Consider the following 56453-nt stretch of genomic DNA (forward strand, 5'->3'; position numbering starts at 1 on the left):
AGCGCGGCATCACGATCAAGGCACAAACCGCCGCCCTGTACTACAAGGCCAAAGACGGGCAGATCTACAACCTGAATCTGATCGACACCCCCGGCCACGTGGACTTTTCCTACGAGGTCAGCCGCTCGCTGTCGGCCTGCGAAGGCGCTCTGCTGGTGGTCGATGCCAGCCAGGGTGTGGAGGCCCAGACGGTGGCCAATTGCTACACCGCGCTGGAGCTGGGTGTGGAAGTGGTGCCGGTGCTGAACAAGATGGATTTGCCCAACGCCGATCCGGACAACGCCAAGCTGGAAATCGAAGACGTGATTGGCATCGATGCTACCGACGCGATTCCCTGCTCGGCCAAAACCGGCCTGGGCATTGACGAAATTTTGGAAGCCATCGTGGCCAAGGTGCCCTCGCCCAAGGGCGACCCGGCGGCTCCGTTGCGCGCCATGATCATCGACAGCTGGTTTGACCCCTACGTGGGCGTGGTGATGCTGGTGCGCGTGGTCGATGGCCGCCTGGCCAAGGGTGAGCGCATCCGCATGATGGCCTCGGCCGCTTGCTACAACGCCGACAACCTGGGGGTGTTCACCCCGGCCACCGAAGTGCGCCAATCGCTGGAAGCGGGCGAGGTGGGTTTCATCATCGCCGGCATCAAGGAACTTCAGGCCGCCAAGGTGGGCGATACGGTCACGCTAGACAAAAAGCTGCCCAACAATGCGGGCCCGGCCGAAGCGGCCTTGCCTGGTTTCAAGGAAATCCAGCCCCAGGTGTTTGCCGGGCTGTACCCCACCGAAGCCAGCGAATACGAGTCGCTGCGCGATGCACTCGAAAAGCTCAAGCTCAACGATGCCTCGCTGCACTACGAGCCCGAGGTGTCGCAGGCGCTGGGTTTTGGTTTCCGCTGCGGCTTTTTGGGCCTGCTGCACATGGAAATTGTGCAGGAGCGCCTGGAGCGCGAGTTCGACCAGGACCTGATCACCACCGCCCCCAGCGTGGTCTACCAGGTGGCGCGCTCGGACGGCACCATCACCATGGTGGAAAACCCCTCCAAGATGCCCGACTCCAGCCGCATGGAGGAAATCCGCGAGCCCATCGTCACCGTGCACCTGTACATGCCGCAAGACTATGTGGGCGTGGTGATGACGCTGGCCAACCAGAAGCGTGGCATCCAGATGAACATGGCCTACAAGGGCCGCCAGGTGGTACTGACCTACGAGATGCCGCTGGCCGAGATCGTGCTGGACTTCTTTGACAAGCTCAAATCGGTCAGCCGGGGCTACGCCTCGATGGACTACGAGTTCAAGGAGTACCGCGCGGCCGACGTGGTCAAGGTCGATATTTTGCTCAACAGCGAAAAGGTCGATGCCTTGTCGATCATCGTGCACCGCAGCCAGTCGCAGTACCGGGGCCGGGCCGTGGTGGCCAAGATGCGCGAGATCATTTCGCGCCAGCAGTTCGACGTGGCCATCCAGGCGGCCATTGGCTCCGGCATTATTGCGCGTGAGACAATCAAAGCGCTGCGCAAGAACGTCATTGCCAAGTGCTATGGCGGCGACATTTCGCGCAAGCGCAAGCTGCTGGACAAGCAAAAACAAGGTAAAAAACGCATGAAGCAAATCGGCTCGGTAGAAGTGCCGCAAGAGGCTTTTCTGGCAATTCTGCAGGTGGAAGATTGATGCAAGTTCTGACGGCGATGATTCTGGCGGCCTTTGTCGCCTACGGTGGTTCCTGGTACATGGGTATGCTGGAAGGCAACTTTGCCTTGCTGTTGTTCACCGCCACTTTTGTGACCGGTTTGTACTGGCTGGCCGAGCGGTTTTACTTTTTGCCGCGCCGCCAGCAGGCGGTGGTGACGCTGGAGCAATCGGCGGCCCAACGGCTGGCAGAACTGAACAAAATGGGCATCACCCAGGTAGATACCGTCTCGCCCGACACCAAGGTGCGCCTGTTGCAACAGCCCTGGTGGCTGGACTGGACGGCGGGCCTGTTCCCGGTGATTCTGGCGGTGTTTTTGCTGCGCTCGTTTCTGTTTGAGCCGTTCAAAATTCCCTCGGGCTCGATGATTCCCACGCTCTTGGTGGGCGACCTGATTCTGGTGAACAAATTCCACTACGGCGTGCGCTTGCCGGTGCTCAACACCAAGATCACCGAGGGCACACCGCCCCAGCGTGGTGACGTGATGGTGTTCCGTTACCCGCCCAAGCCCAGCCTGGACTACATCAAGCGGGTGGTGGGCGTGCCGGGCGACGAAGTGGCCTACATCAACAAGCGTTTGACCATCAACGGCAAACCGCTGGATACCAAGGCCATCCCCGACTTCTTTGACGAAGACCAGATGCGCTACTTCAAGCAGTTCGAAGAGACCCTGGGCGACAAGCCGCACCGCTTGCTCAATGACGAAAACCGCCCCGCCTTTGTGCAGGGTGCCGACGACTTCGCGTTTCGGCAAAACTGCCAGTACAGCGTCGAAGGCGTGGTTTGCAAAGTCCCCGAAGGCCAGTACTTCATGATGGGCGACAACCGCGACAACTCGCTGGATTCGCGCTACTGGGGCTTTGTGCCCGACAAAAACATCGTCGGCAAGGCCTTCTTTGTGTGGATGAATTTTGGCAACATCAAGCGCATCGGTGCGTTCCACTAGTTTGAAAGGACAAGCGATGAAACATGCATTGAGATCTAAACAGCGCGGCCTGTCGTTCTTCGGCGTCGTCTTTCTGGGCGTGCTGATCTTCTCGGTGTTCGTGATCGGTGCCAAGGTGGTGCCCACGGTGATCGAGCACCAGGCGATTCTGAAAGCGTTGGAGAAATCCAAGTCGGGTAACACCGTGCCCGAAGTGCGGTCCATCTTTGACAAAGCCGCCACCATCGACGACATCTCGTCCGTGTCTGGCAAGGATTTGAATGTGACCAAAAACGGCGACAAGGTCGTGGTGTCCGTCGCCTACAACAAAGAAATTGAGCTGGTAGGCCCGGCCTATTTGCTCATCAAGTACACCGGAACCAGCAAATAGCGTGAACGATGGCCTTCTAGCGCTGCAGCAACGGCTGCAGCATGTTTTTTCCGATAGCAAATTGCTGGTGCGTGCCACCACCCACCGCAGCTTCTCAAGCGACCACAACGAACGGCTTGAATTCCTGGGCGATTCGGTCCTGAACCTGTCGGTGGCGGGCCTGCTCTACACCCGCCTCAAAGACCTGCCTGAGGGAGATTTGTCCCGCGTGCGGGCCAATATGGTCAAGCAAGACACCTTGCACCAACTGGCTGTGGTGCTGGATTTGCCCAGCGTGCTGCGCCTGGGCGAGGGCGAGGCCCGCTCGGGCGGCCAAAAGCGCCCGTCCATCCTGGCCGATGCCCTGGAAGCCGTGATTGGCGCGGTCTACCTGGATGCCGGTTACGTGGCCGCTGAAGCACTGGTGCACCGCCTGTTCAAAGAGGTGGAAATCAACCCCCAGATGCAGGCTATCGGCAAAGACCCGAAGACCGAGTTGCAGGAGTGGCTGCAGGGTCGCAAAATGAAAGTACCCGCTTACCGCGTGGTCAGCACCTTGGGGGCTGCCCATCGGCAAACCTTCGATGTGGAATGTGAAATTGTTGAGCTCGGCCTGGCCGAGCGCGGCATTGGTGGCTCGCGCCGCGCTGGTGAACAGGCGGCGGCGGCGGCCATGCTGGTCCAACTTCAATCCAAAGCCGTCACCGTGAAAGCACCAAAATGACCGCAACCCAAGATACCACCCCCGAATCCAATGACCTGCCCGAAGATGCCATGTCTTCACTGGAAGGCATGCTGGCCGGGCTGAAACGCGTGGCCCCTGGCGGCGACGCCACGGGCCAGCGCTGCGGCCTGGTGGCCATCGTCGGCAAGCCCAACGTGGGCAAATCCACCTTGCTCAACGCCGTGGTGGGGCAAAAGATCAGCATCACCTCGCGCAAGGCGCAAACCACGCGCCACCGCATCACCGGCATCCGCACCCGCGAGAACACCCAGTTTGTGTTTGTCGACACCCCGGGTTTCCAGACCCACCACAACAACGCGCTGAACCGTTCGCTGAATAAAACCGTGCTGGGCGCGGTGGGCGATGTGGACCTGATTTTGTTTGTGGTGGAAGCCGGTAGCTTCACCCTGGCCGATGCCAAGGTGCTGTCGCTGCTCAAGCAAGACATTCCCGTGCTGCTGATCGCCAACAAGCTGGACAACGTGCACCGCCGGGCCGAAATCGCCCCCTGGCTGCAAACCATGCAAGAGCGCCACGCCTTTGCCGAATTTGTGCCCATGTCGGCCAAGAACGCCAAGGACATCGAGCGCCTGTTCGCCATCTGCGCCAAATACCTGCCCGAGCAGGGCTGGTGGTACGCCGAGGACGAGCTCACCGACCGCAGCGAAAAGTTCCAGGCGGCAGAGACCGTGCGCGAAAAGTTGTTCCGCCTGACCGGCGACGAGCTGCCCTACACCTCCACCGTCATCATCGACAAGTTCGAAGAAGAGCCGCCCGCCCGCAAAGGCCAGAAGCGCCTGCTGAAAATCGCCGCCACCATCGTGGTCGAGCGCGATGGCCACAAAGCCATGGTGATCGGCGACAAGGGCGAGCGCATCAAGCGTATCGGCATGGAAACCCGCGTCGAGCTCGAAAAGCTCATGGATGCCAAGGTGTTTATCGAAGTCTGGGTCAAGGTCCGCTCTGGCTGGGCGGATGACGAGGCCCGCGTGCGCTCTTTCGGCTACGGCGACTGACCCAGCACACCCCAGGCTGCCGATAGGCCTTGGCGTGCATTTCTGTCTACCATGGCCACCAAACGCACCCTGGATGAACCCGCCTATGTGCTGCACCGCTACGACTGGAGCGAGTCCAGCCTGATCCTGGAGGTGTTCACCCGCCACCAGGGCCGTATGGCCATCGTGGCCAAGGGCGTGAAAAAGCCCACCTCCAACTTCCGCCCCATCCTGCTGCCCCTGCAGCCCCTGCGGCTGTCGTTTGGCGGCGATGCCGAGATCCGTACCCTCAAGGCCGCCGAGTGGGTGGGCGGCCATGTGATGCCCACTGGCGATGCGCTGCTGTCGGGCTACTACCTCAACGAACTGCTGATGCGCCTGCTGGCCCGCGACGATCCGCACGCCGTGCTGTTCGATGCCTACGCCATTGCGGTGCAGGTGCTGGCTTCCGAGCACGGCGAGGCGCTGCAGCCCGCGCTACGGGCCTTCGAGCTGCTGCTGCTGCGCGAAATCGGCCTGCTGCCCTCGCTGGACGCGCAAACCATGACCCTGGAGCCGCTGGTCCCCGCAGGCCGCTACAGCCTGGTGGCCGAAGGCGGCCTGCGCCAAAGCCAGGCCGACGACCGTGCCAGCCTCAGCGGCGCGCAGTGGCTGGTGCTGCAGCAGTCGTTGCAAATCGGCGCACCATTCACCGCTACCTTGCGCGCCTGCGCCGAGGTGTTGAATGGCCTGAAGCCCCAATTGCGGGCGGTGCTGCACTACCATTGCGGCATGGCAACGCTGCATACCCGGCAATTGATGATGGACCTCCAAGCCCTATGAGCAATTCTTCTACACGCACTGCGCTTTCCGTCAACGTCAACAAGGTCGCCCTGGTGCGCAACACCCGCCACCTGGGCATCCCCAGCGTCGCCCGCGCGGCCACGCTGTGCCTGCAGGCGGGGGCGCAGGGCATCACCGTGCATCCCCGCCCCGACGCGCGGCATATCCGCCCGGAAGACGTGACCGAGCTGTCGGCGCTGCTCAAGGCCTGGCCCGACCGCGAATTCAACATCGAAGGCAACCCGTTCCAAAACCTGATGGACTTCGTACGCCAGTGCCGTCCGCAGCAGTGCACCTTTGTACCCGACGGCGAAGACCAGTTCACCAGCGATCACGGCTGGAACCTGGCCCAGGACGGCGAGCGCCTGCGCCCGTTGATAGCCGAGGCCCAAAGTTTGGGCGTGCGCGTCAGCCTGTTCATAGACCCCGTGCCCGCCGCCATGGCGCAGGCCAAAGCCGTGGGTGCCGACCGCGTCGAGCTCTACACCGAAACCTTTGCCAGCGCCTTTGGTCAGCCGAATTTTCAAGAGGTTTTTGAGCGGTTCGTGCTCACGGGACGGGCGGCAGCAGCTATCAATCTAGGAGTCAATGCTGGCCACGACCTGAACCGCGACAACCTCACCACCTTCCTGCGTGGCTGCCCCATGGTGCAAGAAGTGTCCATCGGCCACGCCTTGGTGGCCGACGCGCTGGAGCTGGGCTACGCTGCTACCGTGCAAGACTACCTGCGCTGCATTGACGCAGCCTTTGCCTGACAAGGAGTACCTGCGATGGGCTTACCGCTTAAAAACCTCAGCTTGCCGGATTTTGTGGCCTGGGAAAACGCCCAGCCTACGCGCAACGAGTTCTACCGGGGCGAAGTCTTCGCCATGGTCGGGCCGCGCCGGGTGCATGGTGAGGTGGTTGGGAATGTGTTTGCGGCCCTCAAGCGCCATCTCCATGGCTCACCGTGCCGCGTGTACAGCGAGAGCATGAAGCTCCAGGTGGCCGACGACGCGCTGTTCTACCCAGATGTATTCGTCACCTGCGATGCGCAAGACCTGCGCACGGACCGCATCTTCCGCGCGCCCACACTGGTGCTGGAGGTCTTGTCGTCCACCACCGCCGGGTTTGACCGGGGCCTGAAGTTCGCCACCTACCGGCGCATCCCGTCCCTGCAAGAGTATTTGCTGATCGACCCGGTCGAGCGCAGCGTGGAGCTGTTCCGGCGCAATGCCCAGGGTCTGTTTGAACTGCACGACATGACGGCAGCGCCCAGCCTGGTGCTGGCCAGTGTGGGGTTGGAAATGTCCATCGCCGATGTGTTTGAAGGTGTAGAGCCCGGCGACACCACGGACGACACCCCGCAACCATGATCTACGGCATCGGCACCGACATCTGCGACGTGCGCCGCATCCGCGCCAGCCTGGAGCGGCACGGCGACCGGTTTGCGGAAAAAGTGCTCAGCAATGCCGAGCTGGCGGTGTGGCGCAGGCGCAGCGAGCGCAACGTCGAGCGCGGTGTGCGTTATCTGGCCACCCGCTTCAGCGCCAAGGAGTCCTTCAGCAAGGCCATCGGCATGGGGATGCGCATGCCCATGACCTGGCGGCTGTGCGAAATCGGTAACCTGCCCAGCGGCCAGCCGGTGGTCGTGCTGCACGGCGTGCTGAAAACCTGGTTCGAGGAGCGCCATCTGAGCGCCCATGTGACGGTAACCGACGAGACCGACTACGCCGCCAGTTTTGTGGTGGTGGAGCAGCCGCCTGCCTGAAACCTATTTAAAACCCATTTGCTATAGTGTTGATAGCTGCTACCGCCCATTGAATAAGCGCTGGAGCCTTGTTTTTTATAAAGTATTGCCATGTCCCAACACGCACCTCTCATCATCGACATTGCGGGCACCAGCCTGACCAAAACCGACCGCCAGCGCCTGCAGCATCCGCTGGTCGGCGGCCTGATTTTGTTTGCCCGCAACTGGCAAGACCGGGCGCAGCTCACCGCCCTGTGCCGCGCCATCAAGAAGGCCCGCCCCGACGTGCTGATTTGCGTGGACCACGAGGGGGGCCGGGTGCAGCGCTTCAAGACCGACGGCTTCACCCACCTGCCGCCCATGCATGTGCTGGGCGAGCTGTGGATGCGGGATGCGCTACAGGCCACCAACATCGCCACCGCCTGCGGCTACGTGCTGGCCTCTGAACTGCGCGCCTGCGGGGTGGACTTTAGCTTCACGCCGGTGCTGGACCTGGACTTTGGCGAAAGTAGCGTCATCGGCAACCGCGCCTTCCACCGCGACCCGCGCGTGGTCAGCATGCTGGCCAAGAGCCTCATGCACGGCCTGCTGCAGGCGGGCATGGGCAACTGCGGCAAGCATTTCCCCGGCCACGGCTTCGTCACCGCCGACTCGCACACCGCCATCCCGGTGGACAAGCGCGGCCTGAAAGCCATCCTGGCCGACGATGCTGCGCCCTACGGCTGGCTCAACACGTCCCTTGCCAGCGTGATGCCCGCCCACGTGATCTACCCCAAGGTGGACAAGCGCCCAGCCGGGTTTTCTGCCAAGTGGCTGCAAGAGATTCTGCGGGGCAAGCTGGACTTCCAGGGGGCGATTTTCAGCGACGACCTGAGCATGGCCGGGGCCCGCAAGATCGACGGACAGGATGTCACCTACACCGAGGCCACCATGGCGGCCCTGCAAGCCGGTTGCGACTTGGTGCTGCTGTGCAACCAGAGCCTGGGCCTTAGTCAGGAAGTGGATGCCTTGCTGAACGGCCTGGCCGAGGCCCAGCTCAAAGGCCAGTGGCACCCCGATGAAGCCAGCGAAGCCCGCCGCCAGGCCCTGTTGCCCGTAGGCCCCGCGCCCGAATGGGATGCTTTGATGACCCAGCCCGCCTACATGCAGGCGCTGTGGCTGGTGCCTTAACCGGTACTACTGTTTTTATAGCTGCCAGCGCTTATTCAATAAGCGCTGGCAGCCTAAAAAGCATAAAAATTACTCTTTACGCAGGGCCGGGAACAAAATCACATCCCGGATGCTGGCGCTGTCGGTCAGCAGCATCATCAGGCGGTCAATGCCGATGCCGCAGCCGCCGGTGGGGGGCATGCCGTATTCCAGCGCGCGCACGAAATCAAAGTCGAAGTGCATGGCTTCGTCGTCGCCGCTGTCCTTGGCGTTCACCTGGGCCTGGAAGCGGGCGGCCTGGTCTTCGGCATCGTTCAGCTCGCTGAAGCCGTTGCCGAACTCGCGGCCGGTGATGTAGAGCTCGAAGCGCTCGGTCACCTCGGGGCGGTCGTCGTTGGCGCGGGCCAGGGGCGAGATCTCGGTGGGGTGCTCCATGATGAAGGTCGGGTTCCAGAGCTTGTCTTCCACGGTTTCCTCAAAGTACAGCACCTGCAGGCTGGCCAGGGTGCGGCCTGCGAGCTTGTTCTTGGCCTCAGTCAGGCCCAGCTTTTTCACCGCGTTGGTCAGCCAATTGGCGTCGAACACGTTGTCACCGGCTTCGGTGTACTTCTGGATGGCTTGCACGATGGTCAGGCGCTCGAAGGGCTGGCCCAGATCCACCGGCTTGCCCGCGTAGGTCAGCTGCAGCGAGCCGCAAGCGCGCTGGGCGGCATCGCGGATCAGCTTTTCGGTGTAGTCCATCAGGTCCTGGTAGTTCCAGTAGGCCGCGTAGAACTCCATCATGGTGAACTCGGGGTTGTGGCGCACCGAGATGCCTTCGTTGCGGTAGCTGCGGTTGATTTCGAACACGCGCTCGAAGCCGCCGACGATCAGGCGCTTGAGGTAGAGCTCGGGCGCGATGCGCAGAAACATCTCCTGGTCCAGCGCGTTGTGGTGCGTCTTGAACGGCTTGGCGTTGGCACCGCCGGGGATAGGGTGCAGCATGGGCGTTTCGACCTCCAGGAAGTCGTGGGCCACCATGAACTCGCGTAGGGCGCTGACGGCCTTGCTGCGGGCCATGAAACGCTGGCGGGCTTCCACGTCGGTCATCAGATCGACGTAGCGCTGGCGGTACTTGGTTTCCTGGTCGGCCATGCCGTGGAACTTGTCGGGCATGGGGCGCAGACTCTTGGTGAGCAGGCGGATGCTGGTGGCGTGCAGCGAGAGTTCACCGGTACGGGTTTTGAAGACGGTGCCCTCGGCCGCCACGATGTCGCCCAGGTCCCAGTGTTTGAAGCTGGCGTACAGCTCCGCGCCCACGTCTTCGCCCTTGATGTAGATCTGGATGCGGCCGCCGGTGTCGCCAAACGACGCGTCTTGCAAGGTGCAAAAGCTGGCCTTGCCCATCACGCGCTTGAGCATCATGCGGCCTGCGACCTTGGCCGTCGCACCCAGGGCGGCGAGTTCTTCGGTGGACTGGCCGTTGAAGCGTTCAAACAGGCTGGCGGCGTGGTCGCTGGGTTTGAAGTCGTTGGGGAATGCGACACCCTTGCCCTCGGCTTGCTGCTGGCGGATGGCTTTGAGCTTCTCGCGGCGCTCCAGAATCAGCTGGTTTTCGTCTTGGACGGGTGCGAGGGGGAGGGTGTTTTCAGACATGGGCAATACGTTAGGGATAGAGGGCGAATTTCGCCAAGCCCATGATTTTAAAACGCTATCAGTGGGTAATGCCGTCGCGGCGCAGTACCTTGAAAAAGGTCAGCACCAGAATCCGCAGATCCAGCCCCAGCGAGCGGTGTTGCAGGTAGTAGGCATCGAGCGCCACCTTGGCCGGAATCGGCAATTCATCCCGCCCGTGGATCTGCGCCCAGCCCGTCAGCCCCGGCACCAGGGTGTGCACGCCCTGGGCGGTGCGCAGGGCCACCAGGTCGTGCTGGTTAAACAACGCAGGACGCGGCCCCACAAAGCCCATGTCGCCCTTCAAAATGCTCCACAGCTGGGGCAGCTCGTCCAGGCTGCTTTTGCGCAAAAAGCTGCCGATGGGGGTCAGGTATTTATCGGGATCTGCTAGCAAATGCGTAGCTACTGCGGGCGTACCAATCAGCATGGAGCGGAACTTTGGCATGGAGAAAATGCGGTTGTTTTTACCCACCCGGTCGGACCAGTACAGCACCGGGCCGGGCGAGGTCAGGCGCACCGCCAGCGCCACCAGCAGCAAGGGCAGGGCCAGCACCAGCAGGGCCAGCAGGGCCAGCACCAGGTCGATCAGCCGCTTCACGGCCGGTAGTCCACCAGCGCCCGGCGCAGGCCTTCATCGACGGTGACCGGCGGGGTCCAGTCCAGCAGCGTGCGCGCCTTGCGGCTGTCCACCTGTAAATTGCCGCACAGGCGCTGCGCCGTGGCCTGGCGGCCCAGTATCGAGGCTCCGGCCAGCAGCATCCAGCCAGGTACGGGCAGCAACACGACCGAGCGGTCCATGGCCAGGGCGATACGCTGGACCAGTTGCGTGGTGGACAGGTCTTCGCCGTCACTCACCATGAAGGTCTGGTGGGCGGCTGCCGGGCGGGTCAGGCAGGTGGTGATGAGGTCCACCAGGTTGTCCACAGCGAGCAGGCTGCGCTGGTTGTCGATGTAGCCCAGCGGGAGCGGAATGCCACTGGCCACGGCACGCGCCAAGGCGGCAAAGTTCGCCCCGACGCCGTGGCCATAGACCAGCGGGGGGCGCAGAATGGTGAGCGCCAGGCCGCTGTCGCGGGCCACGCTGTGCAAAGCCTGCTCGGTCTCTAGCTTGCTGATGCTGTAGCCGTCCTGGGGCGCGCACGGGCTGGTTTCGCAAAAGGGTTGGTCGGCCAGCGTCGATTCACCGTTGACCTTGATGGAGCTGAGGAAAATCAGACGTTGAACCCCTGCCTGCGCAGCCATCTGCGCCAGGCGCTTGCTGCCCACCACATTGACCTGCCGGAATGCCTGCAAGGGATCACTGGCCTGCTCGTGCATCACATGCACCCGCGCCGCCAGATGGACCACCGCGTCCATGCCCTCCAACGCCGCCTGCCAATCGGTATCGGCGTCCAGATCGCCGACCTGCACGTGCGCCACCCCGGCGGGCAGGCGCGCCACCGATGACGGGCGCACCGCTGCCCGCACCTTGAATTGCCGCAGCGTCTGCAAATGCGCAAGCAGGGCCCGCCCCACGAAGCCGGTGGCTCCTGTAACCAGTACTTTCACGGGCGAACGTACTCCCATAATTTGAACGGATATTTAGACAAAATCTTGAACCAGTTGGTGGCAATGCCGTTGTCTCGGCACGCACGCATGACTTCACGGTTGAGAAGTACCGTGCTGCGCCAGCCTTTGGTACTGATGCCGCCTGTCTGCATGTGCACCAGCACTTCGGGCAGATGCTGATAGCGTAGCGTTTTGTTTTGAAAAACCCGCGCCACCCACTCAAAATCGCCTGCGATTCGAAAGTTTATTTTGAAGGGGCCGGTTTTTTCGAAGACGCTGCGCCGCACAAACAGGGCCGGGTGCGCAGGCATCCAGCCCCAGCTGATACGGCTGGGCCTGAAACGGTCTGAGCGGTAACGCCGGACGAGCTGGTCAGGATTCGCCATCCGAAAAAAGGCCACATCCCCATACACCATGTCCAGCGGCGCATCTGCAAACATCTGGTGCACCTTGGCCAGCACGCCGGGGTAGGCGTAGTGGTCATCGGCATTAAGAAAACCTACGATGTCGCCCGTGGCAGCGGCAATTCCCTTGTTCATCGCGTCGTAGATGCCATGGTCGGGTTCAGACACCAGCTTTTGCACATGCTGGCCGTGGCGATGTACCTCTGCCAGCGTGCCGTCCCGCGAGCCGCCGTCGATCACGATGTGTTCGATGTCGGCATGCAGTTGGGCGGCTACGGACTGCAAGGTGCGCGCGATGGTCGTAGCGCTGTTGTAGGCGACTGTGATGACGCTGATTTTCATGGTGTCGCCCCAGCGCTTAGCGGGCCAGGGTGGCACGGTAAATGTCTACGGTTTGTTCCGCGCACCGATGCCATGAGTACTGCATGCGGCGTACTTTGCCGCGCTGGACCAGGTCTGCGATGACCGCGCTGCTGCCCAGCACGTTTTCCAGTGTGGTCTGCACCGAGTCCACACTGCCGGGGTCAAAGTAGGCCGCTGCATCGCCCACCACTTCCGGTATGGAGCTGGTGTTGCTGCAGGCCACCGGGCAATCCATGGACATGGCCTCCAGCGGCGGAATACCAAAACCCTCGTACAACGACGGATAGACGAACAAGGCCGCATGGCGGTAACACGATGCCAGCACGGCATCCGAACCCCCCATTTGCCGGACGCGCCCGGAGGCCGGGCTGCTGGCAATCAGCGCCTGCTCAGCGGGGGTAAAAGCCCCGCCGCCAAAGCACAGCAAGGCAAAATTTTGGTGCAGCCACGCCGAGTTGCTGTAGGCCTGCAACAGCCCCGTAAAGTTTTTATAGCCCGCACGGTGCCCGACAAAAAGGATGTAGGGGAGGTCAGAACCCAGCGCCCGCGCTCGAAAAGAGTTTGCGGGCTCATCGGTCAGTAAATTGCCGAGGGCATCAAAGCCGAGATGGGTGATGAATACCTTCTCTGGCTGCACCGTGTCGTAGTGTTCGAGAAGGTCTTTGCGGGTATTGTCAGAGATGCAGATGATGGCATCTGCCGCCTTGACGGCACGCTGCTTCCAGCGCGCAATCGGGTCGCGGCTTGCGTACTGCTGGGGGAATTTCTCATGGATCATGTCGTAGACCGTGAGGATGTTTTTGGCAGGCCCTGGAAGGTGGCAGAAAGGGTAGTAGTAAGTCCTGTGCAGAATGTCGGAGGGGCTGCACCGTTGGCCCAGTGCCGTTCCGATCAAGCTGGCAATACGCATGCCCGGGCTGGGCTTGCGGGCATGCGGCGCACGTTTACCGCGCACCAAGGCTTTGGGCAAAGCATCCAGGTATTCATTGCAATGGTAGGGGGCCCATATCTGCGGCTGGATTCCGGCCATGGCAACCATCTCCTTCGCCAAGCTCGCAAAGTAGCGTGAAATGCCGCCCACGGCTTGCGAGCAGAAGATTTGGGAGTCGAAATTTACGCGCATGGAGATACGGTCCAAGATTTCTATGGGGTGCAAGCGCTAGGGTTACAAACGGCGATTGGCGACGCTACTTCGCGTGCAGGACCGATACCATGGTTTGAAATGCCGCCCCGTAGGCTGCCGAGGTATATCCTTGCGCCAGCCCCAAAGAGACCTTTTGGCCATACTCCAGTTTCGCGTTGTCCCAATTCGAAACTTGGTGCAGGGCTTGGGCCAGAGAGACTCCAGACATGGTGTGAAAAATCAGCCCGTTGATACCTGAGCGCACCAAGTCTGCTGAAGCTCCAACCTCCGGTGATGTAATTAGCAAACAGCCACTGGCAGCGGCTTCGCACACCACCGTTCCCCAGTGATCCTCGCGGCTGGGCAGAACCAAGCAACGGGCTTCCTGCATGCGCTGCGCCGTGTTTCTGGCCTGAGAGAACCCTTCAAATTCGATACCATCGCCTTGGCATTGCTCTTTCATGGGGCCGCTGCCGAGTATGCGCAAGGTCCATTGACCCCCAGACTTCCGGTAAATACGGAACGCCTCTAGCAAGATATCAACGCCTTTGCGGGGAATTAGTTGCCCGACGAACAGGAACTCTCTGGGCCGCTCTAAAACGGATGGACCCGGTGCATAAATGTTTTCGTAGGCACCGTAGTACCCCGTAAAAATCCGATCGGCAGGCATTCCCAAAAAGCGCATAAGGCGAGAGGCAGAATGTCCCGGTACCAGTGCTGCATCGAAATGGCGGCGTAGCCACAGGCGAAACCATAAGGCACCTAGCTTTTGGCGCAGATTTGCTTTGTAGCTGTTGTCCACTGCTACCACGACCTTGGCCCCACGTTGGCGCATCCAGCGGTCAAACCGCAGCCAACCCTTGTGTGACCATCCGGTGTGGATGATGAAGTTGCAGTCTGCAAATTCTTCTCGTCGCTCCCATATCTCGTCCGGGTTTTCAAGCCACTGGATACGGTGACCAAGCAGTTTCTCCAATCCTTCAAACGGCACCGCAGGCCGGGTCCCCAGCAGCGTGAGACGGTCGCCAAAGATGTCAGCCACCTGTTTGGTCATGAGGCCGCACGGCGGAAAGCCCTCCCAAAAGATCAATGGTCTGATATCGCTGCACTTGTTGGGGGCGGAGAGCGAGTTCACTGTGTGTAACCCAAGGTCTTTCGGAAATAAGCGATGGTCTCCTTCAGGCCGTCTTCGAGATTCACCGTGGGCTCCCAGTTCAAATGCTGCTTGGCTGCCGATATGTCCGGTTGCCGTTGGCGGGGATCATCTTGCGGCAGTGGAAGGAATACCAGTTTGGAGCTGCCACCCACCAAGTGGATGATTTTTTCAGCCAGTTCCAGCATCGTGTATTCACCGGGATTGCCCAGGTTGATCGGACCGGTAAAGCCTGCGGGCGTATCCATCATGCGGATGAAACCTTCCACCATATCGTCTACATAGCAAAAGCTGCGGGTTTGGGTGCCATTGCCGTACATCGTGATGTCGTCGCCCCGCAAGGCCTGAACGATGAAATTGCTGACTACGCGCCCATCGTTAGGGTGCATACGTGGACCGTAGGTATTGAAAATACGGACCACCTTGATGTCCAAATTGTGCTGGCGGTGGTAATCGAAAAACAGGGTCTCTGCACACCGCTTGCCCTCGTCGTAGCAGGATCGCGGTCCTATCGGGTTGACGCGGCCCCAGTAGGATTCAGGCTGCGGATGCACTTCTGGATCGCCATACACCTCACTTGTGGAGGCCTGAAAAATGCGTGCCTTAACCCGCTTTGCCAGCCCTAACATGTTGATCGCCCCATGAACGGATGTTTTGGTCGTTTGCACCGGGTCGAATTGGTAGTGCACGGGGCTCGCCGGACAGGCCAGATTAAATATCTGGTCAACTTCCACATACAGGGGGAAGGTGACGTCATGGCGCATGAGTTCAAAGTTGGGTCTATTTAGAAGGTGTGTGATATTTTGTTTTGCGCCGGTAAAGAAATTATCTACGCATAAAACATCAGCGCCTGTATTGACCAGGCGTTCGCATAAATGGCTGCCAATAAAACCGGAGCCACCTGTGATAAGAATTCTATTCATTATTTAATATATCTATATTGATTGTTAAAATTCACACGCGGATTTTTTAAATGGTAATGGCCAAAATGCAAAAATTTGCAATTTTAAGATACGGGGCGCAAAAAATGCGTTGGATGCAATTGTGGCGAAAAATTGCGCCAATACGGTAATTAAAGCGGATCCTTGAATTCCAATTTTTGGAATTAATAGGTAATTTCCGGTGATGCTAATAATTAACCCTAAAGAAGTTCTGTAGAGTGTTAACTTCCCAAGCCCTTCGTTTATCAGCCATAGTCCTTGAGCGACTCCTAAAAAAATAAAAATATTAGAAAACACGTGAATGACTAAAACATTGGCTGCGGGTTGATATGCTTTGCCATATAATATATCTATTATTGGCGTAGATAGGAGTGCTGTAGAGATTGCTATTAAAATTGATGTTACGGTAGAAATTCGAAATAACATAAATATTGTATTGATATATGCATTTTCATCGCTTATTTTTTTTTGAGCTATGTGAGGGGCAATCGCGATGGCTAATATGATGGGGATGACATTCCATATCTGGGATACGGAAACTGCGGCAGAATAATATCCTAGTTCTGTTTCATTGAGGTATTCGCGAATCATCATCTGATCGATCCGCATATACATTAATGCGGCTAATCCACTTAACATAAATGGCCATGATTGGCTAAGAAGTTCTCTGCCAAGTCCAAAATTGAATTTCCACGGTTGATCGGTAGGATGTTGTCTATATGTGGTTGTAAGCGCCGTTGCCAAAAAAACAGCATCTAGTAGAGTGGCTAGAGCAAATGCCCATATTGGTGCTTCGAATATAATAAATGCGATACGGGCGAGGTTGGCAACGGCATACGAGGCTAGTTTGGCAACAACCGTACGGTTATTTTTACTTTGACATTGAAACCACAAATCTACGGTATCCGTACTTTGAAATATAAGGCTCATGCCGATAAGGGTTACCATTTGGAGCGCGGTGTTATCACCCGGGCGCACTGTCCATATAGCACCTATTGCAACACACCAGCACAAAACCCCCGCCACTAAACGCAGCCAAAATGCTGTTCCCAGAATGGTTGGGGCTTGATCGGGATTGCGTGCAAGGTCTCTAACGACGATGCCGTCTAAACCCAAATTGGCAATTCCTTGAAATAACGAAACAAAGGTAATGGCATAGGCTAGTTCGCCGAAGGTATTTGGGCCAAGGCTGCGTGCTAACCACGCTCCAATCGTCAGCGTAAGCGTCAATCGAATTATTTTGTCAAAAAGAAGCCAGGATGAGTTGGCCGCAAAAAGGGATAATTTCGAATTATCTACTAGATATTTTTTCAATGATTCAGGTAGCTTGATTATCCGCCCTAAGCTGAAATTCAATCTGGACATTTGGAGGCGGTCGCCGCATTAGATTTTTTTAAAACGGCGAAGAGATTGGAGGAAAATGTAACGGTAGCGCCTCCCATGAAGAGGTGTCGAATAATGGCACCTATTGCCCACCGAAGCGGTTTTCCAATCCAAATGCTTATGCGGCGAGATGCGCTGGCTCCTTGCATAGGCTGGCTAGGGCTGCTAAGTGAAACTACTTCAAATCCGGCTAACTGCGAAACCTGTCTCAGCATCATCTGGCCGATAGCGGTTCGATGGGTGATGTCACCATTCTGGATAGGCAAAGAAAAGGGGTTGTCGCCATTGGGGAATCTCAGCATGATCAATGTTTTTGGCGTACAAATTTTTTGTAAGGATTTCAAGAATCCGACAAGTGCGTCGCGGTTTATATGTTCTAGAACATCGAATGCCGTAATCAGGTCGTATGGACTACTTTGGGGGTGGTTTGCGAAGTGATTAATGCTATTTTGAGCTATGTAGCCGTGGTTGCGTGCTCGTTCTACCAGACGCTCGTTGATTTCTACGCCATCACACTGCCATCCATGTTTGCGACACCATCCTAAAAATGAACCATTGCCAAATCCGATGTCTAGTACATGCAGATTTTTGACGGATATTAATCCATGGCGACTTAATTCGGCGCTGTAGTAGGATTCTTTTTCGGAAGAGACAGAGGCAAATGATGCCACATCCCAACCCTGGGTGATTTCATAATTTTCGTAACTCATGGTTTATTAGGTCGGTACATAGGTCAAATAATCCGAGTTTAAATGGGCTGGATTCGGCACCGGTCCAGATTGGATTGTTCGTCCCCATTTACTGGGTGAGTATCTGTAGCGATGGTGTGATGTCAAGCGGTCTGGTGGTCGGCTGCCGCTGGGGCGTAGCCGTGGACCAGCATCGCCAGCACATCTTGCATCGTGTCCAGGTCACCCCGTGCGGCTGCAGTTTCCAGGCGGCGTAACTTCTGGTTTAAAAGCCCCCAGACGACAAAGTCCTCTGTCGCTTTCATGATGCGAGGGTGCGCTGTAGGCTTGGGGTTGTCGCCGATCAGCAGCTCTTCATATAGTTTCTCACCCGGGCGCAAACCGGTGATGCAAATTTCAATATCTCCATCGGTGCGCAGGGCATCGCGCAGCGTCAAACCAGACAGGGCCAGCATGCGGTGCGCCAAATCCAGGATTTTCACGGGCTCGCCCATTTCCAGCACAAACACATCCCCCCCATACGCCATCGCCCCGGCCTGCAGTACCAACTGCGCGGCCTCGGGGATGGTCATGAAGTAGCGGGTCACCTCGGGGTGGGTCACGGTCAGTGGCCCGCCATGGGCCAGTTGCTTGCGAAACAAGGGCACGACGCTGCCGCTGGAGCCCAGCACATTGCCAAACCGCACCATGGCGAAAATGGTGCTGTTGGGGCTGCTGGTCTCGTCACCCCACTGCACCACCGGGCTGGCGGCCAGGGCTTGCAGGATCAGCTCGGCGATGCGTTTGGTGGCGCCCATCACATTGGTGGGGCGCACGGCCTTGTCGGTAGACACCAGCACAAAATGCGCTACCGAGGTGGTGACGGCGGCACGTGCCATGTTCAGCGTGCCAAACACGTTGTTCAAGATGCCCTCACTCGGATTACTTTCAACCAGCGGCACATGTTTGTACGCGGCGGCGTGGTAGACCGTGGCGGGCCGGTACTCGGTGCAAATGGCCAACATGCGCGCATAGTGGCCCACACTGCCCAGCAGTGGCACCAGCTCCACGGACAGACCCCGCTGGGTGCACAGGGTGTGCAGCTCGGCATGGATGGTGTAGAGCCCGAACTCGTTGTGGTCCACCAGCACCAAACGGATAGGGCTCTCCACCACGATCTGGCGGCACAGCTCGCTGCCGATGCTGCCACCGGCACCGGTCACCAGCACGGTTTTGGCGGTGAGGTTGCGGGCCAGCAACTCGGGGTGGGGCGGTATGGGCTCACGGCCCAGCAGGTCTTCGATGTCGAGTTCGCGGATGTCTTGTACGGTGACGCGGCCACTGGCCAGGTCCGACAGGCCGGGCAAGGTGCGCACGTGCACCGGCAGGGTTTGCAGGGTCTGCAGAATTTCGTTGCGGCGCTCCCGGCTCACGCTGGGGACGGCCAGCAGGATGTCGGTGACGTTCTCCCGGTGGACGATGCCGGGGATATCCTGCGGCCCGTACACCGGCACGCCGTTGATGCTGCGCCCTGCCTTGGCTGTATCGTCGTCCACAAACCCCAGGATCGTATAGGTGCGCGTGCTACCCAGCGCGGCGGCCGTTTGCACGCCCGCGTTGCCCGCGCCATAAATCAGCAAGCGTGCGTCGGTGCGGCGGGAATTGCCGTCCAGCCCGGCCAGCCAAAAGCGGGCGACCGACCGGCTGCCCCCCACCAGTAGCAAAAAAATCAGCGGTTGCAAAATGCCAATGCTGCGCGGGATGACGCCCCACTGCATCCATTGCAAACATTGCAGCACGGCCAATAGCCAGAGGGTGTAGATCCCGACGGCTTGCGCGGTGGCCGTCAGGGCGGCCATGCCGGTGTAACGAAATATCGCCCGGTACAGGCCAAAGCGCACAAAAATTGGCATCGCCAGCACCGGGCAGAGTGCGTATGCCGCCCATTGCGCACCGGCAGGCCAGTGTGGTTTGTCCAGCCGCAGGGTGAACGCCAGCCACATGGCAAACAGGCCCAGGACGACATCCAGCGTGACCACCACCAGCCGCTTGGTGGAGCGAGACCATTGCAGAATGGCGTGGTGGTTCGAAAGCAATGCCCGCATCATTCGGGACGCTGGGGGGCCGGGTGCGCTTTGGCCAACACATCCGCCACCAGTTCCAAACGCACGAGCGGGCTGTCCAGGGCCAGCAGATTGTGTTTGAGCGTTACCGACAGCGGCAGCATTTCACACCAGCGGTTGGCCACCCAGCCGCAGTCGTCCAGCTGCAAGGGCGACACAATCGGGAAGCGGTCTTCTGCGACATGCTGCTCGCGCAGCGTCTGGATGAGTTGCTCCAGGGTATGGGATGCGTGGGCCAGATCGCTGGGGATGGGCGTGGCCACATCGCCGTCCAGCAGCTCTACATCCGCCACCCATTGGCCGTGGGCCAGTTGGCGGCTGGACTGGATGCGAAAGCGCTCGCCGCCCACGCAGTCAATCTCCATCAACCCAGGTTGCGGTGCATCAAAGTGGGTGATGCGGGCCAGCGTGCCCACCGGGTGGAATAGTTCATTGGCAGCCCCAGGGCGGCGCACTTCAGAGCCCTGCATCAGCGAGACGATGCCGAAGGGCGAGCCCGCCTTGCGGCATTGCTCCACCATGTGCAGGTAGCGCACTTCAAAGATGCGCAAGGGCAGCAGACCGCCGGGGAACAGCACGGTTTCCAGGGGGAACAGGGGCAGGTTGGCGTGGACGCGGGGTGTAGGCAAGGGAGGCTCTGGGCATTTGGCGACAGGCGCTATCATCCCACGACCCGAATAGGCGTTTGCATGTTGTACCAAATCATCTCGTTTTTGTTGGAAGTCGCCACCGGTCTGGTCGGCAGTGCCTGCCTGTTGCGCCTGTATATGCAGTACCAGCGCATTTCATTTCGCAACCCCGTCGGGAATCTGGTGTTTGCACTCAGCGACTGGCTGGTGCTGCCGCTGCGGCGGCTGGTGCCTGCGGTGGGCCGCTGGGACCTGGCCAGTGTGATCGCCCCGTTTTTGCTCAAACTGCTGCAGTTTTTTTTGCTGTGGCTGTGGGCGGGCGGCGTGGCGGGTGTGCTGGCGGTGCCGGTGCTGGCGCTGTTTGGCGTGGCATCGATGGTGATTACCGGCCTGATCGGCATGCTGCTGATTTACAGCGTGTTGTCGTGGATGCAGGCCCGCTCACCGTTGTCCGACGTGCTGGATCGCCTATGCGCCCCCTTGCTGGCACCGGTGCGGCGCATCGTGCCGCCGGTGGGTGGGTTTGATCTGTCGGCGCTGGTGCTGTTGGTGCTGCTGCAGGTGGTGTCGATTGTGATCAGCTACGCGCTACCCACGGTACTGGCGCAGGTGTAAGCACACTACGTTGCTATATATTTTAACTATTGTTTTAATAGCTTCCCGTGCTTATTCAATAAGCACGGGAAGCCGATTTTTATCTCTAAAATCGGCCTGATTTCTTAAACTACCGCATCCACCGGCTGCTTGAGCAGCATGGCCAGGGTGTGGGCGATGGTGTGGCGCAGTTCCTTGCGGTTGCAGATCAGGTCGATCGCACCCTTTTGCTGCAAAAATTCGGCCCGCTGGAAGCCCTCTGGCAGGGTCACGCGCACGGTGGACTCGATCACGCGCGGGCCCGCAAAGCCGATCAGCGCCTTGGGCTCGGCAATCACCACGTCGCCCACAAACGCAAAGCCTGCGCTCACACCGCCCATGGTCGGGTCGGTCAGCACGCTTACATAAGGCAGGCCCTTCTTGGCCAGACGGGTGAGGGACGCATTGGTCTTGGCCATCTGCATCAGGCTCAGCAGGCCTTCCTGCATGCGCGCGCCGCCGGTGGCGGTAAAGCAGATGAACGGCACTTTTTGCTCGATGGCGGCGTGCACGGCGCGCACAAAGCGCTCGCCCACCACGCTGCCCATGCTGCCGCCCATGAACTCGAACTCAAAGCAGGCCACCACCACGTTGATGCCGTGCACCGAGCCGCCCATCACCACCAGCGCATCGGTCTCGCCGGTGTTTTCCATGGCTTCCTTGATGCGCTCGGGGTACTTGCGGCTGTCCTTGAACTTCAGCGGATCGACCGGCACCACCTCTTGGCCCAGCTCGTAGCGGCCTTCGGCATCCAGAAACACGTTCAGGCGCGCACGGGCACTGATGCGGTGGTGGTGGCCGCAGGTGGGGCAGACGTTCTGGTTCTGCTCCAGATCGGTCTTGTACAGCACGGTTTCGCAGCTTGGGCATTTGATCCACAGCCCCTCGGGCACGCTGCGCCGGTCGGCCGGGTCGGAGCGCTGGATTTTGGTGGGGAGCAGTTTTTCAAGCCAAGACATGGTGGGTTCCTCTGTACTGTGGGCGCGCCCTGGCCATCCAGGGGCGCGCCGGGGATTATGCGTCTAGCGCTGTGCGGATTCCGCGCAAAAAGTCGGCGGCAGTCGCCACCACCTGGTCGTGCGGCTGGTTTTCGATCAGCTGGATGATCTTGCTGCCGATCACCACCGCGTCGGCCACCTGGCCAATCGCGCGGGCGGTTTCAGCGTCGCGGATGCCAAAGCCCACACCCACGGGGATGTGCACGTGCTGGCGGATGCGCGGCAGCATGGCCTCGACCGCGCCGGTGTCCAGCGTGCCCGCACCCGTCACGCCCTTGAGCGACACGTAATACACATAGCCGCTGGCCACATTGGCCACCTGCTGCATGCGTTTTTCGGTGGAGGTGGGGGCCAGCAGGAAGATCAGGTCCATGTTGTGGGCCTTGAGCTTGGCGGCAAAGTCCACGCATTCTTCGGGCGGGTAGTCCACCACCAGCACGCCGTCGACACCGGCTTTCGACGCGTTCTGGATGAAGGCATCGGCACCGTGGGTCTGGTCGTAGCGTTCCACCGGGTTGGCGTAGCCCATCAACACCACGGGCGTGTGTGCGTCTTGCAGGCGGAACTGGCGCACCATCTCCAGCACGTCGGCCATACCGATGCCAAAAGCCAGGGCCTTGTCGCCCGCCTTCTGGATCACCGGGCCGTCGGCCATGGGGTCGCTGAACGGAATGCCCAGCTCGATCACATCGGCCCCGGCAGCCACCATGCCGTGCATCAGCGCGGGCGTGATGTCGGCGAAGGGGAAGCCTGCGGTGACGTACGGGATCAGCGCCTTGCGGCCCGCTTTTTTGAGTTGCGCAAAGGTCGCGTCGATACGGCTCATACAGCCTCCTTGGCGGCGATGGCCGTGTTAGCGCCCTTGACGGTCAGGCCGCGCATGCTGGGCCGGTCGTAGAAGTCGCTGCCCGACAAATCGGCCACGGTGCCAATGTCCTTGTCGCCCCGGCCCGACAGGTTCACCAGAATCGACTGGTCGGGCCGCATGGTTTTGGCCATCTTCATGGCGTAGGCAAAGGCGTGGCTGGACTCCAGCGCGGGGATGATGCCCTCGGTGCGGCACAGGTAGTGGAAGGCTTCCAGCGCTTCGGTGTCGGTGATGCCCACGTATTCGGCGCGGCCAATGTCTTTCAGGAACGCATGCTCGGGGCCGACGCCGGGGTAGTCCAGCCCGGCGCTGATGCTGTGGGTTTCGGTGACCTGGCCGTTCGCGTCCTGCAGCAGGTAGGTGCGGTTGCCGTGCAGCACGCCCGGGCTGCCTTTTTGCAGCGATGCCGAGTGCTTGCCCGATTCCAGGCCTTCACCCGCTGCCTCCACGCCGATCAGCCGGGTGGCCGCCACGTCGATGTAGGGGTAGAAAATGCCCATGGCATTGCTGCCGCCGCCCACGCAGGCCACTACGGCATCGGGTTGGGGGCTGGTACAGCCGGCAGCCGCCAGCATTTCGGGCATCTGCACCAGGCATTCGTTGCCGATCACGCTCTGGAAGTCGCGCACCATCATCGGGTAGGGGTGGGGGCCTGCCACCGTGCCGATGATGTAGAAGGTGTTGTCCACATTGGCGACCCAGTCGCGCATGGCTTCGTTCAGCGCGTCTTTGAGGGTTTTGCTACCCGACTCCACCGGCACCACGGTGGCACCCAGCAGCTTCATGCGGTAGACGTTGGGGCTTTGGCGCTTCACATCTTCGCTGCCCATGTAGACCACGCATTCCAGGCCGTAGCGGGCGCAGATGGTGGCCGTGGCCACGCCGTGCTGGCCCGCGCCGGTTTCCGCAATGATGCGCGGCTTGCCCATGCGCTTGGCCAGCATGGCCTGGCCGATGGTGTTGTTGATCTTGTGCGCGCCGGTGTGGTTCAGGTCTTCGCGCTTGAGGAAGATCTGCGCGCCACCCATTTCACGGCTGGTGCGGGCCGCGTGGTAGATGGGCGAGGGGCGGCCCACAAAGTGGGCCAGTTCCGATTCAAACTCGGCCAGAAAGGCCGGATCGTGCTGGTACTGGGCGTAAGCGTCTTTCAGCTCTTCGATGGCGTGGGTCAGCGTTTCGGAGACAAAACTGCCCCCGTACATGCCGAAGTGGCCTGAGACATCAGGCTGTTGGTAAGTTGTCATGGTGTAACTTTGCAAGTTGGTCGTCTGCCGCGCGCACAGCGGCGACAAACTGGTGGATTTTTGCGGTGTCCTTGATGCCTTTGGCAATCTCGACACCGGAGCTCACATCAACGGACAGCGACAGAGCGCGTGGCCGAACCTGCAAAATGCCATCGGTCACGTTTGCAGGCGTGAGTCCACCACTTAAGACGAGGTGAGAGCTGACGCTTGGAGGAAGGCGTGACCAATTGAATGTTTTTCCGCCGCCACCATATCCATCGACGTGTGCGTCGAGCAGGATGGCTTGGGCTGTTGCGTAATCGGATGCGAATTTTAGCAAGTCAAACGGCTGGCTGTCATCCAGGGGAATCCGGGCCGCCCGCAAAAAAGGCCGCGTGCCGTTGGCGCTGGCCGCCCAGCAGTCCGCAGGCGACTCTTCACCATGAAATTGGGCTGTTGCGCTTGGTACATAAGCACAAGCAGCTATTACATTAATAGCAGTCTCGTTGACGAACAACAACACCGGCGTGACGAAGGGCGGCAGGCGCTTGGCCAACTCGGCCGCGCGCTGGGGCGTAACGTACCGGGGGCTGGGTGGGTACAGCACAAAGCCGACGGCATCGGCTCCGGCGGCAACGGCTGCGTCCACGTCCTGCTCGCGGGTCAGGCCGCAGATCTTGATACGGGTACGGGTGATGGGGTGTGTCATGGCAGCCAATCATAGGCCGCTGTGCGCTCGGGCAGGCCCCAATGCGCGGGATACACCGGCCCCATGAAGTACAAACCGTCGGGCGAGAAGGTGGGCGCGGCGGCTTTGCGGTCGCGTGCGGCCAGCACTTCCAGAATCCATTCGGGCGGCTGGAAGCCCTGGCCCACCACCACCAGGCAGCCCATCAGGTTGCGGATCATATGGTGCAAAAAGGCGTTGGCTTCAAACTCAAAGCGCCAGTACACGCCACGCTTCGAAATGTCGATGCGGGTCAGGTTTTTGACCGGCGACAAGGCCTGGCAGCGCGCCGCCCGAAACGATGAAAAGTCGTGCTCGCCCCGCAAATACGTGGCGGCCTGCTGCATGGCGGCCAGGTCCAGCGGGCGGTAGACCCAGCCCACGCGCCCGCCTTCCACGCTGGGGCGCACGGGCGACTCCAGCAGCGCATACACATAGCGGCGGGCCACGGCGCTGGCGCGGCAGTGGAAGCTGTCGGGCATTTCCTGGGCCCACTGCACGGCGATGTCGCGGGGCAAAAAGGCATTTACGCCGCGCACCCACGAGGCGGTGGGGCGCTGCAAGGGCGTGTCGAAGTGCACCACCTGCATCAGGCCGTGTACCCCGGCATCGGTGCGGCCCGCGCACAGAGTGGACACCTTGCGCTGGCTGAAGGCGGCCAGCGCGGCTTCCAGCTTGTCTTGTACGGTGTTGCCCGACAACTGGCTCTGCCATCCCTCGTAGCCTTGGCCGTTGTAGCTGACGCCCAGGGCTATCCGCACAGCGCAGTTCCCCGGTGCAGAGGCATCAGGACAGGCTATCCAGGAATTTTTGCGCTTTGGCGCGTAGCGCGCCGGTGGCTTCTTCCAGCACTTCTTCGGCCAGGGCGCGGGCACCGTCTTCGTCGCCGATGGAGCTGAACTCTTCGGCCAGCGACAGCTTGGTGGCCAGGGGGTCGCCTTCGTCGATGGCATCGGCCTCGGCTTCTGCGATTTCTGCGGTTTCTTCGACCTTTGCTGCTTCGGGTGGTAGCGCAGGGGCCGGCTCGTCCAGATCGAGCGACAGGGCGCTCAGGTCAAAGGCGAGGGCTTCCGGCGCATCTGCTGCTGCAGGTGTTGCAGCCGCACCCGAGAGGGGGGTGGCGGCGGTGCTCAGGTCCAGATCAAAGTCCAGGCCGTCGAACGGCGTTTCGTCCGCCACATTCGGTAGGTCCAGCGCGGCAGGCAGGGTGAGCGATGCCGCCAGAGGGTCGGACACCATGGGGGCCGCAGAGGCATTGGCGGGCAGGTCGCTGTCCAGGAAATCCAGGTCCAGATCCAGGTCCAGACCTTCTAGGCCTGCGGGTGCGTCCAGCGCGGCTTGCGGCGCAAAGCCGGACACGGGTGCGTCCGCAGACGGGTCGGCGCGCACGCTGTTCATCCAGGCCGGGCTGTCGGCGGCGGTGGCTGCCGCATGGGTTTCGGCCGATTGGTACAGGCTGTTGCCGGGTTCCAGACTGTGGCCCATGGCGGCGATGCGTTCCCATTCCGGGCCTTGGCCGTCGGTGAGCGCATGGGCAATGGTGGCCAAACCTGCAAAGTTGGCAACATCGCGGCGCTTGGCGTAGATCTCCAGCAGCTTGCTGTGGATGGCCAGGCGCTCGGGCGCGGCGCGCAGGGCTTCCTTGAGGATTTCTTCGGCCTGCAGGTCGCGGCCATAGGCCAGGTAGACATCGGCCTCGGCCACCGGATCGACATCGCTGGCGGCATCGAGCTGGCTGGGCGAGTACGACATGCTGGACGCGGGTGCTTCGTCGGCATGGGTGTCCACGCGTTGGCCACCGCTGGCACCAAAGAACGAGTCGGCCTGCAGGCGACTTTCCAGGAAGGAGCTGTCGGCGCTAGCCATGTGCTTGCGTCGCCGGGCGCTGTACACGCCGTAGCCGCCCAGCAGGGCGATCAGACCGGCGGCGGCCAGCACCAGCGGGTTGTCGCGCAGTGTGTCTATCCAGCTGCCCGACTCTTCCACGGCGGGTGCGGGTGCGCTGGCGGCGGAGGCGGGGGCAGAGGCGGGCGCGGCAACGGGTGTAGCGGGTGCGGAGACGGGGGCGGTGACCTCTGACGCTACCGCCATGGGTGCCGATACCGCGGGCGTGGGCTCGGCCGGGGCCGATGCCACCAGCGGCGCGGGAACGGCCACGGGGATCGCGGGCAACTCCACCACTGGCGCGCTGGCGGCACTGGCCACTGGTGCAGGCGGCACGGCCGTGGAGGCACCCAGTTTGTTCAGTTCGGTGATGTTCTTGGCGAGTTCGGCGACGCGGGCATTCGCCTCCTGGTCGGCTTTGTCGCGGGCAATCTTGTCTTCGGCGGTTTTGCTCTTCAACGCGCCTTTGGACAGGGTCAGTTTGTCGGGTGCGGCGGTGGAGGGCTTTTTCTCGTCCACCTGGGCTTGTATTTTGCCGCTGGCCTTGCGGTCGGCCTCGGCCACCTGCACCGATGGTGCACCACCAGCCAGCTTGCTGCGGAAGGCATTGAAGTCGCGGCTTTGCGCGGTAATGATCTGGGTGGCTTCCACCGGCGGGGTGGTGCCGGCCTGGCTGGCATCGGGCAGGTTGAGCACGGCACCGGCCTTGATCCGGTTCACGTTGCCGTTGATGAAGGCATTCGGGTTGGCGCGCAGCATGGCGACCAGCATCTGGTCCAGCGACACGGCGGTGGGTTTGCTGGCGCTGGCGATCTTGCTGGCGGTGTCGCCCGCTTTCACGGTGACCTGTTTGGCATCGCTGCTGGCCGGTTTGGCGGCGGTGCTGGGCGCGCTGGGCGTACTGGGTTTAGGCGGCACTGCCCGCGCAACCGGTGCGGCAGCCGGTGGGGCCACGGGCGCCGCGACCAGGGCCGGGGGAGCTGCTGCGGGTGCCACTGCCGCCGGGGCGGTAATCTGTGGCGGGGTGGCCGCAGTGGCCGGGGCCGCGCGGGTGGTGGGCGGGTCCAGCAGGATGGTGTAGTCGCGGACGATCCGGCCCGAGGCCCAGCTGACCTGCAAAATCAAATCGACAAATGGATCGGTGACGGTGCGGGTGCTGCTCAGGCGCAGGACGGATTTACCGTCGGCGCGGCGCTGCAGCACGATGCGCAGGTCGGCCAGTGCCGGGTTGTATTCCAGCCCGGCGGCGCGAAAGGCTTCGGCCGGGGCGACTTCGGGTTTGAGGCTGCTGGCCTCGTCGGCGGTGATGTCGGGCAGCTCAATGTCGGCACGCAGTGGCTCACCCAGGCCGGACAGCACCGTCATGCGGCCCAAAGACAGCGCCAGGGCCGGGCTGCTGGCCAATCCCACCAGTGCTGCCACCACCGCCGCCGCCACGGCAGATGTCTTCCAGCGGGGTGCGGAAAGAGGGCTTCGGGCGCTATCAACCGGGCAATTTTTGTTCATCATTCGGGCATGCACTACGACACTGAAACAGGAAAAATCACCATAACATCAATGTCTTAGGCTGACAAGCTGACGCAAGGCGCTGACGGTGGCAACACCGGCTCTCACCGATGTTGCATTAAGTTACATACTACCAAATACACGTTAACTGCCCGGTACGCGGCTGCTCACCGCGTTATGCGGCCAGCAGGATGCGCAGCATGCGGCGCAAGGGTTCGGCCGCGCCCCACAGCAACTGGTCGCCAATGGTGAACGCACCCAGGTATTCTGGTCCCATAGCAAGCTTGCGAATGCGGCCCACCGGGATGCCCATGGTGCCGGTCACCGTCACGGGGGTCAGGTCTTTGACCGTGGCCTCGCGGGTGTTGGGCACCACGCGGACCCAGTCGTTGTCCTGGGCGATCATGGCTTCGATGTCGGCCAGGGGCACGTTCTTTTTCAGCTTGAAGGTCAGCGCCTGGCTGTGGCAGCGCATGGCACCCACACGCACGCAGAATCCGTCCACCGGGGTGATGGCCGTGCCGAAGCTGGGGCCCTGGCCGAGGATCTTGTTGGTTTCGGCACCGGCTTTCCATTCTTCCTTGCTGGAGCCGTCACCCAGGTCTTTGTCGATCCAGGGGATCAGCGAGCCGCCCAGCGGCGCGCCAAAGTTGGCGATTTCGGCCGCGCTGAGGTTTTGCTGCTTGGCCAGCACCTTGCGGTCGATTTCCAGGATGGCGGATTTGGGGTCGTCCAGCAGGGGGCGGACTTCGGCGTTCAGCGTGCCGAACTGGGTGAGCAGCTCGCGCATGTGCTGGGCACCGCCACCCGATGCAGCCTGGTAGGTCATGCTGGTCATCCATTCGACCAGGCCGGCCTTGTACAGCGCGCCCACGCCCATCAGCATGCAGCTGACGGTGCAGTTGCCGCCGATCCAGTTCTTGCCGCCTTGGCTCAGCGCTTTTTGGATGACTGGCAGATTGACCGGGTCGAGCACGATGACGGCATCGTCGTTCATGCGCAGGGTGCTGGCGGCATCGATCCAGTGGCCGTTCCAGCCTGCAGCGCGCAGCTTGGGGAAAATTTCGCTGGTGTAGTCGCCGCCCTGGGCGGTCAGGATGATGTCGCAGCGCTTGAGCGCGTCGATGTTGTACGCGTCTTGCAGCGTGGTTTCGTTTTTGGCTTGCGCGGGGGCGGGGCCACCGGCGTTGGAGGTGGAGAAGAACATCGGCTCGATCAGGGCAAAGTCGCCCTCGGCCTGCATGCGGTCCATCAACACCGAGCCGACCATGCCGCGCCAGCCTACCAAACCTACTAAGTTACCTACTTTCATACCATCGCCCTTTTAAAAAATGAGTTTTTAGCCCCGGCTCGTCGAGCCGGGGGAGGGCGTGACGAACCGGGCTGGATCAGCCTTTGGTTGTCTTGGTAATTGCGGCAACGACAGCGTCGCCCATTTCCCGCGTACCCACCTTGGTTGTGCCTGCGGAATAGATGTCCACGGTGCGCAAACCTTGGGCAAGCACGGATTGCACCGCAGACTCGATACGGTCGGCAGCGTCGGCTTGTTGGAGTGAGAAACGTAACATCATGGCAGCGGACAATATTGTAGCCAATGGATTGGCGATGCCTTTGCCCGCGATGTCGGGTGCGCTGCCGTGGCTGGGCTCGTACAGGCCCTGGTTCTGCGCATTCAGGCTGGCCGAGGGCAGCATGCCGATGGAGCCGGTGAGCATGGCCGCCGCGTCGCTGAGGATGTCGCCAAACATATTGCCGGTGACCAGCACGTCGAACTTCTTGGGGGCCTTGACCAACTGCATGGCCGCGTTGTCCACGTACATGTGGTCCAGCGCCACGTCGGGGTATTCCTTGCCGACCTCGGTGACCACGTCTTTCCAGAACTGGAAGGTTTCCAGCACATTGGCCTTGTCCACGCTGGTAACGCGTTTGTCCCGCTTGCGGGCGGCCTGGAAGGCGACGTGGGCGATGCGCTCGATCTCCGGGCGGCTGTAGCGCATGGTGTCGAAGGCTTCTTCGGAGCCGGGGAAATGCCCGTCCACCGCCGTGCGGCGACCGCGCGGCTGGCCGAAATAGATGTCGCCGGTGAGCTCGCGGATGATCAGGATGTCCAGCCCGGCCACCAGTTCGGGCTTGAGGCTGGACGCGTCCACCAGCTGCTCGTAGCAGATGGCGGGGCGGAAGTTGGCGAACAGGCCCAGGTTTTTGCGCAGGCCCAGAATGGCTTGCTCGGGGCGCAGCGGGCGGTCCAGGGTGTCGTATTTCCAGTCGCCCACGGCACCGAAGAGCACGGCATCGGCATCCTTGGCCAGCTTCAGGGTGGCATCGGGCAGGGGGTGGCCAAACGCGTCATAGGCGGCACCGCCGACCAGGGCGGTTTCCATCTCGAACGGCAGGTCCAGCACGTCCAGTACCTTGATGGCCTCGGCCATGATTTCCGGGCCGATACCGTCACCGGGTAATACTGCAATTTTCAGAGAAGTCATTTTTTGAATTTATAGAAAATGGGCCGCCAGCGCTTATTCCATAAGCACAAGCAGCTATAAAAAAGATAGTTAAGCGCCTGCCAGCGTGGTGTGTGCCAGCCAGGGCTTGGTGGCCAGGCGTTCGGCCTCGAAGGCCTTGATCTTGTCGGCATGCAACAGCGTCAGGCCGATGTCGTCAAAGCCGTTGAGCAGGCAGTATTTGCGGAAGGCCTGCACCTCGAAAGGCAGCTCTTCGCCCTGCGGCATCACCACCACCTGGCGCTCCAGGTCCACCGTGAGCTGGTAGCCGGGGAAGGCCAGGCAGGCATCGAACAGCGCGGCCACCTGGGCTTCGGGCAACACAATCGGCAGCAGCCCGTTCTTGAAGCTGTTGTTGAAGAAGATGTCGGCGTAGCTGGGCGCAATGATGGCGCGAAAGCCGTACTGGTCGAGCGCCCAGGGCGCGTGTTCGCGCGAGGAGCCGCAGCCAAAGTTCTTGCGCGCCAGCAGCACCGAGGCACCTGCATAGCGCGGCTGGTTCAGCACGAAGTCGGGGTTGGGTTTGCGCGTGGCCGGGTCCTGGCCGGGAAAGCCCGCGTCCAGATAGCGCCATTCGTCGAACAGGTTCGGGCCAAAGCCGGTCTTGCGGATGGACTTGAGGAACTGCTTGGGAATGATCGCGTCGGTATCGACGTTTTCGCGGTCCATGGGGGCCACGAGGCCGGTGTGGATGGTGAATTTTTGCATGTTATTTCGCCGCGTTGCCGATGGCCTGGCCAGCGCGCTGTACGTCTTGCCCGATGCCGTGCACGGTGTTGCAGCCTGCCAAAACCAGGGCGGTGGCGACCAAGAGGAGGAGTTTTTTCATGGGGTTCTTTCCAATCAGGAGAACTGGCGGATGTCGACAAAGTGGCCGTGCACCGCCGCCGCAGCGGCCATGGCCGGGCTGACCAGGTGGGTGCGGCCCCCTGCGCCCTGGCGGCCTTCGAAGTTGCGGTTGCTGGTGGAGGCGCAGCGCTCGCCGGGCTCCAGCTTGTCGGCGTTCATGGCCAGGCACATGGAGCAGCCGGGTTCGCGCCATTCAAAGCCTGCGGCAATGAAGATCTTGTCCAGGCCTTCGCGCTCGGCCTGCTCTTTGACCAGGCCGGAGCCGGGAACCACCAGCGCCAGCTTGATGTTTTTGGCGACTTTCTGGCCCAGGTTTTTCACCACAGCGGCGGCTTCGCGCATGTCTTCGATGCGGCTGTTGGTGCAGGAGCCGATGAACACCTTGTCCACGAAAATGTCGTTCAGCGCCTTGCCGGGCTGCAGATTCATGTAGGTCAGCGCGCGCTCGATGGCCAGGCGCTTGTTGCTGTCTTTTTCTTTCTCGGGATCGGGCACACGGCCATCGATGCCCAGCACCATCTCGGGCGAGGTGCCCCAGGTGACCTGCGGAATGATCTGGCTGGCATCGAGTTCGACCACCGCGTCAAAGTGCGCGCCGGGGTCGCTGTGCAGGGTGCGCCAGTAGGCGGCGGCCGCATCGAATTCGGCTCCTTTGGGTGCTAACAGGCGGCCCTTGATGTAGTGCACGGTTTTTTCGTCCACCGCCACCAGGCCGGCGCGGGCACCGGCTTCGATGGCCATGTTGCAGACCGTCATGCGGCCTTCCATGCTCAAGGCGCGGATGGCCGAGCCACCGAACTCGATGGTGTAGCCGGTGCCGCCTGCGGTGCCGATCTTGCCGATGATGGCCAGCACGATGTCTTTGCCGCCGCAGCCTTTGGGCAGGGTGCCTTCCACGCGCACCAGCATGTTCTTGGCCTTTTTGGCCAGCAGGGTTTGCGTGGCCATGACGTGCTCGACCTCGCTGGTGCCGATGCCGTGCGCCAGTGCGCCGAATGCGCCGTGGGTCGAGGTGTGCGAGTCGCCGCAAACCACGGTCATGCCGGGCAGGGTGGCACCGTTTTCAGGGCCGATGACGTGCACGATGCCCTGGCGCTTGGACATAAACGGAAAGTATGCCGCCGAGCCGGATTCCTTGATGTTGGCATCCAGCGTGGTGATTTGCTCTTTGCTCACCAGGTCGGTGATGCCATCCAAGCCCAGCTCCCAGCCGGTGGTGGGGGTGTTGTGGTCGGCGGTGGCGACGATGGAGCTGATGCGCCACACCTTGCGGCCCGCCTGGCGCAGGCCTTCAAAGGCCTGCGGGCTGGTGACTTCGTGGACCAGGTGGCGGTCGATGTAGAGGATGGCGGTGCCGTCTTCTTCGGAGTGGACGACGTGTTCGTCCCAGATTTTGTCGTACAGGGTGCGTGCCATGGGGGGTCTTTCGTGGGGGCTTTATTTTAGGTTGCAGCGAGGTGGTCGAGTAGCAGGCGCGCGGTGACGGGCAGGGTGGCAAAATCGCGCGCAACCAGCCCGATCTGGCGGGTGGCCCACGCGTCTTGCAGCGGCACGGCGCAGAGCTGGGGGTTGTGCATCAGGTCAAACGCGCGCTGTGGCATCACGCCGATGCCCAGGCCATTGGCGATCATGCGGCACATGGCATCCAGCCCGGCCACGTGGATGCGCAGCTTGATGCTGCGGCCCTGGGCGGCGGCGGCTTGGTGCATGGCCTGGTAGATAGAGCTGTTGGCCTGCAGGCCGACATGGTCGAAATCCAGGGTCTCATCAAAATTGATAGCTGCTCGCGCCGATAGAACGTGCGCTACCGGCACAATAAGCACTAAATTGTCTTGCCGGTACGGCAGGGTTTGCAGGCTGCCCACGCCCCCGGCGGTGTTGCAGATGCCCAGATCTGCCGCGCCCTCTTGCACCGCGCGGATGACTTCGGAGCTAAGGTGTTCCTCCAGGTCGATCTTGACCTGCGGGTGGGTGCGGCAGAACGCGCCCAGGTCTTCGGGCAAAAACTGCACCACGGCGGAAATGCTGGCGTGGATGCGCACATGGCCGCGCACGCCAAAGGCGTATTCGCTGAGCTCGCCCTGCATCTTTTCCAGGCTGTAGAGCATGCTGCGGGCGTGGTGCAGCAGGCTTTCGCCCGCCGGGGTCAGGTCCACGCCCCGGGTGTGGCGTACCAGCAGCTTTGTTCCCAAGGTGGCTTCCAGGTCGCTCAAGCGCTTGCTGACGGCGCTGGCGGCTATGAACTCGCGCTCCGCCGCGCGGCCGATGCTGCCCAGCTCGCACACGGCTACGAAGAGCTGGAGCGAGGTGAGGTCCATGCGGCGGGCGAAGTTGCGTTCGGTGGGTTGCATTACGGTGTTGGGACATCGCGGTGGGCGATGGAAGGGCTATTTTCTCCCCTTTAAAGCATGCTGGTCGTCTGGATTTGCGATGGTGGGCATCGTGCCCGCACTCTACAGAATTTATACGTTTTAGGCACCTTGTGCTTATGGAATAAGCGTGAGCAGCTACTGAATAAATAGCGGATGCACGCAGGCGTAAAAAAACCCGCCGTCGGCGGGTTTTTTCAGGGGCTGACTAGATCAACGGGTCGCGATAGGCAACACGTCGCGCTTCACCGAGCCGGTGAACAGCTGGCGGGGGCGGCCGATCTTGTACTCGGGGTCGCCGATCATTTCATTCAGCTGGGCGATCCAGCCCGAGGTGCGGGCCAGGGCGAACACGGCGGTGAACAGCGGGGTGGGGATGCCGATGGCGCGCTGCACGATGCCGGAGTAGAAGTCCACGTTGGGATACAGCTTGCGCGAGACGAAGTAGTCGTCTTCCAGGGCAATCTTTTCCAGGGCCATGGCCAGCTTGAACAGCGGGTCGTTTTCCAGGCCCAGCTCGGCCAGCACTTCCTTGCAGGTCTCTTGCATGAGCTTGGCGCGGGGGTCGTAGTTTTTGTACACGCGGTGGCCAAAACCCATCAGCTTGACGCCGGAGTTCTTGTCCTTGACCTTTTCCATGAACTCGCCGACCTTGGACACGCCGCCCATTTTCTGGATGTCGGTGAGCATGTTCAGGCAGGCTTCGTTGGCACCGCCGTGGGCAGGGCCCCACAGGCAGGCCACACCGGCGGCGATGGCCGCAAACGGGTTGGTGCCCGACGAGCCGCACAGGCGCACGGTGGAGGTGGAGGCGTTTTGCTCGTGGTCGGCGTGCAGGATGAAGATGCGGTCCAGGGCGCGTTCCAGCACCGGGCTGACCACATACTCTTCGCAGGGCGTGGCGAACATCATGTGCAAGAAGTTGCCTGCGTAGCTCAGGTTGTTCTTGGGGTACATGTACGGCTGGCCGACGGTGTACTTGTAGGCCATGGCGACCAGCGTGGGCATCTTGGCGATCAGGCGGATGGCTGCGATTTCGCGGTGCTGCGGGTTGGTGATGTCGGTGCTGTCGTGGTAGAAGGCCGACAGCGCACCGACCAGCCCGGTCATGATGGCCATGGGGTGGGCATCACGGCGGAAACCGCGCAGGAAGAACTGCATCTGCTCATTGACCATGGTGTGGTTGGTCACGAGCTTGGTGAAGTCGGCTTTTTGCGTGGGGTTGGGCAGCTCACCGTACAGCAGCAGGTGGCAGGTTTCCATGAAGTCGCAGCCGGTGGCCAGTTGCTCGATGGGGTAGCCACGGTAGAGCAGTTCGCCCTTGTCGCCGTCGATGTAGGTAATGGCGGACTGGCACGACGCAGTGGACAAAAAGCCCGGGTCGTAGGTAAACATGCCGGTCTGGGCGTAGAGCTTGCGGATGTCCACGACATCCGGTCCTACGTTGCCCTGGTACACCGGGAGTTCGACACTCGGACTGCCGTTACTAAACGACAGAGTGGCTTTGTTTTCTGCTAACTTCATTTCATTGCCCTTTCAGCGGTTTCTCAACATACTCAAAACTTCGTGCACGTCACTGCGGTCCAGCGCGGGTTCGACCTCAGCAAGCGGCTTTCGTGCCAAGTGCAGGTCCAGCAAATCGTTGTCACTTAAATCCATTAGATCCAGCATTGCTTGCCCCTGGCTGACGGTCAGCGTGTCGGCAAACTTTTGGAAGAAGCGGTCGATGTACAAGTCGTTTTCCAGCAAACCGCGGCGGCAGCGCCAGCGCAGTTTGCTCAGAGCCCGCTCACCGAGCAAGTCCGAACCGGCAGCGGGTGCCACCGGTTCGGTGGAGGGAGAAAGTGGCTGCACCAACAGCCCTTAGATGGCGCGACGCACCATCAGCTCTTTGATCTTGCCGATGGCCTTGGTGGGGTTCAGGCCCTTGGGGCACACGTCCACGCAGTTCATGATGGTGTGGCAGCGGAACAGGCGGTACGGGTCTTCCAGGTTGTCCAGGCGGGCAGCGGTGCTGTCGTCGCGGCTGTCGGCGATGAAGCGGTAAGCCTGCAGCAGACCGGCGGGGCCGACAAACTTGTCGGGGTTCCACCAGAAGCTGGGGCAGCTGGTGGAACAGCTGGCGCACAGAATGCATTCGTACAGGCCGTTCAATTCGTCGCGCTCTTCCGGGCTTTGCAGGCGTTCACGCTCGGGCGGCAGGCTCTCGTTCACCAGGTAGGGCTTGATCGAGTTGTACTGCTTGAAGAAGTCGGTCATGTCCACGATCAGGTCGCGGATCACCGGCAGGCCGGGCAGGGGCTTGAGCACGATGGTGCCGGGCAGCGTGAGCATATTGGTCAGGCAGGCCAGGCCGTTCTTGCCGTTGATGTTCATCGCGTCCGAGCCGCACACGCCTTCGCGGCAGGAGCGGCGGAACGACAGGGTGGGGTCTTGTTGCTTGAGCTTGATCAGCGCGTCCAGCAGCATGCGTTCATGGCCGTCGAGTTCGATCTCGATGGTCTGCATGTAGGGCTTGGCATCGGTGTCCGGGTCGTAGCGGTAGATCTGGAAGGTGCGTTTGGTCATGGGTTTTCCTAGTCGTGCTTAGAACGTACGCACTTTGGGTGGAATGCTGTCTACCGTCAGGGGCTTGAGGTTGACGGGCTTGTAGCTCAGGCGGTTGTCGGCGCTGTACCAAAGGGTGTGCTTCATCCACTCCTTGTCGTTGCGGCCCAGAGGGAACTGGTCGTGGTCGGCAGGGTGCTCGTAGTCGTACACCGTGTGGGCACCGCGGCATTCGCGGCGGGCCGCAGCCGAGACCATGGTGGCCTGGGCCACTTCGATCAGGTTGTCCACTTCCAGGGCTTCAATCCGGGCGGTGTTGAAGATCTTGGACTTGTCTTTCAGGGTGATGCTGGCCACGCGCTTGCGGATATCGGCGATCTTCTGCACGCCTTCGTCCATGCTGACCTGGGTGCGGAACACACCTGCATGCAGCTGCATGGCGGTGCGGATTTCGGCGGCCACTTCCTGGCAGTAGCTGCCCTCAGACGAGGCTTGCAACTGGTTCAGGCGCTCCAGCGTGCGGTCGGCTGCGTCGGCAGGCAGGGGCTTGTGCTCTTTGTTCTTCTGGTTGAACTCGACGATGTGGCGGCCTGCGGCCTTGCCAAACACCAGCAAATCCAGCAGCGAGTTGGTACCCAGGCGGTTCGCGCCGTGCACGCTGACGCAGGCGCATTCGCCCACCGCGTACAGGCCGTTGATCACCGAGTTGTTGACCTCGCCCTTTTGCTCGATCACCTGGCCGTGGATATTGGTGGGCACGCCGCCCATTTGGTAATGGATGGTGGGCACCACGGGGATGGGCTCTTTGGTGATGTCGACGTTGGCGAAGTTCACGCCAATTTCGTACACCGAAGGCAGGCGCTTGTGGATGGTGTCGGCACCCAGGTGGTCCAGTTTCAGCAGGATGTAGTCCTTGTTGGGGCCGCAGCCACGGCCTTCCTTGATTTCCTGGTCCATGCAACGCGATACGAAGTCGCGCGGGGCCAGATCTTTCATGGTGGGCGCGTAGCGCTCCATGAAGCGCTCGCCATTGCTGTTGAGCAAAATCGCGCCTTCGCCACGGCAGCCTTCGGTCAGCAATACGCCCGCACCGGCCACGCCAGTGGGGTGGAACTGCCAGAACTCCATGTCTTGCAGGGCGATACCGGCACGCGCCGCCATGCCCAGGCCGTCACCGGTGTTGATGAAGGCGTTGGTGGACGCATCAAAAATACGGCCTGCGCCACCGGTGGCCAGCAGCACGGTTTTGGCCTGCAGGATGTGCAGATCGCCGGTTTCCATTTCCAGTGCGGTCACGCCGACCACATCGCCCGCCTCGTCGCGGATCAGGTCCAGCGCCATCCATTCGACGAAGAAGTTGGTCTTGGCCTTGACGTTTTGCTGGTACAGGGTGTGCAGCATGGCGTGGCCGGTACGGTCGGCTGCAGCGCAGGCGCGTTGCACCGGCTTTTCGCCGTAGTTGGCGGTGTGGCCGCCGAAGGGGCGCTGGTAGATGGTGCCGTCGGGGTTGCGGTCAAACGGCATGCCGAAGTGTTCGAGCTCGTAGACCACCTTGGGGGCTTCGCGGCACATGAACTCGATGGCATCCTGGTCGCCGAGCCAGTCGGAACCCTTGATGGTGTCGTAGAAGTGGTAGTGCCAGTTGTCTTCGCTCATATTGCCCAGTGAAGCGCTCACGCCACCCTGTGCGGCCACGGTGTGGCTGCGGGTAGGGAACACTTTGGACAGGGAGGCCACGTTCAGGCCGGCTTTGGACAATTCGAGTGCGGCGCGCATGCCCGAGCCACCGGCTCCGACGATCACGACATCAAATTTACGCTTGGAAATGTGGGCTTTGGAGTAGGTCATTTTTATGTTGCTTTTATCGAGTCTTCTTTAAAGGCGCCAGAGCACCTGGATCGCCCAGCCAGCACAGCCGACCAGCCAGATAATCGTGAAAATTTGCAGCAGCAGACGCAGCCAGACCATGGATGTCACGTAGTCCATCCAGATATCGCGCATGCCCACCCACACGTGGTAGAGCAGGGCGATGATGACCGAGAAGGTCACGATCTTCATCCACTGCGCAGCGAAGATGCCCGCCCACAGGTCGTAGCCGATGGGGCCTTTGGTCAGCAGCAACTGGGCCAGCACCACCACCGTGAACAAGGCCATGATGCCTGCCGTGACGCGCTGCGCCAGCCAGTCGCGCAAGCCGTAATGTGCGCCCGTGACGACGCGCTTGGATCCGTAATTAACCGACATGTTGAGTTGCTCCGGGGGGATTTAGTACAGGCCGAACAGCTTGGCTGCCAGCACGATGGTCAGGCCGATGCTGAGTGCCAGGGTGAATTTGGCCGACGATGCGCCGAATTCCTTGGTCACCGCGTCGTGGCTGGTGTCCATCCACAAGTGGCGCAGGCCTGCAATAAAGTGGTGCAAATAAGCCCAAATCAGTGCCAAAGCCACCAGCTTGAAGAAGAAGCCGGGCACAAAACCTGCGCCCATGTTGAACACGGCTTTGAACTTGGCAAACGAGATTTCGCTGGACACCGAAGCATCAAACATCCAGATGATGAAAGGCATCAACAAAAACATGATGAAGCCACTGATACGGTGCAGGATGGACACCCAGGCCGCCGGTGCCATGCGGTAGGTGGGCAGATCTTTTAACGCATTGATGTTGCGGAATTCGGGCCGCTTGGGGCGGGCGCTAGAGGCAATCTCTGTCATAGGTGGGCTTTCGTGGTTGGTAACTGCGTTGTAATTTTTAAGAATGCTGCCTGCAAAATTCTATTGCAATGCAGCAAAGACGAATAAGTCACATCAAAATTGGCCCCGGCACTGGTTCAACTAAGTTCGTTGTGGTAGTGGTGCGTCAGGGTGCTGTACAGGCCGCGGCGCAGCTCCATGGGCACGTCGTTGTAGGTGTAGGCCACGCGTTCCACGCTCAGCAGCGGGGCGGTGGCGGCCACCTTGAGCAGGCGGGCCTGCTCGGCATCGGGGTGCACAGCGCGGATTTTTTCGTCGGCCCGCACCATGTGCACATTGAATTCGGTTTCAAACAGCGCGTACATCGCGCCCTGGTAGGCCGCCAGGCGCTCGGCGGTCAGGCCCTTGAAGGGGCCGCCGGGCAGCCACAGGTCTTCCAGAATGGTGGGTACAAAGTCCCCGTTGACCGGGAACGACAGCACCCGGCGCACCTGCAGCACCGCGTCGCCGGGCCGCAAGGCCAGGGCGCGGGCCACATCGGCACTGGCGCGCTGGCGCTTGCAGTCGATGATGTCGCGCTGAGCCGGGCCTTCTTCGGTGGCGCTGCCCACGTCGGGCGTGAGCTTCAGGAAACGGTAAGGCACGTGCTGGGCGGCGTGGGTGGCCACAAAAGTGCCTTTGCCCTGGCGGCGCACCAGCATGTTGTCGGCGGCCAACGCGTCAATCGCCTTGCGCACCGTGCCCTGGCTCACCCGAAACCGCACGGCCAGGTCCATCTCGCTGGGAATGGCTTCGCTGGGTTTCCATTCGCCCGCCTGCAGGCTTTGCAAAATCAGGCCCTTGATCTGCTGGTACAGCGGGCTGAAGGCCGGTGTCGTCGATGCAGCAGCCCCACCGGGCTCGGTGCCGGTGTGCAAGGAATCAACAGGGGAGGGGGCGATATGGGCCATGGACAAATCGTAAAAACAACATAAACGCTACAACTTGAAACCGATCGAATCATATCTTATATAAGACATAAGACAAATTGGCACGTACGGGTTTTCGAGAGTAAACTCTGCGCTGATTTATGGTGTCCAGGCGCTGGCTTGGCACACGTCAACCTCCTTTTTCACAACTTCCTGGAGTTTTCTCATGAGCAAGAAGCCTGTTCGCGTTGCCGTTACCGGTGCCGCTGGTCAAATTGGTTACGCCATCCTGTTCCGTATCGCCTCGGGCGAAATGCTGGGCAAAGACCAGCCGGTGATTCTGCAACTGCTCGAAGTCCCCATGGAAAAACCCCAGCAAGCCCTGCAGGGCGTGATGATGGAACTGCAAGACTGTGCCTTCCCGCTGCTGGTCGGCATGGAAGCCCACGGCGATCCGATGACCGCATTCAAGGATGTGGACTACGCACTGTTGATCGGTTCGCGCCCCCGTGGCCCCGGCATGGAACGCGCCGAACTGCTGGCCGTGAATGCCGAGATTTTCACCGCCCAGGGCAAGGCCCTGAACGCGGTGGCCAGCCGCAACGTCAAGGTGCTGGTGGTCGGCAACCCCGCCAACACCAATGCCTACATCGCCATGAAGAGCGCGCCGGACCTGCTACGCAAGAACTTCACCGCCATGCTGCGCCTGGACCACAACCGCGCCTTGAGCCAAGTGGCTGCCAAGACCGGCAAGGCCGTGGCCGATATTGAGAAGCTGACTGTCTGGGGTAACCATTCGCCCACGATGTACGCCGACTACCGTTTCGCCACCATCAACGGCGAGAGCGTCAAGACCATGATCAACGACCAGGAATGGAACGCCAACACCTTCCTGCCCACCGTGGGCAAGCGCGGCGCGGCCATCATCGCGGCACGCGGCGTATCGTCGGCTGCCTCGGCAGCGAACGCCGCCATCGACCACATGCGCGACTGGGCCCTGGGCACCAACGGCAAGTGGGTCACCATGGGCATCCCGTCGGACGGCCAGTACGGCATCCCCAAGGACACCATGTTCGGCTTTGCCGTGACCTGCGAAGGCGGCGAATACAAGGTGGTAGAAGGCCTGGAAGTCGATGCCTTCAGCCAGGAACGCATCAACATCACGCTGAAAGAGCTGCAAGACGAGCAAGCTGGCGTAGCCCACCTCCTGTAAACCGTAACCATGCAGCATCCCCGCCAAGTTCTGCTGGGTGCCCAGGCCGCGCAGGGTTTCCTGCCGGTCTGTGACCACTACAGCGGCGTGGAAGCGCGGATGCGCAAAAGCCTGCAATTGCAGGCCGAAATGACCGAAGAGTTCGGGGCCTGCGTGTTCGACGTGACCCTGGACTGCGAAGACGGCGCACCCGTCGGTGGCGAAGCCGAGCACGCCGCCATGGTGGTGGCGCTGGCGCTGGCCGCTGCACCCGAGGCGCGGGTGGCGGTGCGGGTGCATGCGGTAGACCACCCGGCTTTCGAGCAGGACATGGCCGTCATCGCCGCCCAGGCCGGCCACCGGCTGACCCACATCATGGTGCCCAAGATCGAGTCGGTCCGCGATATTATTCAGGTCGAAAAAGCACTCCAGCGCTCATCTGCTCTGCATTTACCGCTACATGTTTTGATTGAATCGCCTGCCGCTGTGCAGCGCGCGTTCGAGATCGCCGCCCAGCCCCGGGTGCAGTCCCTGAGCTTTGGGTTGATGGATTTTGTATCCAGCCACGGCGGGGCCATTCCGGGCGATGCCATGGGCGCGGCGGGCCAGTTCACCCACCCGCTGGTGGTACGTGCCAAGCTGGAGATTGCCTCTGCCTGCCACGCACACGGCAAGGTGCCGTCCCACTGCGTGGTGACCGAATTTGCCGACACCCAGGCCATGCAGGCGGCTGCCGAGCGCGCGGCCCGCACCCTGGGCTTCACCCGCATGTGGAGCATCCACCCCAGCCAGATCCGCCCCATATTGGCCGCGTTTGCGCCCGGTGAAGCCGAGGTGGAAGCCGCTGCCCGCATCATCACTGCCGCCGTGGCCGCCCAGTGGGCCCCAATTTCTGATGCCGGCCAGCTGCACGACCGTGCCAGCTACCGCTATTTCTGGCAGGTGCTGGAGCGCGCCCACCAGACCGGGCGTGCCTTGCCGCCCGAGGTGGCGGTGTATTTCAAGCTGCCAGACCCTATTTCCACTTTAGAACCCGTATGAAACTGATCCTCTCTATCGCTTTGTTGGCACTGGCCCCCGCGTTTGCTCTGGCACAGGAAGCACCCAAGAAACCGGTGAAAACGGTTGTCAAAGCCGCCCCCAAAGCCGCCCCCAAGCCCACCAGCAGCCGTATTCAGCTCAAGAGCGCTGCGAAAAACGTGGCCGCCGGTATCGAAGCCGCCGAAGCCGCCCTGACCCCCGCCGAAATGGCGATTGCCGAACGCGTGCAAGTTGGCACCGTGCCTTGCGAGCTGGGCACCACCGTCACCTTGGTGGCCGATGCCAAATACCCCGGCTACTTCAACGTGCAGGTCAAAAACCTCAAATACCGCATGTTCCCGGTCGAAACCAGCACCGGTGCCATCCGCCTGGAAGACCAGAAAGCCGGTGCCGTGTGGCTGCAACTGGGCAACAAATCCATGTTGATGAACCAAAAGCTGGGCCAGCGCCTGGCCGACGATTGCATGAGCCCACAGCAGGTTGCGGTGGCCGAGTCGCTCAAGCTGAATCCGGCACAAAGCGTGCTTAATGCCCCTGCTCCACTGCCTGCGCCGACAGCATCGCAACCCGCCGTTGCCACCCCTTAAAAAAAACCTTCCGTCTGCCCCCACGATTATTTGAACCAGGAGAAAACCATGTTGCAAGCCTATGCCGCCCATGTTGCTGAGCGCGCCGCCCTCGGCATTCCCCCGCTCCCCCTGTCTGCCAAGCAGACCGGCGAGCTGATCGAGCTGCTGAAAAGCCCCCCTGCAGGCGAAGAAGCCAATTTGCTCAACCTGATCACCCACCGCATTCCCGCCGGTGTGGACGATGCCGCCAAGGTCAAGGCCAGCTACCTGGCCGCCGTGGCCCACGGCACCGAAAAGTGCCCCCTGCTGTCGCGCGAAAAAGCCACCGAACTGCTGGGCACCATGCTGGGCGGCTACAACATCAGCCCCATGATCGACCTGCTGGACGACGCATCCGCCACTGTGGCCGAGGCCGCTGCTGCCGGTTTGAAGAAAACCCTGCTGATGTTCGACCAGTTCCATGACGTGCAGGAAAAGGCCGAAAAGGGCAACACCTACGCCAAGGCCGTGCTGCAAAGCTGGGCCGATGCCGAGTGGTTTACCAGCCGCCCCGCCGTGCCCGAGAGCATCACCGTCAGCATCTTCAAGGTGGCCGGTGAAATCAACACCGACGACCTGTCGCCCGCCCCCGATGCGTTTAGCCGCCCCGACATTCCCATGCACGCCCTGGCCATGCACAAGAATGCCCGCCCCGGCATCGTGCCGGAAGAAGACGGCAAACGCGGCCCGGTCAAGTTCATTGAAGACCTGCGTGCGCGTGGCAACCTGGTGGCCTATGTGGGCGACGTGGTCGGCACCGGCTCCAGCCGCAAGTCGGCTACCAACTCGGTGCTGTGGTTCACCGGCGAAGACATTCCCTTTGTGCCTAACAAGCGCTTTGGTGGTGTCTGCCTGGGCAACAAGATCGCCCCGATTTTCTACAACACCATGGAAGACTCCGGCGCGCTGCCGATCGAACTCGACGTGAGCCAGATGGCCATGGGCGACGTGGTCGAGCTGCGCCCCTACGAGGGCAAGGCGCTGAAAGACGGCAAGGTCATCGCCGAATTCACGCTGAAAAGTGACGTGCTGTTCGACGAAGTGCGTGCCGGTGGCCGTATTCCCCTGATCATTGGCCGTGGCCTGACCGCCAAGGCGCGTGAAGCGCTGGGCCTGCCTGTGTCCACCCTGTTCCGCCTGCCGCAAAACCCGGCCGACACCCATAAGGGTTTCACCCTGGCGCAAAAGATGGTTGGCCGTGCCTGCGGTCTGCCTGCGGGCCAGGGCGTGCGCCCCGGTACCTACTGCGAACCCAAAATGACCTCGGTCGGCTCGCAAGACACCACCGGCCCCATGACCCGCGACGAGCTGAAAGATTTGGCCTGCCTGGGCTTCAGCGCCGACCTGGTGATGCAATCCTTCTGCCACACCGCCGCCTACCCCAAGCCGGTGGACGTGAAGATGCACCACGAGCTGCCCGACTTCATGAGCACCCGTGGTGGCGTGCCCCTGCGCCCCGGTGACGGCATCATCCACAGCTGGTTGAACCGCATGCTGCTGCCCGACACCGTGGGCACCGGCGGCGACAGCCACACCCGTTTCCCCATCGGCATCAGCTTCCCCGCTGGTTCTGGCCTGGTGGCCTTCGGTGCAGCCACGGGCGTGATGCCTTTGGACATGCCCGAGAGCGTGCTGGTGCGTTTCAAGGGCGAAATGCAGCCCGGCATCACCCTGCGGGACCTGGTCAACGCCATTCCGCTGTATGCCATCAAGGCTGGTTTGCTGACCGTGGCCAAGCAGGGCAAGAAGAATATCTTCTCGGGCCGCATCCTGGAAATCGAAGGCCTGCCCAACCTGAAGGTCGAGCAAGCGTTTGAGCTGAGCGACGCGTCTGCCGAGCGTTCTGCCGGTGGTTGCACCGTGCACCTGAACAAAGAGCCGATCATCGAGTACATCAACAGCAACATCACCATGCTGAAGTGGATGATTGCCACCGGGTACTCGGACGTGCGCACCATCAACCGCCGCATCAAGGCCATGGAAGCCTGGCTGGCCAACCCCGAGCTGATGCACGGCGATGCCGATGCCGAATACGCTGCCGTCATCGAGATCGACCTGGCCGACATCCACGAGCCCATCGTGGCCTGCCCGAACGACCCGGACGACGTGAAGACCCTGGCCGAAGTGGCGGGCAATGTGATTGAAGAAGTCTTCATCGGCTCCTGCATGACCAACATCGGCCATTTCCGTGCCGCCTCCAAGCTGCTGGAAAACAAGCGCGATATCCCCGTCAAGCTGTGGATGGCTCCGCCCACCAAGATGGATGCCAAGCAGTTGTCTGAAGAAGGCCACTACGGCGTGCTGGGCAGTGCCGGTGCGCGCATGGAAATGCCGGGTTGCAGCCTGTGCATGGGCAACCAGGCGCAGGTGAAAGAAGGCGCGACCGTGTTCTCCACCTCCACCCGCAACTTCCCGAACCGCCTGGGCAAGAACAGCAATGTGTATCTGGGTTCGGCCGAGCTGGCCGCCATCTGCTCCAAACTGGGCCGCATCCCCACCAAGGCCGAGTACATGGCCGACATGGGCGTGTTGACCAAAGATAGCGAAAAGATCTACCAGTACCTGAACTTCGACAAGGTCAAGGACTACACCGATCTGGCCGACACGGTGAAAGACACCGCTTCGGTTTAAGCTTTCCGTTCGCCAAGGGGCTGCTGGCTGCCCCTTGGCAGGCGCACCCTCAAGGCGCAAGTGGCTATGTAAATGATAGCTGCTTGCGCTTTTTGCATAAGCGCTAGAGGTCAATTTTTAGCTTATTTTTGACGGGTATGCTTTTGGCTTGGCGAGTCGGTGCTTGCACCAGGTCAGATGCCACCGCAAAGCCGTGTAGGCCAACAGCCCGACGTATGGTGTTCACATCCGGTAGCAATTTTTCTGGCGTATAACTAGGGAACCTGTCAACAGACAGTGGCATCCACCGTTGTTGTATTACTAAAAATTGAATGGACACCATGGCACACACCTACTTCTCCCTGCGCACTTCCGTTATCGCCTGCACCGTGGCCGCATTAGCCCTGGGCGGCTGCGCCAACATGAGTGAAACCCAAAAGGGCACGGCCACTGGCGCAGGCATTGGTGCGCTGGCGGGCGTGCTGATTGGTGACAGTACCAAGGGCACGGCCATCGGCGCGGGCTTGGGCGCGCTGGGCGGCTACGTTTGGTCCAAGCACATGCAGGACAAAAAGGCGGCGATGGAGCAGGCCACGGCAGGCACAGGTGTCGCGGTCACGCAAACGTCGGACAACCAGCTCAAGCTGAACATCCCCAGCGACATCTCGTTTGACACGGGCCGCGCCGATATCAAGCCCAATCTGCGCCCCATCCTGGACCAGTTTGCCAACGGCCTGCAAAACCAGCCCAATACCGAAGTGCGCATCATCGGCCACACCGACAGCACCGGCAGCGATGCCATCAACAACCCCTTGTCGCTGGACCGCGCCGAGAGCGCCCGTGACTACCTGACCTCGCGTGGCGTGGATGCGCGCCGCGTGGTGGTGGCAGGCCGGGGTTCGCGCGAAGCCATCGCTGACAACAGCAGCGACGCCGGACGCGCCCGCAACCGCCGGGTTGAAATCTTCCTGGCCGAGCGCGCGCAGCAATAACCCATTGCATGTAAAAAGGCCCGTGGAACCGGAGGGTTCCACGGGCCTTTTTTACGTCTGCGGGCCTATTCCGACTTGGTCACCAGGTCGAAGTGCTCCACCACTGGGGGGCTGGCAAAGAACGGGCCGACGATGCCGCGCCACTCGGCAAATGCCGGGGATTCGCGGAAGCCGACGTTATGCGCCTCTACCGAAGTCCAGAAGATTTGCAGCACATAACGCTCGGGGCTCTCGATGCCCTTGTTGACCTTGTAGCCCTTGCAGCCCGCGTTCTTGCTGATGACGGTTTCCAGGCCCCGCGTGATGGCCTCGTCAAAAGCGGCCTGCTGGCCGGGGCGGATGCGGATATCGGCGATTTCCAGAATCATGGTGTGTCTCGGTAGGGGTTACAAAACCTCGCTGGCGAAGTCGGCCAGGCGCGAACGCTCGCCGCGCGCCAGCATGATGTGGCCGCTGTGGGGCCAGCCCTTGAACTTGTCCACGGCAAAGGTCAGGCCGGAGGAGCCTTCGGTCAGGTAGGGCGTGTCGATCTGCTGCAGGTTGCCCATGCAGATGATCTTGGTGCCGGGGCCGGCGCGGGTGATCAGGGTCTTCATCTGCTTGGGGGTCAGATTCTGCGCCTCGTCGATGATCACGTACTTGTTCAGGAAGGTGCGGCCGCGCATGAAGTTCATGCTCTTGATCTTGATGCGCGAGCGGATCAGCTCGTTGGTGGCCGAGCGGCCCCATTCGCCTGCGCTGGTTTCGGTTTTGGCCAGCACTTCCAGGTTGTCGTCGAGCGCGCCCATCCAGGGGCCCATTTTTTCCTCTTCGGTGCCGGGCAAGAAGCCGATGTCTTCACCTACGCTGACGGTGGCCCGCGTCATGATGATTTCGGTGTAGCGGCGCTCGTCCAACACCTGGGTCAGGCCCGCAGCCAGTGCCATCAGGGTCTTGCCGGTACCGGCATTGCCGGTCAGGGTGACGAAATCGACTTCGGGGTCGAGCAGCAGGTTCATCGCGAAGTTCTGTTCGCGGTTGCGGGTGGTCACACCCCAGACGGCGTGCTTGAGGTGGTTGTAGTCCTTCAGCGTCTTGAGCACCGCAGTTTTGGCGCGGATTTCGGTGACGCGGGCGTACAGGTTGGGTTCGCCGGGCGACTCGAAGTACACAAACTGGTTCACCATCATCTCGGGCACGATGGGGCCGGAGATGCGGTAGAAGGTGTATAGGCCTTGCTGCCAGCTTTCCACGGTTTTGCCGTGCTTGGTCCAGAAGTCGGGTGGCAGGGCCAGCGCGCCGGAGTACAGGAACTCGCCGTCGTCCAGCGCCTTGTCGCTCTGGTAGTCCTCGGCGGCCAGGCCCAGGGCACGGGCCTTGACGCGCATATTGATGTCTTTGGACACCAGCACTACCTCGCGGCCTGGGTGCAGCGGGCGCAGCGCCTCGACCACGCCCAGGATCTGGTTGTCGGCCTTGCCCTGGGGCAGGCTGCTGGGCAGGGTGTAGTTGAGCGTCTGGGTCTGGAAGAACAGCTTGCCGCCTGCTTCCAGGTGGCCGGTGGTGTCCAGCTTCAGGCCCACGGCCATGTCGGCTTCCTTGGCCCCGGCCAGCGCGTCCAGCGAGCGGCTGGTCTGGCGGGCATTGCGGGCCACCTCGGTCATGCCCTTTTTGTTGCTGTCGAGCTCTTCGAGCACGATCATGGGCAAGAAGATGTCGTGCTCTTCAAACCGGTACAGGCACATCGGGTCGTGCATCAGTACATTGGTGTCCAGCACAAACAGCTTGGCCGGGCCGGTGCTCTTGGGGGCTTTGCGCTTGGCTGCGGGTTCTTGCAGCAGGGCTGCGTTGCGGTTGCGCCCCGGGGCTTCGCTGGGTTTGTCCAGACTGGGGGTGTTTTTGGGGGCTTCGGGCGCGGGTTTTTCGCGCTTGAGCTCGGCCACTGGCGCCACGCTGCGGGCTTGCGGTTTCTCTTGCACCGCCGCAGCGTTGTCCGCGGCTTTGGGTGCCCGGCTGGTCGCCGTTTTCTTGATGGACTTGGCAACCACGTCGTAGGCTTCACGGGCCAAGGTGGCAGCGCGCTTGGTGGGGGCGGGAGGCAATGGCATAGGGCGTGGGGCTCGCTCGTTAAAAAAGGAGGTCTAAAAACGCAAAAGCCGCCAGGCAGGCCAGGCGGCTTTTGAGGGGGAGCGCAGTTAAATTTACCAGCAGCATGTTTTCATTATGCATGAGCCTTGCTGCAGTACGGCACGGTGGCCTGAGTGAAAGTCAGACCGCTTTTTTCAGGTCTTTGACCGCTTGCAGTACATCGTCTACATGGCCTGGAACTTTCAGGCCGCGCCACTCGTTCTTCAGGATGCCGTCGGCACCGATCAAAAAGGTGCTGCGCTCGATACCCTTGACCTTTTTGCCGTACATGATCTTGTTCTTGACCACGCCAAACATGTGGCACATTTTTTCCTCGGTGTCAGCGATGAGTTCAAACGGCAGCTCCAGCTTGGTTTTGAATTCATCGTGCGACTTCATGTTGTCGCGCGATACGCCGAACACGGTGGCACCGGCCTTGACGAATTCCTTGTGCTTGTCGCGGAACTGCATGGCTTCGGTGGTGCAACCGGGGGTGTTGTCCTTGGGGTAAAAATACAAAACCACGACCTTGCCGAGGTGGGTGGTGTTGGAAACCTTGATGCCACCGGTGGCGTTGGCTTCAAATTCAGAGATAAGTTTATTGACAACGATCGCCATAGTGCTTGGGGTCTCTTGTGACTGGGTGTGGTCGTCGAAAGCTTGAAGTGGCTGGTGCGAAAGGCCGGGTAATCGGTGCTAGCATGCTTGTGACGGCACCAAAGCCTGGCCGCTGGCTGCTTCAAACTGCAACCCTCGATTTTACTCGGAAACCGAGCGGCTCATTGGCAGGCTCAAGGAGCGGTCTCCAGTAACAGGGCTGCCACCACGTGCCGGCCCTCCTGGGCCAGGATGTTGTAAGTGCGGCAGGCAGCCTGGGTGTCCATGGTCTCGATGCCGATGCGCTGCGCCATCAGGGCTTTGAGCCACACCGGCTGGGGAAAGCGGATGCGGCTGCCGCTGCCAAAAATCACCAGTTCCGGGGCCATGGCGGCGAGTTGGGCAAAGTGCTCGGGGGTCAGGTCTTCAAAACGGCCGCAGTTCCACTCCAGCCTCTCCCCGCGCGAGCCCAGCACCACGCTGTGCACCACTTTGTCGGTGTTGATGCCCACCCAGCCCGGCCCGTAGCCAGTGATGGATTGCACGTCGAATTTATCGGGTTGGAGCTTCATGGATCGGCTTTGCAAATGTGGTCCAATTATAGGTTTCCATTCTTATAGACAGCCTGCGGCGGCAGCTTGTACCTCCGCCCGCCAGGGACACCATGAAGACCATCCAAAAATCCACCAAGCTGGCCAGTGTGTGCTACGACATCCGCGGCCCCATCATGGACGCGGCGCGCCAGATGGAGGAAGAGGGCCAGAAGATCATCAAGCTCAACATCGGCAACCTGGCGGTGTTTGGCTTTGATTCGCCCGAAGAAATCCAGCAGGACATGATCCGCAACCTGCCCAATTCAGCCGGTTATTCGGACAGCAAGGGCATCTTTGGGGCGCGCAAAGCGGTCATGCATTACACCCAGCAACAGGGTGTAAAAAGCGTCACTTTGGATGACATCTATCTGGGCAACGGTGCCAGCGAACTCATCGTGATGGCCACCAACGCCCTCTTGAACGACGGCGATGAGCTGCTGTTGCCCGCACCCGACTACCCGCTGTGGACCGCGGCCGTGAGCCTGTCGGGCGGTACGCCGGTGCACTACATCTGCGACGAAGCCAACGGCTGGATGCCGGACCTGGACGACATCCGCGGCCGCATCACCCCGCGCACCAAGGGCATTGTGGTGATCAACCCCAACAACCCGACGGGCGCGCTGTACTCCGATGCCCTGCTCAAAGGCATCGTGGCGCTGGCCCGTGAATTTGGCCTGGTGATTTTTGCCGACGAGGTCTACGACAAGGTGTTGTACGACGGTGCCAAGCACACTGCCATGGCCTCGCTGAGCGACGACGTGCTGACCCTGACCTTCAACTCCCTGAGCAAAAGCTACCGCTCCTGCGGCTACCGCGCGGGCTGGATGGTGGTGTCGGGCGACAAGAAGCCCGCGCGCGACTACATCGAGGGCCTGAACATGCTCTCCAACATGCGGCTGTGCGCCAACGTGCCCGGCCAGTGGGCGATCCAGACGGCGCTGGGCGGCTACCAGAGCATCAACGACTTGGTGGGCGAGGGCGGCCGCCTGCGCCGCCAGCGCGACCTGGCCTACGACCTGATTACTGCCATCCCCGGTGTCAGCTGCGTCAAGCCCACCGCCGCGCTGTACATGTTTCCCAAGCTGGACCGGACCATGTACCCGATCGAGGACGACCAGCAGTTCATCCTGGAGCTGCTGCAGGAAACCCACGTGATGCTGGTACAGGGCACGGGTTTCAACTGGCCCACGCCAGACCACTTCCGCATCGTATTTTTGCCCCACGAAGACGACCTGCGCGAAGCGATTCAACGCGTGGCCAAATTCCTGGAGCACTATCGTAAACGTAGCACCTGACGCTTATCAGATAAGCGCTAGAGCCATTATTTAACTATAAAACTGATATGAAACCCATCCAAGTAGGCATTCTCGGCATCGGCACCGTCGGCAGCGGCGTGTTCAACGTACTGCAACGCAACCAGGAAGAAATCAAGCGCCGCGCCGGGCGTGGCATTGAAGTCACCATGGTGTCGCGCCGCAATACCGCCGAGGCCCAGGCTTTGGTGGGCGACCGCGCCCAGGTGGTGGCCGACGCGCGCGCCATCGTGCAAAACCCGGCCATCGACATCGTGGTCGAGCTCATCGGCGGCACCAGCCTGGCCAAGGAGCTGGTGCTGGAAGCCATTGCCCAGGGCAAGCATGTGGTCACCGCCAACAAGGCCCTGCTGGCCGTGCACGGCACCGAAATCTTTGCCGCCGCCCACGCCAAGGGCGTGATGGTGGCATTCGAGGCCGCCGTGGCCGGGGGCATCCCCATCATCAAGGCGCTGCGCGAAGGCCTCACCGCCAACAGCATCCAGTGGGTGGCGGGCATCATCAACGGCACCACCAACTTCATCCTCAGCGAAATGCGCGACAAGGGCCTGGACTTTGGCGTGGTGCTCAAAGAAGCCCAGCGCCTGGGCTACGCCGAGGCCGACCCCACCTTCGACATCGAAGGCGTGGACGCGGCCCACAAGCTGACGCTGATGTCGGCCATCGCCTTCGGCATCCCGGTGCAGTTCGACAAGGCCTACATCGAAGGCATCACCCAGCTCGGCGCGCAAGACATCCGCTACGCTGAACAGCTCGGCTACCGCATCAAGCTCTTGGGCATCACCAAGCGCACGCCGAATGGTGTGGAGCTGCGCGTGCACCCCAGCCTGGTGCCCGCCAAGCGCTTGATCGCCAACGTCGAAGGCGCGATGAACGCGGTGATGGTGCAGGGCGATGCTGTCGGCACCACGCTGTACTACGGCAAGGGTGCGGGCAGCGAGCCCACCGCCAGCGCGGTGATCGCCGACTTGGTGGACATTGCCCGCCTGCACACCGCCGAGCCCGCCCAGCGCGTGCCCTACCTGGCCTTCCAGCACCATTCCATGAGCGACCTGCCGGTGCTGCCCATGGGTGAAGTCGTCACCAGCTACTACCTGCGCCTGCGCGTGGCCGACCAGGCCGGCGTGCTGGCCACCGTGACCGGCCTGCTGGCGGCGGCCGACATCAGCATCGACGCGGTGCTGCAGCGCGAAGCCGACGAAGTGGGCGGCGAGGGTGCCACCCAGACCGACGTGATCATCCTGACCCACGACTGCACCGAATCCCGCATGGATGCCGCCCTGGCGCAGATGCAGGCATTGCCGACCGTGCTGGCACCGATCACGCGTATTCGTAAGGAAGAGTTAGCCTGATGTAAAGCGGTCGTCCTGGGTGCGGCATGGGCCGTTGAAGTTCACAGCGCAAACACCAGGCGCTGTGGTTCTTTCAACTGACATTTCTTTTTAGGAATCCCCATGCAATCCAACATCCGTGTCTTCGCTATCGCCTTGGGCCTGTGCTTCGCCGGTGCGGGCTTTGCGGCCACCGCCGTGCCTGCCACCACCGCCTCGGCACCTGCGGCCATGGCTTCCGCGCCCGCCGCCAAGCCTGTAGCGGCAAGCGCTGCAGCCAAAAAGGCCGCGCCCACTGCCGCAGCAGCCGGTGGCGGCGACGGCAAGGTGTGGGTGAACGACAAATCCAAGACCTACCACTGCGCAGGTGCCAAGTTTTACGGCAAGACCAAGACTGGCGAGTACATGGCCGAAGCCGATGCCAAAGCCAAGGGTAACCATCCTGCAGGCGGCAAGGCTTGCGCCAAATAAGCTTCGCGCTGCTGCCAAAAAACCCAGCCCGGCTGGGTTTTTTTACGTCTGGAAGGTGCTGGCTCTGCGTTGCTAAAATTTGCACACACATTTGGCGCGCAAACCCCTGCGTTGCGGCACATTGACTGCGAGACAACCCCCATGCACTACCTCTCCACCCGTGGCGATGCCACGCCGCGCCAATTCTGCGAAATCCTGCTCGAAGGCCTGGCCCCCGATGGCGGCCTGTACCTGCCCGCGCACTACCCGCAGGTGGATTCCGCCACGCTGACCCGCTGGCGCAAGGTCTACCACGAGCAGGGCTATGCCGAGCTGGCGTTCGAGATACTGTCGCTGTATATCGACGACATTCCCGCCGCCGACCTGCGCGCCCTGTGCGCCAAGACCTACACCGTGGAGGTGTTCCGCACCGGCGAAATCGTGCCGCTGCGCCATCTGGAAAACGGCGTGCTGCTGGAGGGCCTGTCCAACGGTCCCACGCTGGCCTTCAAAGACATGGCCATGCAGTTGCTGGGCAACCTGTTTGAGTACGAGCTGGCGCGGCGCGGCGAAGAGCTCAACATCCTGGGTGCCACCAGCGGTGACACCGGCAGCGCGGCCGAATACGCCATGCGCGGCAAGCGCGGGGTGCGCGTGTTCATGACCTCGCCCCAGGGCCGCATGAGCCCGTTCCAGCAGGCGCAGATGTTCAGCCTGATGGACGAGAACATCGTCAACATCGCCATTGAAGGCGTTTTTGATGACTGCCAGGACATCGTCAAGGCCGTGTCCAACGACCTGGACTTCAAGCGCAAGTACAAGATCGGCACCGTCAACAGCATCAACTGGGCACGCTTGCTGGCGCAGGTGGTCTACTACTTCGCGGGCTACATCCAGGCGACGCAGACCAACGACCAAAAGGTCAGCTTCTCCGTCCCGTCTGGCAACTTCGGCAACGTCTGCGCCGGCCATGTGGCGCGCATGATGGGCCTGCCGATTGCCACCCTGGTGGTGGCCACGAACGAGAACGATGTGCTCGACGAATTCTTCCGTACCGGTATCTACCGCGTGCGGGGCAGCGCCGACACGCATGAGACTTCGAGCCCATCGATGGACATCTCCAAGGCATCCAACTTCGAGCGCTTTGTGTTCGATCTGGTGGGCCGCGACGGTGCCCGCACCAAAGACCTGTTCAGCACCCAGTTGGCGGCCCAGGGCTACTTTGACCTGAGCGCCGACCCGGCGTTTGCGCAAGCCGCCAGCCGCTACGGTTTTGCCAGCGGCAAGAGTACCCACGCCGACCGCCTGGCCACCATCCGCGATACCGATGCCCGCTTCGGCATGGTCATCGACACCCACACTGCCGACGGCCTGAAGGTCGCCCGGGAACACCTGCAAGCCGGTGTGCCCATGGTGGTGCTGGAGACGGCCCTGCCCATCAAGTTTGCCGCCACCGTGAACGAGGCCCTGGGCCGCGAACCCGACCGGCCGCCGCAGTTCCTGGGCATCGAGGCCTTGCCCAAGCGCGTGTTGAACCTGCCCGCCGACGTGGCGCAGGTCAAAGCCCTGATCGAGAAAACTTGTGCTTAAAACAGCCGCCCGTGCTTATGGAATGGGCGTGAGCAGCTATCAAAAGTGTAGTTTTTTCCGGTTACTGCCATGAAGGCCGTCGTCTTCGCCGGGTTCTCCGGTTCGGGCAAAACCACCCTGGTGGAGCAACTGATCCCGCTGCTCAAGCAGCAGGGCCTGCGCGTCTCGGTGGCCAAGCATGCGCACCACCGGTTTGACATCGACCAGCCGGGCAAAGACAGTTGGCGGCACCGCCAGGCGGGCGCGTTCGAGGTGGTGATTGCCTCCGACCTGCGCCTGGCCCTGGTGCGTGAATTTGAAGCGCCCGAGCGCCTGTCGGTCCACGCGCTGATCGCCGAACTGAATCCCGGCGTGGACTGGGTGCTGGTAGAAGGTTTCAAAACCAGCGAGCTGCCCAAGATCGAAGTCTGGCGCGCCGCCTCCGACCAACCGGTGCAGTACCCCGATGACTCCCGCATCGTCGCCATCGCCACCGATTCCCCGCTGCCCAGCCCCTCCGCGCTGCCGGTGCTGGACATCAACAACCCCGCCGCCGTGGTGGCCTGGTTGCAGCAGCATGCAGCCCTCTTTGAATACCAGGCTCCTGTATGACCCCCCGCGCCCCTTTGATCCCCCTGGACGACGCGCTGGCCACCCTGCTGGCCTATGCCGTACCGCTTGCCGCTGTGGAAAGTGTCAGCACCTTCGAGGCCGATGGCCGCGTGCTGGCGCAGGATGCCGTGTCCCCGCTGCAAGTCCCCTCGTTCGACAACAGCGCGATGGACGGTTACGCCATGCGCTGTGCCGATGTGTCCGAAGCTGCGCTCCCCGTGTCCCAACGCATCGCCGCAGGCAGTGCGCCCGAGCCCCTGCAACCCGGCAGCGTGGCCCGCATCTTTACCGGTGCACCCATGCCCGTGGGAGCCGACGCGGTGGTGATGCAAGAGGAGTGCGAAGTGCAGCCAGACGGCACGGTGCGCGTGCTGCGCCCACCCCAGAGCGGCCAGTGCGTGCGCCGCGCGGGCGAGGATGTGGCTCAAAATGCCGTGGTGCTATCGAAAGGTGAGCGGCTAACGCCCGCATCTATTGCGCTGGCGGCCAGTATTGGCATGAATGCATTGGATGTGGCGCGCCGCCCCCGGGTCGCCTTGTTCTCCACCGGCGACGAACTCGTCATGCCGGGCGACGTGGCCCCGCAAGACATGCGCCCGGGTGCTATTTACAACTCCAACCGCTTCTTCCTGCGCGCCCTGCTGCAACGCATGGGCTGCGTGGTCACCGACCTGGGCATCGTGCCCGACCAGCGCGATGCCACGGTAGACGCGCTGCGCGCCGCCAGCCAGACGCACGACCTGATCCTGACCAGTGGCGGGGTCTCGGTGGGCGAAGAAGACCACGTCAAAGCCGCCGTGCAGACTCTGGGCAGCCTGCACCTGTGGCAACTGGCCATCAAGCCTGGCAAACCGTTCGCCTACGGCACCGTGCAAGGCAGTCACTTCATCGGCCTGCCCGGCAACCCGGTCGCCAGCTTTGTGACATTCTTGCTGCTGGTGCGCCCCTTCGTGCTGCGCCTGCAAGGTGCCACCGCCGTGGAGCCGCCCGCCATGCAACTGCCCGCGCACTTCGACTGGCCCCGGGCCGACAAGCGGCGCGAATTCTTGCGGGTGCGGCGCAACGCGGCGGGCGGGCTGGACCTGTTTGCCAACCAAAGCTCCGGCGTACTCACCAGCGCCGCCTGGGCCGACGGCCTGGTAGACACCCAGCCCGGCCAGACCATCGCCTGGGGTGACACGGTGCGCTTCATTCCCCTGACGGAGCTGCAGGCATGAAGCTGACGGTGAAATATTTCGCCTCCATCCGCGAAGCGCTGGGCACGGGGCAAGAGCTGGTAGAGACCACCTCGGCCTCCGTGCAGGCCCTGCGCGACGAGCTGGTGGCCCGGGGCGGTGCCTACGCCAG

At 61.5% G+C, this 56453-nt stretch carries 57 protein-coding genes (2 of these 57 only partly in view); 23 read left to right on the forward strand and 34 right to left on the reverse strand.

All coding sequences use genetic code 11. The features are described 5' to 3' along the window. The 10 genes from lepA to nagZ form a co-directional block, all read left to right on the forward strand. Positions 1-1664, forward strand: the 3' portion of a protein-coding gene (gene lepA / locus AC097O_RS07705; protein ID WP_479592240.1) for a translation elongation factor 4. Its footprint begins 145 nt before the window's first position; the window shows 1664 of its 1809 coding nt (coding positions 146-1809); its start codon lies off the left edge, out of view; the stop codon is at positions 1662-1664. Next, a complete protein-coding gene (lepB, locus tag AC097O_RS07710; RefSeq protein ID WP_479592241.1) occupies positions 1664-2629 on the forward strand; it encodes a signal peptidase I in 966 nt (321 codons plus the stop codon). The genes lepA and lepB overlap by 1 nt, the downstream gene beginning before the upstream one ends. Positions 2630-2645: 16 nt before the next feature. Then, positions 2646-2999, forward strand: coding sequence for a DUF4845 domain-containing protein (locus tag AC097O_RS07715; protein WP_479592242.1), 354 nt, complete (start codon positions 2646-2648; stop codon positions 2997-2999). A 1-nt stretch (position 3000) separates the two neighbouring features. Next, positions 3001-3702, forward strand: a complete 702-nt coding sequence (gene rnc / locus AC097O_RS07720; protein WP_479592243.1) for a ribonuclease III — start codon at positions 3001-3003, stop codon at positions 3700-3702. Positions 3703-3770: 68 nt separating this feature from the next. Next, positions 3771-4718: a GTPase Era gene (era, locus tag AC097O_RS07725; protein ID WP_479592395.1), complete on the forward strand. Its 948-nt coding sequence runs from the start codon at positions 3771-3773 to the stop codon at positions 4716-4718. A gap of 51 nt (positions 4719-4769) precedes the next feature. Beyond that, positions 4770-5519: a DNA repair protein RecO gene (recO, locus tag AC097O_RS07730; protein ID WP_479592244.1), complete on the forward strand. Its 750-nt coding sequence runs from the start codon at positions 4770-4772 to the stop codon at positions 5517-5519. Further along, positions 5516-6274 (forward strand): pyridoxine 5'-phosphate synthase, encoded by a 759-nt coding sequence (locus tag AC097O_RS07735; protein ID WP_479592245.1) that lies wholly within the window; start codon positions 5516-5518, stop codon positions 6272-6274. Before recO ends, AC097O_RS07735 begins: the two co-directional genes overlap by 4 nt. Before the next feature lie 15 nt (positions 6275-6289). After that, complete coding sequence (locus AC097O_RS07740) at positions 6290-6874, forward strand: Uma2 family endonuclease (protein ID WP_479592246.1); 585 nt, start codon at positions 6290-6292, stop codon at positions 6872-6874. Further along, a complete protein-coding gene (gene acpS / locus AC097O_RS07745; RefSeq protein ID WP_479589568.1) occupies positions 6871-7269 on the forward strand; it encodes a holo-ACP synthase in 399 nt (132 codons plus the stop codon). Before AC097O_RS07740 ends, acpS begins: the two co-directional genes overlap by 4 nt. A 90-nt stretch (positions 7270-7359) precedes the next feature. Continuing rightward, a complete protein-coding gene (gene nagZ, locus AC097O_RS07750; protein WP_479592247.1) occupies positions 7360-8418 on the forward strand; it encodes a beta-N-acetylhexosaminidase in 1059 nt (352 codons plus the stop codon). A gap of 69 nt (positions 8419-8487) precedes the next feature. Here the strand turns inward: nagZ and lysS are convergent, their stop codons facing one another. The 11 genes from lysS to AC097O_RS07805 form a co-directional block, all read right to left on the reverse strand. Continuing rightward, the gene (gene lysS, locus AC097O_RS07755; protein ID WP_479592248.1) at positions 8488-10032 is read right to left on the reverse strand and encodes a lysine--tRNA ligase; all 1545 of its coding nucleotides are present in this window, start codon (positions 10030-10032) and stop codon (positions 8488-8490) included. A 58-nt stretch (positions 10033-10090) separates the two neighbouring features. Next, a complete protein-coding gene (locus AC097O_RS07760) occupies positions 10091-10651 on the reverse strand; it encodes a sugar transferase (protein WP_479592249.1) in 561 nt (186 codons plus the stop codon). Beyond that, positions 10648-11601, reverse strand: coding sequence for a UDP-glucose 4-epimerase family protein (locus AC097O_RS07765; protein WP_479592250.1), 954 nt, complete (start codon positions 11599-11601; stop codon positions 10648-10650). Before AC097O_RS07765 ends, AC097O_RS07760 begins: the two co-directional genes overlap by 4 nt. Then, positions 11598-12347: a glycosyltransferase family 2 protein gene (locus AC097O_RS07770; protein ID WP_479592251.1), complete on the reverse strand. Its 750-nt coding sequence runs from the start codon at positions 12345-12347 to the stop codon at positions 11598-11600. Before AC097O_RS07770 ends, AC097O_RS07765 begins: the two co-directional genes overlap by 4 nt. A 16-nt stretch (positions 12348-12363) precedes the next feature. Continuing rightward, positions 12364-13491, reverse strand: coding sequence for a glycosyltransferase family 4 protein (locus tag AC097O_RS07775; RefSeq protein ID WP_479592252.1), 1128 nt, complete (start codon positions 13489-13491; stop codon positions 12364-12366). A gap of 64 nt (positions 13492-13555) precedes the next feature. Continuing rightward, positions 13556-14626, reverse strand: coding sequence for a glycosyltransferase family 4 protein (locus tag AC097O_RS07780; protein WP_479592253.1), 1071 nt, complete (start codon positions 14624-14626; stop codon positions 13556-13558). Further along, a complete protein-coding gene (locus AC097O_RS07785; RefSeq protein ID WP_479592254.1) occupies positions 14623-15567 on the reverse strand; it encodes a UDP-glucuronic acid decarboxylase family protein in 945 nt (314 codons plus the stop codon). Before AC097O_RS07785 ends, AC097O_RS07780 begins: the two co-directional genes overlap by 4 nt. 24 nt (positions 15568-15591) lie before the next feature. Continuing rightward, on the reverse strand, positions 15592-16950 hold the full coding sequence (locus AC097O_RS07790; protein WP_479592255.1) for a flippase: 1359 nt from the start codon (positions 16948-16950) through the stop codon (positions 15592-15594). After that, on the reverse strand, positions 16938-17678 hold the full coding sequence (locus tag AC097O_RS07795; RefSeq protein WP_479592256.1) for a class I SAM-dependent methyltransferase: 741 nt from the start codon (positions 17676-17678) through the stop codon (positions 16938-16940). Before AC097O_RS07795 ends, AC097O_RS07790 begins: the two co-directional genes overlap by 13 nt. A 122-nt stretch (positions 17679-17800) precedes the next feature. Then, positions 17801-19744: a polysaccharide biosynthesis protein gene (locus tag AC097O_RS07800; protein ID WP_479592257.1), complete on the reverse strand. Its 1944-nt coding sequence runs from the start codon at positions 19742-19744 to the stop codon at positions 17801-17803. After that, positions 19741-20424: an LON peptidase substrate-binding domain-containing protein gene (locus tag AC097O_RS07805; RefSeq protein WP_479592258.1), complete on the reverse strand. Its 684-nt coding sequence runs from the start codon at positions 20422-20424 to the stop codon at positions 19741-19743. Before AC097O_RS07805 ends, AC097O_RS07800 begins: the two co-directional genes overlap by 4 nt. 24 nt (positions 20425-20448) lie before the next feature. Between AC097O_RS07805 and AC097O_RS07810 the strand changes: the two genes are divergently transcribed. Continuing rightward, a complete protein-coding gene (locus AC097O_RS07810) occupies positions 20449-21003 on the forward strand; it encodes a YggT family protein (RefSeq protein ID WP_479592259.1) in 555 nt (184 codons plus the stop codon). A gap of 104 nt (positions 21004-21107) precedes the next feature. Here AC097O_RS07810 and accD read toward each other — a convergent pair whose 3' ends face one another. The 19 genes from accD to AC097O_RS07905 form a co-directional block, all read right to left on the reverse strand. Beyond that, positions 21108-21980, reverse strand: a complete 873-nt coding sequence (gene accD, locus AC097O_RS07815) for an acetyl-CoA carboxylase, carboxyltransferase subunit beta (RefSeq protein WP_479592260.1) — start codon at positions 21978-21980, stop codon at positions 21108-21110. 55 nt (positions 21981-22035) lie between these two features. Then, entirely contained in the window at positions 22036-22845 is an 810-nt protein-coding gene (trpA, locus tag AC097O_RS07820) for a tryptophan synthase subunit alpha (RefSeq protein WP_479592261.1), read from the reverse strand. After that, positions 22842-24131, reverse strand: coding sequence for a tryptophan synthase subunit beta (trpB, locus tag AC097O_RS07825; protein WP_479592262.1), 1290 nt, complete (start codon positions 24129-24131; stop codon positions 22842-22844). Before trpB ends, trpA begins: the two co-directional genes overlap by 4 nt. Then, positions 24109-24819 carry a phosphoribosylanthranilate isomerase gene (locus tag AC097O_RS07830; RefSeq protein ID WP_479592263.1) on the reverse strand — a complete coding sequence of 237 codons (711 nt, stop codon included), beginning with the start codon at positions 24817-24819 and terminating at the stop codon, positions 24109-24111. The genes trpB and AC097O_RS07830 overlap by 23 nt, the downstream gene beginning before the upstream one ends. Next, complete coding sequence (gene truA, locus AC097O_RS07835; protein ID WP_479592264.1) at positions 24816-25598, reverse strand: tRNA pseudouridine(38-40) synthase TruA; 783 nt, start codon at positions 25596-25598, stop codon at positions 24816-24818. The genes AC097O_RS07830 and truA overlap by 4 nt, the downstream gene beginning before the upstream one ends. 25 nt (positions 25599-25623) lie before the next feature. Beyond that, on the reverse strand, positions 25624-28227 hold the full coding sequence (locus AC097O_RS07840) for a motility hub landmark protein FimV (protein ID WP_479592265.1): 2604 nt from the start codon (positions 28225-28227) through the stop codon (positions 25624-25626). Between the two features lie 175 nt (positions 28228-28402). Continuing rightward, entirely contained in the window at positions 28403-29539 is a 1137-nt protein-coding gene (gene asd, locus AC097O_RS07845; RefSeq protein ID WP_479592266.1) for an aspartate-semialdehyde dehydrogenase, read from the reverse strand. 76 nt (positions 29540-29615) lie between these two features. Next, on the reverse strand, positions 29616-30701 hold the full coding sequence (gene leuB, locus AC097O_RS07850) for a 3-isopropylmalate dehydrogenase (protein WP_479592396.1): 1086 nt from the start codon (positions 30699-30701) through the stop codon (positions 29616-29618). Between the two features lie 78 nt (positions 30702-30779). Further along, the gene (leuD, locus tag AC097O_RS07855) at positions 30780-31436 is read right to left on the reverse strand and encodes a 3-isopropylmalate dehydratase small subunit (RefSeq protein WP_315185888.1); all 657 of its coding nucleotides are present in this window, start codon (positions 31434-31436) and stop codon (positions 30780-30782) included. A 1-nt stretch (position 31437) separates the two neighbouring features. Continuing rightward, entirely contained in the window at positions 31438-31557 is a 120-nt protein-coding gene (locus AC097O_RS07860; RefSeq protein ID WP_479592267.1) for an entericidin A/B family lipoprotein, read from the reverse strand. Positions 31558-31571: 14 nt separating this feature from the next. Beyond that, positions 31572-32993: a 3-isopropylmalate dehydratase large subunit gene (leuC, locus tag AC097O_RS07865; protein ID WP_315202141.1), complete on the reverse strand. Its 1422-nt coding sequence runs from the start codon at positions 32991-32993 to the stop codon at positions 31572-31574. Positions 32994-33019: 26 nt separating this feature from the next. After that, complete coding sequence (locus tag AC097O_RS07870; protein ID WP_479592268.1) at positions 33020-33928, reverse strand: LysR family transcriptional regulator; 909 nt, start codon at positions 33926-33928, stop codon at positions 33020-33022. Between the two features lie 231 nt (positions 33929-34159). Continuing rightward, positions 34160-35470, reverse strand: a complete 1311-nt coding sequence (gene gltA, locus AC097O_RS07875; protein WP_315185899.1) for a citrate synthase — start codon at positions 35468-35470, stop codon at positions 34160-34162. Between the two features lie 12 nt (positions 35471-35482). Further along, positions 35483-35800: an FAD assembly factor SdhE gene (locus AC097O_RS07880; protein ID WP_315185901.1), complete on the reverse strand. Its 318-nt coding sequence runs from the start codon at positions 35798-35800 to the stop codon at positions 35483-35485. Positions 35801-35809: 9 nt separating this feature from the next. After that, positions 35810-36514 (reverse strand): succinate dehydrogenase iron-sulfur subunit, encoded by a 705-nt coding sequence (locus AC097O_RS07885; protein WP_315185904.1) that lies wholly within the window; start codon positions 36512-36514, stop codon positions 35810-35812. 18 nt (positions 36515-36532) lie between these two features. After that, entirely contained in the window at positions 36533-38341 is a 1809-nt protein-coding gene (sdhA, locus tag AC097O_RS07890) for a succinate dehydrogenase flavoprotein subunit (protein ID WP_479592269.1), read from the reverse strand. 27 nt (positions 38342-38368) lie between these two features. Further along, on the reverse strand, positions 38369-38737 hold the full coding sequence (gene sdhD, locus AC097O_RS07895; RefSeq protein ID WP_479592270.1) for a succinate dehydrogenase, hydrophobic membrane anchor protein: 369 nt from the start codon (positions 38735-38737) through the stop codon (positions 38369-38371). 21 nt (positions 38738-38758) lie between these two features. Further along, complete coding sequence (sdhC, locus tag AC097O_RS07900; protein WP_315185913.1) at positions 38759-39205, reverse strand: succinate dehydrogenase, cytochrome b556 subunit; 447 nt, start codon at positions 39203-39205, stop codon at positions 38759-38761. Positions 39206-39321: 116 nt separating this feature from the next. Then, positions 39322-40134: a GntR family transcriptional regulator gene (locus AC097O_RS07905; RefSeq protein ID WP_479592271.1), complete on the reverse strand. Its 813-nt coding sequence runs from the start codon at positions 40132-40134 to the stop codon at positions 39322-39324. Between the two features lie 184 nt (positions 40135-40318). On the opposite strand from AC097O_RS07905, the gene AC097O_RS07910 reads away from it, so the two are divergent. From AC097O_RS07910 to AC097O_RS07930, 5 genes are all read left to right on the forward strand, one after another. Further along, entirely contained in the window at positions 40319-41305 is a 987-nt protein-coding gene (locus AC097O_RS07910; RefSeq protein ID WP_479592272.1) for a malate dehydrogenase, read from the forward strand. 9 nt (positions 41306-41314) lie between these two features. After that, positions 41315-42325 (forward strand): HpcH/HpaI aldolase/citrate lyase family protein, encoded by a 1011-nt coding sequence (locus AC097O_RS07915; RefSeq protein WP_479592273.1) that lies wholly within the window; start codon positions 41315-41317, stop codon positions 42323-42325. Further along, complete coding sequence (locus AC097O_RS07920; protein WP_479592274.1) at positions 42322-42912, forward strand: hypothetical protein; 591 nt, start codon at positions 42322-42324, stop codon at positions 42910-42912. The genes AC097O_RS07915 and AC097O_RS07920 overlap by 4 nt, the downstream gene beginning before the upstream one ends. A gap of 48 nt (positions 42913-42960) precedes the next feature. Next, the gene (acnB, locus tag AC097O_RS07925) at positions 42961-45564 is read left to right on the forward strand and encodes a bifunctional aconitate hydratase 2/2-methylisocitrate dehydratase (RefSeq protein ID WP_479592275.1); all 2604 of its coding nucleotides are present in this window, start codon (positions 42961-42963) and stop codon (positions 45562-45564) included. 341 nt (positions 45565-45905) lie between these two features. Beyond that, positions 45906-46535 carry a YiaD family glycine zipper/OmpA-like lipoprotein gene (locus AC097O_RS07930; protein WP_479592397.1) on the forward strand — a complete coding sequence of 210 codons (630 nt, stop codon included), beginning with the start codon at positions 45906-45908 and terminating at the stop codon, positions 46533-46535. A gap of 65 nt (positions 46536-46600) precedes the next feature. Here the strand turns inward: AC097O_RS07930 and AC097O_RS07935 are convergent, their stop codons facing one another. From AC097O_RS07935 to AC097O_RS07950, 4 genes are all read right to left on the reverse strand, one after another. Then, a complete protein-coding gene (locus AC097O_RS07935) occupies positions 46601-46903 on the reverse strand; it encodes an antibiotic biosynthesis monooxygenase family protein (protein ID WP_479589544.1) in 303 nt (100 codons plus the stop codon). 18 nt (positions 46904-46921) lie between these two features. Then, a complete protein-coding gene (locus AC097O_RS07940) occupies positions 46922-48622 on the reverse strand; it encodes a PhoH family protein (RefSeq protein ID WP_479592276.1) in 1701 nt (566 codons plus the stop codon). 160 nt (positions 48623-48782) lie between these two features. Continuing rightward, positions 48783-49259: a peroxiredoxin gene (locus tag AC097O_RS07945; RefSeq protein ID WP_295956314.1), complete on the reverse strand. Its 477-nt coding sequence runs from the start codon at positions 49257-49259 to the stop codon at positions 48783-48785. Positions 49260-49432: 173 nt separating this feature from the next. Further along, a complete protein-coding gene (locus tag AC097O_RS07950; RefSeq protein WP_479592277.1) occupies positions 49433-49810 on the reverse strand; it encodes an Mth938-like domain-containing protein in 378 nt (125 codons plus the stop codon). A 92-nt stretch (positions 49811-49902) separates the two neighbouring features. Here AC097O_RS07950 and AC097O_RS07955 point away from each other — a divergent pair, with 92 nt between their 5' ends. The 7 genes from AC097O_RS07955 to moaD form a co-directional block, all read left to right on the forward strand. Beyond that, entirely contained in the window at positions 49903-51126 is a 1224-nt protein-coding gene (locus AC097O_RS07955) for a pyridoxal phosphate-dependent aminotransferase (RefSeq protein WP_479592278.1), read from the forward strand. 47 nt (positions 51127-51173) lie between these two features. Beyond that, on the forward strand, positions 51174-52496 hold the full coding sequence (locus AC097O_RS07960; RefSeq protein ID WP_479592279.1) for a homoserine dehydrogenase: 1323 nt from the start codon (positions 51174-51176) through the stop codon (positions 52494-52496). A gap of 102 nt (positions 52497-52598) precedes the next feature. Continuing rightward, positions 52599-52946, forward strand: coding sequence for a hypothetical protein (locus AC097O_RS07965; RefSeq protein ID WP_479592280.1), 348 nt, complete (start codon positions 52599-52601; stop codon positions 52944-52946). Positions 52947-53087: 141 nt separating this feature from the next. Beyond that, on the forward strand, positions 53088-54515 hold the full coding sequence (gene thrC, locus AC097O_RS07970; RefSeq protein ID WP_479592281.1) for a threonine synthase: 1428 nt from the start codon (positions 53088-53090) through the stop codon (positions 54513-54515). Between the two features lie 69 nt (positions 54516-54584). After that, entirely contained in the window at positions 54585-55106 is a 522-nt protein-coding gene (gene mobB, locus AC097O_RS07975; protein WP_479592282.1) for a molybdopterin-guanine dinucleotide biosynthesis protein B, read from the forward strand. After that, positions 55103-56323, forward strand: coding sequence for a molybdopterin molybdotransferase MoeA (locus AC097O_RS07980; protein ID WP_479592283.1), 1221 nt, complete (start codon positions 55103-55105; stop codon positions 56321-56323). The genes mobB and AC097O_RS07980 overlap by 4 nt, the downstream gene beginning before the upstream one ends. After that, positions 56320-56453, forward strand: the 5' portion of a protein-coding gene (gene moaD / locus AC097O_RS07985) for a molybdopterin converting factor subunit 1 (protein ID WP_479592284.1). 118 nt of this gene lie beyond the right edge of the window; the window shows 134 of its 252 coding nt (coding positions 1-134); the start codon lies at positions 56320-56322; the stop codon falls past the right edge of the window. Before AC097O_RS07980 ends, moaD begins: the two co-directional genes overlap by 4 nt.

Source organism: Rhodoferax sp. LS1P39 (genome assembly GCF_056521425.1).

Excerpts from the sequence above, each read along its gene's own strand:
- leuC (WP_315202141.1), bottom strand. The coding sequence starts at position 32,993 with ATGGCACGCACCCTGTACGACAAAATCTGGGACGAACACGTCGTCCAC.
- AC097O_RS07945 (WP_295956314.1), bottom strand. The coding sequence starts at position 49,259 with ATGGCGATCGTTGTCAATAAACTTATCTCTGAATTTGAAGCCAACGCC.
- AC097O_RS07955 (WP_479592278.1), top strand. The coding sequence starts at position 49,903 with ATGAAGACCATCCAAAAATCCACCAAGCTGGCCAGTGTGTGCTACGAC.
- AC097O_RS07935 (WP_479589544.1), bottom strand. The coding sequence starts at position 46,903 with ATGATTCTGGAAATCGCCGATATCCGCATCCGCCCCGGCCAGCAGGCC.
- asd (WP_479592266.1), bottom strand. The coding sequence starts at position 29,539 with ATGAAAGTAGGTAACTTAGTAGGTTTGGTAGGCTGGCGCGGCATGGTC.
- sdhD (WP_479592270.1), bottom strand. The coding sequence starts at position 38,737 with ATGTCGGTTAATTACGGATCCAAGCGCGTCGTCACGGGCGCACATTAC.
- AC097O_RS07915 (WP_479592273.1), top strand. The coding sequence starts at position 41,315 with ATGCAGCATCCCCGCCAAGTTCTGCTGGGTGCCCAGGCCGCGCAGGGT.
- acpS (WP_479589568.1), top strand. The coding sequence starts at position 6,871 with ATGATCTACGGCATCGGCACCGACATCTGCGACGTGCGCCGCATCCGC.
- AC097O_RS07810 (WP_479592259.1), top strand. The coding sequence starts at position 20,449 with ATGTTGTACCAAATCATCTCGTTTTTGTTGGAAGTCGCCACCGGTCTG.
- AC097O_RS07910 (WP_479592272.1), top strand. The coding sequence starts at position 40,319 with ATGAGCAAGAAGCCTGTTCGCGTTGCCGTTACCGGTGCCGCTGGTCAA.
- sdhA (WP_479592269.1), bottom strand. The coding sequence starts at position 38,341 with ATGACCTACTCCAAAGCCCACATTTCCAAGCGTAAATTTGATGTCGTG.
- lysS (WP_479592248.1), bottom strand. The coding sequence starts at position 10,032 with ATGTCTGAAAACACCCTCCCCCTCGCACCCGTCCAAGACGAAAACCAG.
- AC097O_RS07785 (WP_479592254.1), bottom strand. The coding sequence starts at position 15,567 with ATGAATAGAATTCTTATCACAGGTGGCTCCGGTTTTATTGGCAGCCAT.
- trpA (WP_479592261.1), bottom strand. The coding sequence starts at position 22,845 with ATGAGCCGTATCGACGCGACCTTTGCGCAACTCAAAAAAGCGGGCCGC.
- AC097O_RS07735 (WP_479592245.1), top strand. The coding sequence starts at position 5,516 with ATGAGCAATTCTTCTACACGCACTGCGCTTTCCGTCAACGTCAACAAG.
- AC097O_RS07980 (WP_479592283.1), top strand. The coding sequence starts at position 55,103 with ATGACCCCCCGCGCCCCTTTGATCCCCCTGGACGACGCGCTGGCCACC.
- AC097O_RS07905 (WP_479592271.1), bottom strand. The coding sequence starts at position 40,134 with ATGGCCCATATCGCCCCCTCCCCTGTTGATTCCTTGCACACCGGCACC.
- AC097O_RS07920 (WP_479592274.1), top strand. The coding sequence starts at position 42,322 with ATGAAACTGATCCTCTCTATCGCTTTGTTGGCACTGGCCCCCGCGTTT.
- trpB (WP_479592262.1), bottom strand. The coding sequence starts at position 24,131 with ATGACAACTTACCAACAGCCTGATGTCTCAGGCCACTTCGGCATGTAC.
- acnB (WP_479592275.1), top strand. The coding sequence starts at position 42,961 with ATGTTGCAAGCCTATGCCGCCCATGTTGCTGAGCGCGCCGCCCTCGGC.
- AC097O_RS07940 (WP_479592276.1), bottom strand. The coding sequence starts at position 48,622 with ATGCCATTGCCTCCCGCCCCCACCAAGCGCGCTGCCACCTTGGCCCGT.
- AC097O_RS07715 (WP_479592242.1), top strand. The coding sequence starts at position 2,646 with ATGAAACATGCATTGAGATCTAAACAGCGCGGCCTGTCGTTCTTCGGC.
- AC097O_RS07790 (WP_479592255.1), bottom strand. The coding sequence starts at position 16,950 with ATGTCCAGATTGAATTTCAGCTTAGGGCGGATAATCAAGCTACCTGAA.
- thrC (WP_479592281.1), top strand. The coding sequence starts at position 53,088 with ATGCACTACCTCTCCACCCGTGGCGATGCCACGCCGCGCCAATTCTGC.
- AC097O_RS07950 (WP_479592277.1), bottom strand. The coding sequence starts at position 49,810 with ATGAAGCTCCAACCCGATAAATTCGACGTGCAATCCATCACTGGCTAC.
- leuD (WP_315185888.1), bottom strand. The coding sequence starts at position 31,436 with ATGCAAAAATTCACCATCCACACCGGCCTCGTGGCCCCCATGGACCGC.
- AC097O_RS07800 (WP_479592257.1), bottom strand. The coding sequence starts at position 19,744 with ATGATGCGGGCATTGCTTTCGAACCACCACGCCATTCTGCAATGGTCT.
- AC097O_RS07770 (WP_479592251.1), bottom strand. The coding sequence starts at position 12,347 with ATGAAAATCAGCGTCATCACAGTCGCCTACAACAGCGCTACGACCATC.
- recO (WP_479592244.1), top strand. The coding sequence starts at position 4,770 with ATGGCCACCAAACGCACCCTGGATGAACCCGCCTATGTGCTGCACCGC.
- gltA (WP_315185899.1), bottom strand. The coding sequence starts at position 35,470 with ATGAAGTTAGCAGAAAACAAAGCCACTCTGTCGTTTAGTAACGGCAGT.
- AC097O_RS07740 (WP_479592246.1), top strand. The coding sequence starts at position 6,290 with ATGGGCTTACCGCTTAAAAACCTCAGCTTGCCGGATTTTGTGGCCTGG.
- lepB (WP_479592241.1), top strand. The coding sequence starts at position 1,664 with ATGCAAGTTCTGACGGCGATGATTCTGGCGGCCTTTGTCGCCTACGGT.
- AC097O_RS07805 (WP_479592258.1), bottom strand. The coding sequence starts at position 20,424 with ATGATAGCGCCTGTCGCCAAATGCCCAGAGCCTCCCTTGCCTACACCC.
- AC097O_RS07965 (WP_479592280.1), top strand. The coding sequence starts at position 52,599 with ATGCAATCCAACATCCGTGTCTTCGCTATCGCCTTGGGCCTGTGCTTC.
- AC097O_RS07830 (WP_479592263.1), bottom strand. The coding sequence starts at position 24,819 with ATGACACACCCCATCACCCGTACCCGTATCAAGATCTGCGGCCTGACC.
- mobB (WP_479592282.1), top strand. The coding sequence starts at position 54,585 with ATGAAGGCCGTCGTCTTCGCCGGGTTCTCCGGTTCGGGCAAAACCACC.
- AC097O_RS07840 (WP_479592265.1), bottom strand. The coding sequence starts at position 28,227 with ATGAACAAAAATTGCCCGGTTGATAGCGCCCGAAGCCCTCTTTCCGCA.
- AC097O_RS07795 (WP_479592256.1), bottom strand. The coding sequence starts at position 17,678 with ATGAGTTACGAAAATTATGAAATCACCCAGGGTTGGGATGTGGCATCA.
- AC097O_RS07860 (WP_479592267.1), bottom strand. The coding sequence starts at position 31,557 with ATGAAAAAACTCCTCCTCTTGGTCGCCACCGCCCTGGTTTTGGCAGGC.
- AC097O_RS07885 (WP_315185904.1), bottom strand. The coding sequence starts at position 36,514 with ATGACCAAACGCACCTTCCAGATCTACCGCTACGACCCGGACACCGAT.
- nagZ (WP_479592247.1), top strand. The coding sequence starts at position 7,360 with ATGTCCCAACACGCACCTCTCATCATCGACATTGCGGGCACCAGCCTG.
- era (WP_479592395.1), top strand. The coding sequence starts at position 3,771 with ATGCTGGCCGGGCTGAAACGCGTGGCCCCTGGCGGCGACGCCACGGGC.
- AC097O_RS07870 (WP_479592268.1), bottom strand. The coding sequence starts at position 33,928 with ATGCAACCCACCGAACGCAACTTCGCCCGCCGCATGGACCTCACCTCG.
- accD (WP_479592260.1), bottom strand. The coding sequence starts at position 21,980 with ATGTCTTGGCTTGAAAAACTGCTCCCCACCAAAATCCAGCGCTCCGAC.
- AC097O_RS07960 (WP_479592279.1), top strand. The coding sequence starts at position 51,174 with ATGAAACCCATCCAAGTAGGCATTCTCGGCATCGGCACCGTCGGCAGC.
- sdhC (WP_315185913.1), bottom strand. The coding sequence starts at position 39,205 with ATGACAGAGATTGCCTCTAGCGCCCGCCCCAAGCGGCCCGAATTCCGC.
- AC097O_RS07775 (WP_479592252.1), bottom strand. The coding sequence starts at position 13,491 with ATGCGCGTAAATTTCGACTCCCAAATCTTCTGCTCGCAAGCCGTGGGC.